Origin of the sequence: Ramlibacter pallidus (assembly GCF_015070875.1) — a bacterium.
Lineage (GTDB): Bacteria > Pseudomonadota > Gammaproteobacteria > Burkholderiales > Burkholderiaceae_C > Ramlibacter > Ramlibacter pallidus.
In genome coordinates this window covers 55,408-111,417 of record NZ_JADDIV010000006.1, presented here as the reverse complement: position 1 = coordinate 111,417, position 56,010 = coordinate 55,408, and the positions used below count along the sequence as shown (strand labels likewise).

The 56,010-nt window shown below is 70.2% G+C and carries 53 protein-coding genes, 1 tRNA gene, 1 pseudogene and 2 riboswitches (2 of these 57 cut by a window edge); of the genes and pseudogenes, 32 read left to right on the top strand and 23 right to left on the bottom strand.

The annotated features are described in order from the left end of the window. Positions 1-4,327 carry the 5' portion of an autotransporter-associated beta strand repeat-containing protein gene (locus IM787_RS20130; RefSeq protein WP_193678513.1) on the bottom strand. It extends 2,726 nt beyond the left edge of the window, so the window shows 4,327 of its 7,053 coding nt (coding positions 1-4,327); it begins with the start codon at positions 4,325-4,327; its stop codon lies beyond the left edge, outside the window. A 229-nt stretch (positions 4,328-4,556) separates the two neighbouring features. On the opposite strand from IM787_RS20130, the gene aroC reads away from it, so the two are divergent. The 7 genes from aroC to IM787_RS20095 all read left to right on the top strand — a co-directional run bounded on the left by aroC (position 4,557) and on the right by IM787_RS20095 (position 9,864). After that, on the top strand, positions 4,557-5,654 hold the full coding sequence (gene aroC / locus IM787_RS20125; RefSeq protein ID WP_193678512.1) for a chorismate synthase: 1,098 nt from the start codon (positions 4,557-4,559) through the stop codon (positions 5,652-5,654). Beyond that, entirely contained in the window at positions 5,655-6,833 is a 1,179-nt protein-coding gene (locus IM787_RS20120) for an MFS transporter (protein ID WP_193678511.1), read from the top strand. Between the two features lie 93 nt (positions 6,834-6,926). Continuing rightward, a complete protein-coding gene (locus tag IM787_RS20115) occupies positions 6,927-7,361 on the top strand; it encodes a hypothetical protein (protein WP_193678510.1) in 435 nt (144 codons plus the stop codon). A gap of 60 nt (positions 7,362-7,421) precedes the next feature. Then, a complete protein-coding gene (locus IM787_RS20110) occupies positions 7,422-7,847 on the top strand; it encodes a signal peptide prediction (RefSeq protein ID WP_193678509.1) in 426 nt (141 codons plus the stop codon). 64 nt (positions 7,848-7,911) lie between these two features. Beyond that, the gene (locus IM787_RS20105; RefSeq protein WP_193678508.1) at positions 7,912-8,106 is read left to right on the top strand and encodes a DUF3606 domain-containing protein; all 195 of its coding nucleotides are present in this window, start codon (positions 7,912-7,914) and stop codon (positions 8,104-8,106) included. An 86-nt stretch (positions 8,107-8,192) separates the two neighbouring features. After that, positions 8,193-9,194 (top strand): SDR family oxidoreductase, encoded by a 1,002-nt coding sequence (locus IM787_RS20100; protein ID WP_193678507.1) that lies wholly within the window; start codon positions 8,193-8,195, stop codon positions 9,192-9,194. A gap of 13 nt (positions 9,195-9,207) precedes the next feature. Then, complete coding sequence (locus tag IM787_RS20095) at positions 9,208-9,864, top strand: DsbA family oxidoreductase (protein ID WP_193678506.1); 657 nt, start codon at positions 9,208-9,210, stop codon at positions 9,862-9,864. A gap of 1 nt (position 9,865) precedes the next feature. On the opposite strand, the gene IM787_RS20090 is transcribed toward IM787_RS20095, so the two are convergent. From IM787_RS20090 to IM787_RS20040, 11 genes are all read right to left on the bottom strand, one after another. Continuing rightward, on the bottom strand, positions 9,866-10,258 hold the full coding sequence (locus IM787_RS20090; protein ID WP_193678505.1) for a response regulator transcription factor: 393 nt from the start codon (positions 10,256-10,258) through the stop codon (positions 9,866-9,868). Positions 10,259-10,352: 94 nt separating this feature from the next. Further along, on the bottom strand, positions 10,353-10,757 hold the full coding sequence (locus IM787_RS20085; protein ID WP_193678504.1) for an Hsp20/alpha crystallin family protein: 405 nt from the start codon (positions 10,755-10,757) through the stop codon (positions 10,353-10,355). 11 nt (positions 10,758-10,768) lie between these two features. After that, the gene (locus IM787_RS20080) at positions 10,769-11,209 is read right to left on the bottom strand and encodes an Hsp20/alpha crystallin family protein (protein WP_227494533.1); all 441 of its coding nucleotides are present in this window, start codon (positions 11,207-11,209) and stop codon (positions 10,769-10,771) included. Between the two features lie 70 nt (positions 11,210-11,279). Beyond that, a complete protein-coding gene (locus tag IM787_RS20075) occupies positions 11,280-12,032 on the bottom strand; it encodes a sulfite exporter TauE/SafE family protein (RefSeq protein ID WP_193678503.1) in 753 nt (250 codons plus the stop codon). 115 nt (positions 12,033-12,147) lie between these two features. Further along, positions 12,148-15,039 (bottom strand): aminomethyl-transferring glycine dehydrogenase, encoded by a 2,892-nt coding sequence (gene gcvP / locus IM787_RS20070; RefSeq protein WP_193678502.1) that lies wholly within the window; start codon positions 15,037-15,039, stop codon positions 12,148-12,150. A 22-nt stretch (positions 15,040-15,061) separates the two neighbouring features. Next, entirely contained in the window at positions 15,062-15,436 is a 375-nt protein-coding gene (gcvH, locus tag IM787_RS20065) for a glycine cleavage system protein GcvH (RefSeq protein WP_193678501.1), read from the bottom strand. 16 nt (positions 15,437-15,452) lie between these two features. Beyond that, the gene (gene gcvT / locus IM787_RS20060) at positions 15,453-16,592 is read right to left on the bottom strand and encodes a glycine cleavage system aminomethyltransferase GcvT (RefSeq protein WP_193678500.1); all 1,140 of its coding nucleotides are present in this window, start codon (positions 16,590-16,592) and stop codon (positions 15,453-15,455) included. A 41-nt stretch (positions 16,593-16,633) separates the two neighbouring features. Further along, positions 16,634-16,736, bottom strand: a riboswitch (glycine riboswitch). 11 nt (positions 16,737-16,747) lie between these two features. After that, positions 16,748-16,826: riboswitch (glycine riboswitch) on the bottom strand. An 8-nt stretch (positions 16,827-16,834) separates the two neighbouring features. Next, entirely contained in the window at positions 16,835-18,112 is a 1,278-nt protein-coding gene (locus tag IM787_RS20055) for a TRAP transporter large permease (protein WP_193678499.1), read from the bottom strand. Then, positions 18,109-18,603 carry a TRAP transporter small permease gene (locus tag IM787_RS20050; RefSeq protein WP_193678498.1) on the bottom strand — a complete coding sequence of 165 codons (495 nt, stop codon included), beginning with the start codon at positions 18,601-18,603 and terminating at the stop codon, positions 18,109-18,111. The genes IM787_RS20055 and IM787_RS20050 overlap by 4 nt, the downstream gene beginning before the upstream one ends. Before the next feature lie 103 nt (positions 18,604-18,706). After that, positions 18,707-19,678 (bottom strand): TRAP transporter substrate-binding protein, encoded by a 972-nt coding sequence (locus IM787_RS20045; protein WP_193678497.1) that lies wholly within the window; start codon positions 19,676-19,678, stop codon positions 18,707-18,709. Between the two features lie 81 nt (positions 19,679-19,759). Beyond that, positions 19,760-21,436 carry an electron transfer flavoprotein-ubiquinone oxidoreductase gene (locus IM787_RS20040; RefSeq protein ID WP_193678496.1) on the bottom strand — a complete coding sequence of 559 codons (1,677 nt, stop codon included), beginning with the start codon at positions 21,434-21,436 and terminating at the stop codon, positions 19,760-19,762. Between the two features lie 125 nt (positions 21,437-21,561). On the opposite strand from IM787_RS20040, the gene IM787_RS20035 reads away from it, so the two are divergent. From IM787_RS20035 to IM787_RS20025, 3 genes are read left to right on the top strand one after another with little or no spacing between them, the layout of a single operon-like run. After that, positions 21,562-22,344 (top strand): SDR family oxidoreductase, encoded by a 783-nt coding sequence (locus IM787_RS20035; protein WP_193678495.1) that lies wholly within the window; start codon positions 21,562-21,564, stop codon positions 22,342-22,344. A gap of 7 nt (positions 22,345-22,351) precedes the next feature. Continuing rightward, entirely contained in the window at positions 22,352-23,236 is an 885-nt protein-coding gene (locus IM787_RS20030) for a DMT family transporter (protein WP_193678494.1), read from the top strand. Then, positions 23,233-23,652, top strand: coding sequence for an acyl-CoA thioesterase (locus IM787_RS20025; RefSeq protein ID WP_193678493.1), 420 nt, complete (start codon positions 23,233-23,235; stop codon positions 23,650-23,652). The genes IM787_RS20030 and IM787_RS20025 overlap by 4 nt, the downstream gene beginning before the upstream one ends. On the opposite strand, the gene IM787_RS20020 is transcribed toward IM787_RS20025, so the two are convergent. After that, on the bottom strand, positions 23,653-24,228 hold the full coding sequence (locus IM787_RS20020; protein WP_193678492.1) for a peroxidase-related enzyme: 576 nt from the start codon (positions 24,226-24,228) through the stop codon (positions 23,653-23,655). 80 nt (positions 24,229-24,308) lie between these two features. Here IM787_RS20020 and IM787_RS20015 point away from each other — a divergent pair, with 80 nt between their 5' ends. Next, on the top strand, positions 24,309-24,695 hold the full coding sequence (locus IM787_RS20015; RefSeq protein WP_193678491.1) for a carboxymuconolactone decarboxylase family protein: 387 nt from the start codon (positions 24,309-24,311) through the stop codon (positions 24,693-24,695). A 91-nt stretch (positions 24,696-24,786) separates the two neighbouring features. Next, positions 24,787-25,731, top strand: coding sequence for a hypothetical protein (locus tag IM787_RS20010; protein ID WP_193678490.1), 945 nt, complete (start codon positions 24,787-24,789; stop codon positions 25,729-25,731). A 6-nt stretch (positions 25,732-25,737) separates the two neighbouring features. Here the strand turns inward: IM787_RS20010 and IM787_RS20005 are convergent, their stop codons facing one another. Next, complete coding sequence (locus tag IM787_RS20005; protein WP_193678489.1) at positions 25,738-26,286, bottom strand: LuxR C-terminal-related transcriptional regulator; 549 nt, start codon at positions 26,284-26,286, stop codon at positions 25,738-25,740. A gap of 101 nt (positions 26,287-26,387) precedes the next feature. On the opposite strand from IM787_RS20005, the gene IM787_RS20000 reads away from it, so the two are divergent. From IM787_RS20000 to IM787_RS19985, 4 genes are all read left to right on the top strand, one after another. Continuing rightward, the gene (locus IM787_RS20000; protein ID WP_193678488.1) at positions 26,388-27,083 is read left to right on the top strand and encodes a CoA transferase subunit A; all 696 of its coding nucleotides are present in this window, start codon (positions 26,388-26,390) and stop codon (positions 27,081-27,083) included. A 10-nt stretch (positions 27,084-27,093) separates the two neighbouring features. Next, complete coding sequence (locus IM787_RS19995) at positions 27,094-27,732, top strand: 3-oxoacid CoA-transferase subunit B (RefSeq protein ID WP_193678487.1); 639 nt, start codon at positions 27,094-27,096, stop codon at positions 27,730-27,732. 4 nt (positions 27,733-27,736) lie between these two features. Beyond that, positions 27,737-29,116: a CoA transferase gene (locus IM787_RS19990; RefSeq protein ID WP_193678486.1), complete on the top strand. Its 1,380-nt coding sequence runs from the start codon at positions 27,737-27,739 to the stop codon at positions 29,114-29,116. Positions 29,117-29,243: 127 nt separating this feature from the next. Beyond that, positions 29,244-29,852: a hypothetical protein gene (locus IM787_RS19985; protein ID WP_193678485.1), complete on the top strand. Its 609-nt coding sequence runs from the start codon at positions 29,244-29,246 to the stop codon at positions 29,850-29,852. Positions 29,853-29,859: 7 nt separating this feature from the next. On the opposite strand, the gene IM787_RS19980 is transcribed toward IM787_RS19985, so the two are convergent. The 3 genes from IM787_RS19980 to IM787_RS19970 all read right to left on the bottom strand — a co-directional run bounded on the left by IM787_RS19980 (position 29,860) and on the right by IM787_RS19970 (position 33,302). Beyond that, complete coding sequence (locus tag IM787_RS19980) at positions 29,860-30,720, bottom strand: DMT family transporter (RefSeq protein WP_193678484.1); 861 nt, start codon at positions 30,718-30,720, stop codon at positions 29,860-29,862. Between the two features lie 148 nt (positions 30,721-30,868). After that, on the bottom strand, positions 30,869-31,459 hold the full coding sequence (locus IM787_RS19975) for a DNA-3-methyladenine glycosylase (RefSeq protein ID WP_193678483.1): 591 nt from the start codon (positions 31,457-31,459) through the stop codon (positions 30,869-30,871). Then, positions 31,452-33,302, bottom strand: a complete 1,851-nt coding sequence (locus IM787_RS19970; protein ID WP_193678482.1) for an ABC transporter ATP-binding protein — start codon at positions 33,300-33,302, stop codon at positions 31,452-31,454. Before IM787_RS19970 ends, IM787_RS19975 begins: the two co-directional genes overlap by 8 nt. Positions 33,303-33,440: 138 nt before the next feature. On the opposite strand from IM787_RS19970, the gene imuA reads away from it, so the two are divergent. From imuA to IM787_RS19945, 5 genes are read left to right on the top strand one after another with little or no spacing between them, the layout of a single operon-like run. Next, complete coding sequence (imuA, locus tag IM787_RS19965) at positions 33,441-34,175, top strand: translesion DNA synthesis-associated protein ImuA (RefSeq protein WP_193678481.1); 735 nt, start codon at positions 33,441-33,443, stop codon at positions 34,173-34,175. 28 nt (positions 34,176-34,203) lie between these two features. Continuing rightward, the gene (locus tag IM787_RS19960) at positions 34,204-35,421 is read left to right on the top strand and encodes a DNA polymerase Y subunit UmuC family protein (protein WP_227494532.1); all 1,218 of its coding nucleotides are present in this window, start codon (positions 34,204-34,206) and stop codon (positions 35,419-35,421) included. A gap of 8 nt (positions 35,422-35,429) precedes the next feature. Beyond that, positions 35,430-38,564, top strand: coding sequence for an error-prone DNA polymerase (locus IM787_RS19955; protein WP_193678479.1), 3,135 nt, complete (start codon positions 35,430-35,432; stop codon positions 38,562-38,564). 23 nt (positions 38,565-38,587) lie between these two features. Further along, the gene (locus IM787_RS19950) at positions 38,588-39,346 is read left to right on the top strand and encodes a HipA family kinase (protein ID WP_193678478.1); all 759 of its coding nucleotides are present in this window, start codon (positions 38,588-38,590) and stop codon (positions 39,344-39,346) included. Next, complete coding sequence (locus IM787_RS19945) at positions 39,333-39,746, top strand: DUF3037 domain-containing protein (RefSeq protein WP_193678477.1); 414 nt, start codon at positions 39,333-39,335, stop codon at positions 39,744-39,746. The genes IM787_RS19950 and IM787_RS19945 overlap by 14 nt, the downstream gene beginning before the upstream one ends. A gap of 3 nt (positions 39,747-39,749) precedes the next feature. On the opposite strand, the gene IM787_RS19940 is transcribed toward IM787_RS19945, so the two are convergent. Next, positions 39,750-40,577 carry an alpha/beta fold hydrolase gene (locus IM787_RS19940; RefSeq protein WP_193678476.1) on the bottom strand — a complete coding sequence of 276 codons (828 nt, stop codon included), beginning with the start codon at positions 40,575-40,577 and terminating at the stop codon, positions 39,750-39,752. Between the two features lie 246 nt (positions 40,578-40,823). Between IM787_RS19940 and IM787_RS19935 the strand changes: the two genes are divergently transcribed. The 4 genes from IM787_RS19935 (at position 40,824) to IM787_RS19920 (ending at position 45,582) form a co-directional block, all read left to right on the top strand. After that, entirely contained in the window at positions 40,824-41,795 is a 972-nt protein-coding gene (locus tag IM787_RS19935) for a diiron oxygenase (protein ID WP_193678475.1), read from the top strand. Positions 41,796-41,906: 111 nt separating this feature from the next. Then, the gene (locus IM787_RS19930) at positions 41,907-42,551 is read left to right on the top strand and encodes a TetR/AcrR family transcriptional regulator (RefSeq protein ID WP_193678474.1); all 645 of its coding nucleotides are present in this window, start codon (positions 41,907-41,909) and stop codon (positions 42,549-42,551) included. Beyond that, positions 42,548-44,710, top strand: coding sequence for an alpha/beta hydrolase (locus IM787_RS19925; protein WP_193678473.1), 2,163 nt, complete (start codon positions 42,548-42,550; stop codon positions 44,708-44,710). Before IM787_RS19930 ends, IM787_RS19925 begins: the two co-directional genes overlap by 4 nt. Beyond that, a complete protein-coding gene (locus tag IM787_RS19920) occupies positions 44,707-45,582 on the top strand; it encodes an AraC family transcriptional regulator (protein WP_193678472.1) in 876 nt (291 codons plus the stop codon). Before IM787_RS19925 ends, IM787_RS19920 begins: the two co-directional genes overlap by 4 nt. A gap of 10 nt (positions 45,583-45,592) precedes the next feature. Here the strand turns inward: IM787_RS19920 and IM787_RS21730 are convergent, their stop codons facing one another. Together IM787_RS21730 and IM787_RS19910 are read right to left on the bottom strand one after the other, a co-directional pair. Then, the gene (locus IM787_RS21730) at positions 45,593-47,293 is read right to left on the bottom strand and encodes a methyl-accepting chemotaxis protein (RefSeq protein ID WP_193678471.1); all 1,701 of its coding nucleotides are present in this window, start codon (positions 47,291-47,293) and stop codon (positions 45,593-45,595) included. A 198-nt stretch (positions 47,294-47,491) separates the two neighbouring features. Next, a complete protein-coding gene (locus IM787_RS19910; RefSeq protein WP_193678470.1) occupies positions 47,492-48,658 on the bottom strand; it encodes a helix-turn-helix transcriptional regulator in 1,167 nt (388 codons plus the stop codon). A gap of 227 nt (positions 48,659-48,885) precedes the next feature. Between IM787_RS19910 and phnD the strand changes: the two genes are divergently transcribed. Beyond that, positions 48,886-49,812, top strand: coding sequence for a phosphate/phosphite/phosphonate ABC transporter substrate-binding protein (gene phnD, locus IM787_RS19905; RefSeq protein WP_193678469.1), 927 nt, complete (start codon positions 48,886-48,888; stop codon positions 49,810-49,812). A gap of 10 nt (positions 49,813-49,822) precedes the next feature. Here the strand turns inward: phnD and gcvA are convergent, their stop codons facing one another. Next, positions 49,823-50,701, bottom strand: coding sequence for a transcriptional regulator GcvA (gene gcvA, locus IM787_RS19900; protein WP_193678468.1), 879 nt, complete (start codon positions 50,699-50,701; stop codon positions 49,823-49,825). 95 nt (positions 50,702-50,796) lie between these two features. Here gcvA and bla point away from each other — a divergent pair, with 95 nt between their 5' ends. Continuing rightward, entirely contained in the window at positions 50,797-51,660 is an 864-nt protein-coding gene (bla, locus tag IM787_RS19895) for a class A beta-lactamase (protein WP_193678467.1), read from the top strand. A gap of 61 nt (positions 51,661-51,721) precedes the next feature. Beyond that, on the top strand, positions 51,722-52,342 hold the full coding sequence (locus IM787_RS19890) for a class I SAM-dependent methyltransferase (protein ID WP_193678466.1): 621 nt from the start codon (positions 51,722-51,724) through the stop codon (positions 52,340-52,342). A 49-nt stretch (positions 52,343-52,391) separates the two neighbouring features. Here the strand turns inward: IM787_RS19890 and IM787_RS21835 are convergent. Continuing rightward, a pseudogene (locus IM787_RS21835) lies at positions 52,392-52,538 on the bottom strand (hypothetical protein); the annotation flags it as partial. A 214-nt stretch (positions 52,539-52,752) separates the two neighbouring features. Between IM787_RS21835 and IM787_RS19885 the strand changes: the two are divergent. Beyond that, positions 52,753-52,826 (top strand) — tRNA-Gly (locus tag IM787_RS19885). A gap of 171 nt (positions 52,827-52,997) precedes the next feature. Further along, positions 52,998-53,735 (top strand): phytanoyl-CoA dioxygenase family protein, encoded by a 738-nt coding sequence (locus tag IM787_RS19880; RefSeq protein WP_193678465.1) that lies wholly within the window; start codon positions 52,998-53,000, stop codon positions 53,733-53,735. A 52-nt stretch (positions 53,736-53,787) separates the two neighbouring features. On the opposite strand, the gene IM787_RS19875 is transcribed toward IM787_RS19880, so the two are convergent. Beyond that, a complete protein-coding gene (locus tag IM787_RS19875) occupies positions 53,788-54,834 on the bottom strand; it encodes an aldo/keto reductase (RefSeq protein WP_193678464.1) in 1,047 nt (348 codons plus the stop codon). 159 nt (positions 54,835-54,993) lie between these two features. Between IM787_RS19875 and IM787_RS19870 the strand changes: the two genes are divergently transcribed. Further along, positions 54,994-55,968 carry a thiamine pyrophosphate-dependent dehydrogenase E1 component subunit alpha gene (locus IM787_RS19870; RefSeq protein ID WP_193678751.1) on the top strand — a complete coding sequence of 325 codons (975 nt, stop codon included), beginning with the start codon at positions 54,994-54,996 and terminating at the stop codon, positions 55,966-55,968. Beyond that, positions 55,959-56,010 carry the start of an alpha-ketoacid dehydrogenase subunit beta gene (locus tag IM787_RS19865; RefSeq protein WP_193678463.1) on the top strand. 905 nt of this gene lie beyond the right edge of the window, so only the first 52 of its 957 coding nucleotides appear in the window; its start codon is at positions 55,959-55,961; its stop codon lies beyond the right edge, outside the window. Before IM787_RS19870 ends, IM787_RS19865 begins: the two co-directional genes overlap by 10 nt.

Genomic DNA, 56,010 nt, shown 5'->3' with positions numbered 1-56,010 from the left:
TGATGGCGCCGGCCACGGTCACGCCGTTCGAGCGGTTGAAGACCAGCGCGCCGTCGTTCACGACGGCGCCGCCGCCCAGCGCGCCGGTGGTGCCGCCGTTGCCGACCTGCAGCGTGCCGGCGCCGATGGTGGTGGTGCCCGCGTAGCTGTTGGCGCCCGTCAGGGTGAGGGTTCCACTTCCCGCGTGCGTGAGCGTGCCACTGCCGCTGATCGTGTTGCCCACGGTGAAGTCGTCCGAGCGGTCGAACACCAGCGCGCCGTCGACCACCACGCTGCCCGTGCCCAGGGACCCGGCGGCCGTGCCGGCACCCACCTGCAGCGTGCCGCGGCTGACGGTGGTCGTGCCGGAGTACGTGTTGGCGCCGGACAGCACCAGGGTGCCGGTGCCGGTCTTGTCCAGGCCGTCGCTGCCGCTGATGACGCCGGAAAAGTTGCCGGCCTCGATGCCCACCGTGTTGCCAGGCGCGGCCGAGGTGACGAGGTTGCCGGCGCCCTGGAGGTCCCGGAATCCGAACGCGTGGCCGTTGGTGGCCAGCGTCGCGCCGGCAGCGATGGTCACGGACTCGATCGCGCCGGTGACGAGGCCTAGGGTGCCGTTGCCGGCACGCAGCGTGCCGCCGTCGACCAGCAACCTGGCGTCGCTGGAGAACGAACCCCCGCCGAACGCAGCCTCCACGACACCGGTCGCCGTCGACGTGCCGAAATGCACGGCGCTCCCCGCGTTCCAGGCGCTGCCGCCGGACAGGGTCAACACTTGGCCGTTCGCTGCTGCCACCGTGCTGCTCGTGCCGGCCGTGAAGACGGTGGCATTGGCCAGCGTCAGGGTGTTCAGCGCCGTCAGCTGGCCGCCGTCCAGCGTGACGACACCCGTGCCCAGCGCCTGCCCGTTGCCGATCGCGACCGTGCCGCTGCCGATGGTGGTGCCACCGCCGTAGCTGTTGCTGCCGGTGAGCGCCAGCACGCCCGTGCCGGCCTGCTCGACGCCGCCGGTGCCGCTGATGGCGTTCGCCACGGTGATGTTGTTCGAGCGGTCGAACACCAGCGCGCCGTTGTCGACCACGTTGCCGCTGCCCAGTGAACCAGTGGTGCCGCCGTTGCCCACTCGCAGGGTGCCGGCGCTGATCGTGGTCGTTCCGCCGTAGTTGTTGGCACCGGTGAGCGTGAGCGTGCCGCTGCCGGCCTGCGTCAGGGATCCCGTGCCGGTGACCTGGTTGGCGAGCGTGACGTCGTCGGAGCGGTTGAACACCAGCGCGCCGTTGTCCACCACGGTGCCGGTGCCCAGTGAACCGGCGGTCCCGCCGTTGCCCACCTGCAGCGTGCCCGCGGAGATGGTGGTGGTGCCGGTGTAGCTGTTGTCGGCGGCCAGCACGGTGGTGCCGGCGCCGGCCTGCACCACGGAACCGGCGCCGCCGATCGCGTTGCCCACCGTGACGGCGTTGCTGCGGTTGAAAGCCAGCGTGCCGTCGTTGGTCACGGCTCCCGTGCCCAGCGTGCCCGTGGTGCCGCCGTTGCCCACCTGCAGCGTTCCGGCGCTGATCGTCGTGGCGCCCGCGTAGGTGTTTGCACCGGTGAGGGTCACCGTGCCGGTGCCGGCCTGCGTGAGCGAGCCCGTGCCGCTGATGGCGTTGGCCACGGTGATGTTGTCCGAGCGGTTGAACACCAGCGCGCCGTCGTCCACGACGTTGCCCGCGCCCAGCGCTCCCGCGGTGCCGCCATTGCCGATCTGCAGCGTTCCGCCGCTGATCGTGGTTGCACCGAGGTAGCTGTTGGCGCCGGTGAGCGTGAGCTTTCCCGCGCCGTTTGTCGCCAGTGCGCCGGTTCCGCTGATGGCATTGGCCACCGTGAAGTCGTCGGAGCGGTTGAACACCAAGCTGGCGTCGTTCACCACGCTGCCCGTGCCCAGCGAACCGCTGGTGCCGCCGGCGCCCACCTGCAGCGTGCCGCCCTGCACGGTGGTGGTCCCGGTGTAGGTGTTGTCGCCGGAAAGCACCAGCGTGCCGCTGTTGGTCTTTCTCAGGCTATCGTTGCCGCTGATGACGCCGGAGAAGTTGCCGCTGCGGATACTGAGCGTGGTGCCGGCCCCGGTCGAGGTCACCAGCTTGCCGGCGCCCTGGAGGTTCTGGATGGTGAACGCGTGGTCGCCGGTCTCCAGTGTCCCCGCCGCCCCGATGTTCACGGCGGTGAGCACTCCGGTGACCTGGCCCAGCAAGCCACCGTCACGAAGCGTTCCCCCGTCGACGGAGAGGGCGGTTCCGGTGCTGCTGACGATCGCGGAGCTCGCGTTGAAGACGACGGTCCCGGCGTCCGTGGTCGTGCCGAAATGCACGTGGGCGTTGGCGCCCCAGCTGGGGGACGAGGACAGCGTCAGCGTGCTGCCGGTTGCGGCCGCCACGGTACTGTCGCCTGCCGATAGATCCATCGTATTGGACAGGGTCAGCGTGTTGCGCGCGGTCAGCTGCGCGCCGTCGTCCAGCTGGATGCGGCCGGTGCCCAGCGCCTGCCCGTTCGTGATCGCCACCTGGCCGTTGCCGATCGTTGTGCCGCCGCTGTAGGTGTTGCTGCCGCTCAGCGTGAGCGTGCCCGTGCCTGCCTGCCTCAGCGTCCCGGTGCCGCTGATGATCCCGGCCACCGTGAGGTCATCGGAGCGGTTGAACACCAGTGCCCCGTTGTCGACGATGTTGCCGGTGCCCAGCGAACCCGTCGTGCCGCCGTTGCCCACCTGCAGCGTGCCGGCCGCGATCGTGGTGGTGCCGCCGTAGCTGTTGGCGCCGGTGAGCGTCAGCGTGCCGCTGCCGGCTTGCGTGAGCGTCCCGGAGCCGCTGATGGCATTGCCGACGACGACGTTGTCCGAACGGTTGAACACCAGCGTGCCGTTGTCCACCACGTTGCCGGTGCCCAGCGATCCGGCGGTGCCGCCGTTGCCCACCTGCAGCGTGCCGCCGCTGATGGTCGTCGTGCCGCTGTAGTTGTTGGCGCCGGTGAGGGTGAGCGTGCCGCCGCCGGCCTGGTGCAGCGATCCGGTGCCGGTGACCTGGTTGGCGAGGGTGACGTTGTCGGAGCGATTGAACACCAGCGTGCCGTGGTCCACGATGGTGCCGGTGTGGGTGCCCAGCGATCCGGTGGTGCCGCCGTTGCCCACCTGCAGCGTGCCCGCGCTGATGGTGGTGGCGCCGCTGTAGTTGTTGGCGCCGGTCAGGATGAGCGTGCCCGTACCAGCCTGCGTGAGCGACCCGCTGCCGGTGACCTGGTTGGCGAGGGTGACCGTGTCGGAGCGGTTGAACACGAGCGCGCCGTTGTTCGTGATGGCGCCCGTGTGCGTGCCCAGCGAGCCGGTGTTGCTGCCACTGCCCACCTGCAGCGTGCCGAGGTTGATCGTGGTGGTGCCGCTGTAGGTGTTGTTGCCGGAAAGGACCAGCGTGCCGGGGCCGCCCTTGGCCAGGTTGTCGGCGCCGCTGATGACCCCGGAGAAGTCGCCGGACTGGATGATGGCCGTGTTGCCCGGCGCGGCCGAAGTCACGATGTTGCCCCCGCCCTGGAGGTTGCGGGCGCCGAAGACGTAGCCGTTGGTGTCGAAGGTGGCTCCGGCCTTGACCGTCGTCGATGTTGCATAGGGGTTGAAGTAGCCCAGGCTGCCGTTCCCATCGACGACCGTGCCCCCGTCGACGGACATGGTTTGGCCGAGGATGAAATTGCCCCCGCTAGGCAAGAAAACGACCGTGCCGGTCTCGGTGGCCGTGCCGAAGTGCAGGGCGGCATTGACCTGGGCCACCCCGGCCATGGTGAGCGTGGCGCCGGCCGCTGCCGCCAGGGTCACCTTCGTGCCGCTGGCGTAGGTGGTGGCGCTGGGCCCCAGCGTCATGGTGTTCAGCGCGGTGAGCTGGGCGTTGGCCAGGTTGAGGTGGCCCGTGCCCAGGCTGCCGGCATCGCCCAGCGCCAGCGTGGCGCCCTGGACGTTGTTGGCGGCCATGTTGACCAGCGTCAGGCCGCTGACGCTGGTGGTTCCGGCCGCGACCGCCAGGCCATAGGTGCCGGCGCCATCGATGGTGTGGCCGTTCCCCACGATGGTGGCGTTGGCCCCGAGCACGCCGATGGCGCCCGTGAGGGTGATGTTCGCGGTGATGTTGATGGTGCCGTCGTTGGCCACGTTGGCAACGCAGGCGGCGAGTGACGCGGTGTCGGACGCATTGCAGGCGAACGCCGAGGGAGCGACGGCCCACGCCAGCACGCAGGCCACCACGAGGGGCCGCAGCGGAGGAAGCGCGCGCGCGGCCGGAGACAGGGACGCACGGCGAAGCGACGCCGTGGCGTGGCGGTCGGACTGCTGCATGGTGAGAACCTCCCGGCTGGCTTCCGTCGCGTGCACAGCCACGACGAAGCACTTTCCATTACTTGGAGAAACTTTCAGTTTCTTGTGAGCGGGGCGGACTCTAGCAACAGTGCGTGGAACGGACAACCGGCCGCATGGCCGTCTTGACATCACGGGACTTCGGGACCCTGGCGGACCCATGGATGCCTTCGGGCCGGTGGCCGGGGCCGATCCGGGATAATCGCTCCCCATGAGCGGCAACACCTTCGGCAAGTCCTTCGCCGTCACCAACTTCGGCGAATCGCACGGTCCTGCCATCGGCTGCGTCATCGACGGCTGTCCTCCGGGCATGGAGCTGTCCGAGGCCGACATCCAGCCCGACCTCGACCGCCGCCGGCCCGGCACCAGCCGCCACGTCACGCAGCGGCAGGAGGAAGACAAGGTGGAGATCCTCTCCGGTGTCTTCGAAGGGCGCACCACCGGCACGCCGATCTGCCTCCTGATCCGCAACACGGACCAGCGCAGCAAGGACTACTCCGAGGTCGCGCAGAAGTTCCGGCCCGGCCACGCCGACTACACCTACCTGCAGAAGTACGGCCTGCGTGACCCCCGCGGCGGCGGCCGCTCCTCGGCGCGGCTGACGGCGCCCATGGTGGCAGCCGGTGCCGTGGCGAAGAAGTGGCTGCTGGCCGAACACGGCACGCGCTTTCGCGGCTGCATGCAGCAGATCGGCGACCTGCCGATCGCCTTCGAGAGCTGGGACCACGTGCCCGACAACCCGTTCTTCGCGCCGGTGGCCGACGTGTCGCAGCTCGAGGCCTACATGGACAGCCTGCGCAAGGCGGGCGACTCCTGCGGCGCGCGCATCCGCGTCACCGCCACCGGCATGCCGGTGGGCCTGGGCCAGCCGCTGTTCGACAAGCTCGATGCCGAGATCGCCTACGCCATGATGGGCATCAACGCCGTCAAGGGCGTGGAGATCGGCGCGGGTTTCGCCAGCGTGGCGCACCGCGGCTCCATGCACGGCGATTCGCTCACGCCGCAAGGCTTCGCCACCAACAACGCCGGCGGCGTCCTGGGCGGCATCAGCACCGGGCAGGACCTGGAAGTGTCGATCGCCATCAAGCCGACCAGCTCGATCATCACGCCGCGCGACACCATCGACCTGCAGGGACAGCCGACGCAGGTCATCACCAAGGGGCGCCACGACCCCTGCGTCGGCATCCGGGCGACGCCGATCGCCGAGGCCATGCTGGCGCTGGTCGTCATGGACCTGGCGCTGCGCCACCGGGCGCAGTGCGGCCACGTCGAGCCGCCGATCTCGTACGCGGACTCCTCCTTCCTCTGAATGCCCGCGGTCCCGCAAGCGGCGGCCGCCCGCCAGCTGGTGCCGTTCGCCGCGCTGTCGGCCACCTATTTCGCGCACATCGGGTTCTTCAACCCGTACCTGCCGCTCTGGCTGAAGGAACAGGGGCTGCCGATCACCGTGATCAGCCTGCTGGCCTCGGTGCAGTCGTTCACCCGCGTGTTCGCGCCCTATGCCTGGGGCGCGCTCAGCGACCACACCGGCGAACGCGTGAAGCTGCTGCGCATCAGCGCGGCGGTGGCGCTGCTGGCCTCCATCGGGCTCTGGTTCCCGGGCGGCGCCTGGTGGATCGCGCTGGTGCTGCTGCTGCTGTTCACGCACACCAGCTCCATGATGTCGCTCACCGAAGCGGCGATGGCGCAGCTCGTGGCCGGGGATTGGGGCCGGTACGGACGCATCCGCCTCTGGGGTTCCGCCGGTTTCATGGTGACCGTGTTCGCCGCCGGCGCGTGGTTCGAGCGCTTCGGCATGGGCAGCTTCCCGGGCTGGACCGCGGTCACGCTGGCCGGCGTCCTGCTGTGCACGTGGTGGCTGCCGAACGTGAGGGAACCTGCGCACCACGGGGCGCAGGTGAAGGAGCCGATCGGGGATGCCCTGCGGCGCCCCGTCGTGCGCTGGTTCTTTGCCTCGCTCCTGTTCCATGTCATGGCGCATTTCGCGGTGTACGCTTTCCTTTCGCTGTACCTCGATGCGCTCGGCCACAGCAAGGCCACCATCGGCGCGCTGTGGGCGGTGTCGGTGGTGGTGGAGATCGCCTGGTTCTATGCGCAGGGCCGGCTGATCGGCCGCTTCACGATGGAAAAGTGGCTGGTGCTCTGCGCCGTGGCCACCGTGCTGCGCATGGCGCTGACGGCGGGGCTGGGTGGCTGGATCGCTGCGCTCTTCGTGGCCCAGCTGCTGCACGCGCTCACTTTCGCCACCCACCACACGGCCTGCATCGCGATGGTCACCAAGCACTTCCCCGGCCGGCTGCGCGGGCGCGGGCAGGCCCTGTTCACGGTGACGGGCTACGGCTTCGGCGGGGTGTGCGGCGTGCTGGCGGGCGGGGCCGTCGCCGCCCGCTGGGGCTTCGAGGCGATGTATGCCGCCGCGGCGGTCCTGGGAATGCTGGCCTTGCTGTGCGCCCAGCGCGTGCGGCGCCTCGAAGTCGCCGCGAGCTGAAGTGCCATGCGCCCTTGCGTCGTCATCGATGTTGATGACGCCCGCGCCGCCCCCGGCCCGTACCGTGCGTCCTCCACTGCAAGGAGAAACGCCATGTACGTCAAGGTACCGAAGGTGAAGCAGGTCGGGGTGGCCTGGACCAAGATGCTGCCGCCGGGGCTCCTGGTCACCGCCACCGCCCACGTCACGCAGGTCGGCTGGAGCAACATCCAGCTGGTCCCGCGCATCTACATCACGCCGCCCGCGGACGGCATCTGGGACATGGACCTGGTCGGCGAGCTGCCGGACATCATCGTCATGATGTACCGGCCCGCGGACATCCCGGCCCGTCCCCTGCACATCCCGAACGTGCCCCGCTGGGTCCAGGGCGTCCGGGTCCACGCTTCGCTGAACAGCATGACTTCGGGCGAGCGGGATGCCGAGTTCGAGGAGGCCGTCGCCAACTGGGTCCCGTTCCCCTGGGAGAAGTCCATGGCCGTCGCGAAAGGCGACCCGGGCGACGGCTTCCCGTGGGTGTCGCCGCAGTAGAGGCAGCGAGCGGCGAGGCCGGCTCCAGCAGGATTTCGCTGCCGGCCGCACAATGCCGCCATGGCAACCGCTTCCCGCCTGTTGCGCTACGTGTGGGCCGGCCCGTACACCGCGGTCGGCCTGCTGCTGGGCGCCCTGGCGCTGCTGTTCGGCGGCCAGTGGCGCACGCACGGCGGGGTGATGGAGTTCTTCGGCGGTCGCATCGGTGCGGCACTGGCGCGGCTGCCGCGCAGCCTGGGCTTCTCGGCGATGACGCTGGGCCACGTGATCCTCGCGGTGGACCGTTCCGCGCTCGCGCAGTTGCGGCGGCACGAATGGGTGCACGTGCGGCAGTACGAGCGCTGGGGTCCGCTGTTCGTGCCGGCGTACCTGCTGTCGAGCCTGCTGCAGCTGCTGCGCGGCCGCAATCCGTACCGCGAGAACCACTTCGAGCGCCAGGCGTACGCCCTGGCGCCCGCCCGCCGGCAGGGCGGCCCGCGCGCCTGAGCGACCGCTGCTGCGCGCGCCGCGGTTTCGGCGCATCATGGCGGCGCAGGCCCAGGAGGTTCCCATGGAGCAGACCCAGCCCACCGCGGACAGCGCGCGCCGCATCGACCTGACCCGCCAGGTCGACGTGCAGTACTGGTGCCGCATCTTCGACGTCAGCATGGACCAGTTGCGCGATGCCGTGCACCACGCCGGCCACCAGGTCGAGGAAGTCGAGCGCTACCTGCGGCTCAAGCGCACGCAGCCGCACCGGGCGTAGGCCTCTTCCCACATCCCGCTCCGGGCTTTTCGTCGGCAGCACGCGGGCGCGTCGCCGCAGGATGGCGGTTTGCCACAGGAGGCCGCATGGACCGGAAACCCCAAGCCAAGGACCAGAACCGCAACGCCGCGGAACAGACCGCCGAGAAGCAACGCGAGATCCAGCGCGAGCAGGACCGCCAGGAGCCGAAGGAAAGCGGCGGCGACAAGAAGGACAAGGGCGTGCAGACCAGCGCGCGCCAGTATCCGGACGACCTGCCTTCCCAACACCTGGAGAAGCCCGGGCAGGAAGCGGACATGCAGCTCAAGCCGCAGTTCTTCGCCCCCGACTACCGGGGCAGCGGCAAGCTCAAGGGCATGGTGGCGCTGATCACGGGCGGCGACTCCGGCATCGGGCGCGCGGTGGCGGTGCTCTATGCGCGCGAGGGCGCGGACGTGGCGATCGTCTACCTCACCTCGCACGAGGACGCGGAGGAGACCAAGCGCTACGTGGAAAAGGAAGGCCGCCAGTGCCTGCTGATCCCCGGCGACGTCAAGGACCCGAAGTTCTGCAAGGACGCGGTGGAGAAGACCGTCGCCGAGTTCGACGGGCTCGACATCCTGGTGAACAACGCCGCCTTCCAGGAACACGCCCACTCGCTGCAGGACATCACGGACGAGCGGCTCGAGGAGACCTTCCGCACCAACATCTTCGGCTACTTCTACATGGCGCGCGCCGCCGAGCCGCACCTGAAGAAGGGCTCCTGCATCATCAACACCGGCTCGGTCGTGGCGCTGAAGGGCAGCAAGGAACTGCTGGACTACTCCGCCACCAAGGGCGCGATCCACGCCTTCACGCTGTCGCTGGCGTCCAGCCTGATCGAGAAGGGCATCCGCGTGAACGCCGTGGCGCCCGGGCCGGTCTGGACGCCGCTGAACCCCGCCGACCGCAGCGCCAAGGAGATCGTGGAGTTCGGCAAGCAGACCGACTACAAGCGGCCGGCGCAGCCGGAGGAGCTGTCGCCGGCGTACGTGTTCCTGGCTTCGCCGGTGTGTTCGAGCTACATCAACGGAATTGTCCTGCCCGTCACGGGGTCTGTGGGGAGTTAGGGACAATGGGGTCATGGCCAAGACCCTGAAGATCGATTTCGTCTCCGACGTCGCCTGCCCCTGGTGCGCCGTCGGCCTCGCGTCCCTCGAGACCGCGCTCGGCAAGCTGCAGGGCGAGGTGCAGGCCGAACTGCACTTCCAGCCCTTCGAGCTGAACCCGCAGATGGGGCCGGAGGGGCAGGACGTCACCGAGCACCTCACCGGCAAGTACGGCTCCACGCCCGAGCAGCAGGCGCAGTCGCGCGCGGCGATCGCGCAGCGCGGGGCGTCGGTCGGCTTCCAGTTCCGCAAGGAGGGCCGCGGCCGCGTCTGGAACACCTTCGACGCGCACCGCCTGCTGTACTGGGCCGGCGAGCAGGGCGCGCAGCAGCAGCGCGACCTCAAGATGGCGCTGCTGAAGTCGTACCACGGCGAAGGCCGCAACCCGGCGGACCACGCGGTGCTGGCGGACGTGGCCGCTTCGGTCGGCCTGGACCGCCAGCAGGCCGCGGAGGTGCTGGCCGGCGGCCGCTACACCGACGAAGTGCGCGAGAGCGAGCGGCACTTCCAGCAGATGGGCATCCAGGCGGTGCCTTCGGTGATCGTCAACGGCCGCCACCTGATCCAGGGCGGCCAGCCGCCGGAAGTGTTCGAGCAGGCCTTGCGCCAGCTGGCGGAACAGGCCGCCTAGGCTAGTGCCCGCCCGCGGCGCGGGCGAGGGCGACGCAGTAGTCCAGCATCGCCTCGGTCTCCATCGCCTTGTCGAAGACGCCGTCGGCGCCCATGTCCTCGCAGTGGCGCCGCACCTGCGGGTTGGCGCTGCCGGTCAGCACCACCATCTTGCGGGTGACGGGGCGCTCGCGCAGCGCCTGCAGCACGCCGAAGCCGCTGCCGCCGCCCGGCTCGAGCACCAGGTCGACGATCGCGATGTCCCACCGGTTGGCGGGGTCGCGCAGCCAGCGGATGGCGGCCTTCTCGGTGGCCGCCCAGCCCGCGGTCTCGATCGAGCCCAGCTCGGACAACGCTTCCGCGAGGCTGTCCTTCACGGCCGGCTGGTCTTCGACGATGAATGCCTTGAGGGCCAACGCGTCTCCGGGTGGCGCGGCCGTGCCGCGTCCGGGCCATTTTGCACCCAAGGCCGCCCGGCACGTGCATCGGCGCGTGCCGGGTGTTGCGCGATCAACCCACCTGCACCTGGATGCGGCGCGGCCTGGCTTCCTCCGCCTTCGGGATCGTGAGCTTCAGCACGCCGTCGCGCAGCTGCGCCTCGACGCGGGCGGTGTCCAGCTCGCGGCTCAGCGTGAACTGGCGCCGGTAGGTGGGGCATTGCGCCTCGCCGTACACCAGCTGCATGTCCTGCGGCCCCCGGGTGGCAGCGGTGGCTTCCAGCACCAGCGTGTCGCCGTCCACGCGCACCTGCAGCTGGTCGCGCGTGACGCCGGGCAGGTCGGCCAGCAGCGTGATCGCGTTGTCGTTCTCGAACACGTCCACCGGCGGCACCACGGAGGGCTGCGGCTGCCGCGCCTGGCCCTGCGCGCGGGCGGCGACGGCGGACGGGGAAGTGGTCTGGACTGCGTGGTTCATGGCGCTCTCCTTCAGTTCACTTCGATGCGGCGGGGCAGCGAGGACTCGCGCTTGCTGACCGTGATGCGCAGCACGCCGTCCCGGTAGCTCGCGTCCACGCGGGACGGGTCGGCGTCCTCGGGCAGGCTCACCACCCGCCGGAACCGGCCGGCGAAGCGCTCCTGCGCGTACACGTTGGTGCGCTCTCCCGCCGGCAGCTCGCTCTTGCGCTCGCCGGCGATGACCAGCAGGCCGCGGTCGACCGTGATCTCCAGCTTGTCGGCCTCCAGGCCGGGCGCCAGCGCCTGCACCTCGATGGCGGTGGGCGTGGTGCCCACGTTCAGAACGGGGAAGCCGGCACCGGCTTGCGAACGGATGCTGGCGCCCGTCGAAGGGAACACCTGGTCGAGCAGGGACTGCATGCGGTTGAGCTCCGCGAAGAGGTCGGCGGAGGATCGGAACATGGAACTCATCGTGCTTCTCCTTTCCAGCGTTCGGGGCGATCCGGAATTAGGGATCGTCCACCGGGCTTTCAAGGGGGGATCAGCGGCCCAGCAGCACCGGGACGGAGGCGGCCAGCAGCGCGATGCCGCTGGCGAACAGCAGGCCCAGCACGACCTGCCGGAAGGCGACCTCGCTGATGCCGACGTACAGGCGCGCCCCGAGGAGCACCGGCAGCAGGACGGCGGGCACGACCAGCGCCAGCAGCGGCAGCATGGGCGCCGTGATGATCCCGGTGGCGAGGTAGCTCGCGAAGGTGACGACCTGCATCGCCAGGTTGAAGTTCTGGATCACGCCGCGCTGGCGCTCCTTGTCGAAGCCGCGCACCGTGCACCACAGCGTGGGCACCACGCCGGTGAAGCCGCCCAGCCCGCCCATCACGCCGCCGGCGGCGCCGGCCAGCGCATCGCCGGCGCGCCCGCCCCGCACGCGCGGCAGCCGCCCGGCGAAGAACATCAGCGGGCAGACGATCACCAGCATCAGCCCGAGCAGCGCCTTGAACAGCGGCACGTCCAGCCGCGGCAGGAGGTAGAGGCCCAGTGGCAGCCCCGCGAAGCCGCCGGCGAGGAAGGGCGCGAGGTCCTTCCAGTCCCAGCCGCGCCGCACGGTGAAGGCGGCGGTCAGCTGGCCGACCAGCGCACCGGACACCGCCAAGGCGGCGGCCAGCCGCGGCTCCAGCGTCCAGGCCCACACCGCCATGGCGGTGAGCCCGAAGCCGAAGCCGGACAGTCCCTGGATGAAGCCGGCGAGGGCGGCGCCGACGACGACGAAGAGGAGGAGGTCGGTTGCCGGCATCTACTCCCTCCCCCTCTGGGGGAGGGTGGGGGTGGGGGCGCGGGTCACCTCCGGAGTGTGCCCGAGCCGCGCGCCCCCATCCCGGCCTTCCCCCAGAGGGGGAAGGAGCCAGGGATCACTCGTACGCCGACATCGGCACGCAGCTGCAGAACAGGTTGCGGTCGCCGTAGACGTTGTCCACGCGGCCCACCGGCGGCCAGTACTTGGCGTGGCGGCGCTCGTCGAGCACGGCGGCCGCGACGTCGCGCGGGTACGCGTGCGTCCACTCGCCCTTGAGCAGCGCGCCCGCGGTGTGCGGCGCGTGCTTGAGCGGGTTGTCGTCCTGCGGCCACTCGCCCCGCTCGACACGGCGGATCTCCTCGCGGATGGCGATCATCGCCTCGACGAAGCGGTCGATTTCCTCCAGCGTCTCGCTTTCGGTGGGCTCCACCATCAGCGTGCCGGGCACCGGGAAGCTGAGGGTGGGCGCATGGAAGCCGTAGTCGATCAGGCGCTTGGCGACGTCTTCCGCGGTCACGCCGCTCGCGTCCTTGAGCGGCCGGAGGTCGAGGATGCACTCGTGCGCGACGTGCCCGTTCTCGCTGGCGTACAGCGTGGGGTAGTGGTCGCGCAGGCGCGTGCTGATGTAGTTGGCGCTGAGGATCGCGACCTCGGTGGCCTGGGTCAGGCCTTCGGCGCCCATCATGCGGCAGTACATCCAGCTGATCGGCAGCACGGCGGCGTTGCCCAGGGGCGCCGCCGATACCGCGCCGACGGGATGCTCCGGCAGGCCGCCGGCCTGGTGCCCGGGCAGGAAGGGCACGAGATCCTCCACCACGCAGACCGGGCCGACGCCCGGGCCGCCGCCGCCGTGCGGGATGCAGAAGGTCTTGTGCAGGTTCAGGTGGCTGACGTCGCCGCCGAACTCGCCCGGCGCGGCCACGCCGACCAGCGCGTTCATGTTGGCGCCGTCGACGTAGACCCGGCCGCCGTGCTGGTGCACCAGCGCGCACAGCTCCTTCACCTGCATCTCGAACACGCCGTGCGTGCTCGGGTAGGTGATCATGATGCAGGACAGGTTGGCGCTGTGCTGCTCGCACTTGCGGCGCAGGTCGTCGAGGTCGACGTTGCCGTTGTCGTCGCAGGCCGTCACCACCACCTGCATGCCGGCCATCTGTGCGCTGGCGGGGTTGGTGCCGTGGGCCGAGGAGGGGATCAGGCAGATGTTGCGGTGGCCTTCGCCGCGGCTTTCGTGCCAGGCCTTGATGGCGAGCAGGCCGGCGTATTCGCCCTGCGAACCCGCGTTGGGCTGCAGGCTGATGCCGGCATAGCCCGTGGCCTGGCACAGCCAGGCGCGCAGCTGCTCGTCGAGTTCGGCGTAGCCTTGCAGCTGGTCGCGCGGCGCGAACGGGTGCACGTGCGCGAACTCGGGCCAGGTGATCGGGATCATCTCGCTGGTCGCGTTCAGCTTCATCGTGCAGCTGCCCAGCGGGATCATGGTGCGGTCCAGCGCGAGGTCCTTGTCGGACAGGCTGCGGATGTAGCGCAGCATGCCGGTCTCGCTGTGGTGCGTGTTGAAGACCGGATGCGTCAGGTACGCGCTGGTGCGGCGCAGTTCCTGCGGGATGGCCGGCTCGATGCCCTTCTCGAAGGCAGCGAAGTCGGGCAGCGCCTGCCCCGGCTTGGCGAAGATCTTCCACACCAGCTCGATGTCGGCGCGCGTGGTGGTCTCGTCCAGCGAGATGCAGATGTATTCGCCCCAGTAGATGCGCAGGTTCGCCTTCAGCGCGTGGCCCTTGGCGACGATGCCCTGCGTGGCTTCACCGGTGTGCAGCGACACCGTGTCGAAGAACGCGGTGGCGCGGCACTTGTGGCCCAGTTGCTCCAGGCCCTTCGCGAGGATCGCCGTGTAGCTCGCGACCCGCTGCGCGATGCGCTTGAGGCCCTGCGGCCCGTGGTACACGGCGTACATGCTGGCGACCACCGCCGGCAGCACCTGCGCGGTGCAGATGTTGGACGTCGCCTTCTCGCGGCGGATGTGCTGTTCGCGCGTCTGCAGCGCGAGGCGGTAGGCGGGATTGCCGTGCGCGTCCACGCTCACGCCGACCAGCCGGCCCGGCATGGAGCGCTTGTAGTCGTCGCGGCACGCGAGGTACGCGGCGTGCGGGCCGCCGGCGCCCATGGGCATGCCGAAGCGCTGGGTGGTGCCCACCACGATGTCGGCGCCGAACTCGCCCGGCGGCACCAGCAGCGTGAGCGCCAGCAGGTCCGCCGCCACGATGAAGGCTGCCTGCTTCGCGTGCACCTTCTCCACGTCCGCGCGCAGGTCGTCGATGCGGCCGCTGGTGGACGGGTATTGGGCCAGCACGGCGAAGTAGTCGCCGGCGAGGCACTGGTTCCATTCCTCGTGCGAGTTCGCCAGCACCACCTGGATGCCCAGCGGCGCGGCGCGCGTCTGCACCACCTCGATGGTCTGCGGGTGGCAGTCGCCGGCAACGACGATCACCTGGCTCCTGCTCTTCACGCTGCGCCTGGCGAGCGTCATCGCCTCCGCCGCCGCGGTCGCTTCGTCCAGCATCGACGCGTTGGCGATCGGCATGGCCGTGAGGTCGCACACCATGGTCTGGAAGTTGACCAGCGCCTCCATGCGGCCCTGGCTGATCTCCGCCTGGTAGGGCGTGTACGCCGTGTACCAGGCCGGGTTCTCGAGGATGTTGCGCAGGATGACGCCCGGCGTGAAGGTGCCGTGGTAGCCCTGGCCGATGAAGCTGCGGAACACCTGGTTGCGGTTCGCGATGCCGCGCAGCTCCTCCAGCGCCGCCGCCTCGGTGGCCGGCGCCGGCAGCTGCATGGCGGTGGCGCGGGCGATCGCGCGCGGCACGATGCTTTCCACCAGCGCGCGGCGCGACGCCTCGCCGATCACCGACAGCATGTGGCGCTCGTCGGCTTCGGAGATGCCGATGTGGCGGGGGATGAACTCGGAGGTGTTTTCCAGCTCGCCGAGCGGCCGGGCGGATTGCATCAACATCGGGGGCGCTTCTTTCCGTCTCTCAGGCGTTGTCCTTGACGAACTGCTGGTAGGCCGGCTCGTCCATCAGGGTGTCGAACTGGCCCATGTCCTTGACGTTCATCTTGAAGAACCAGCCTTCGCCCTGCGGGTCCTTGTTGGCGGTGGACGGGTCGGCGCGCAGGTCCTCGTTGACCGCCGTCACCTCGCCGTCGAGCGGCATGAACACGTCCGCCGCGGCCTTGACCGACTCCACCACGCCGGCGACTTCGCCCTTGGCGTAGCTGCGGCCGACCTCGGGGAGGTCGACGAACACCACGTCGCCGAGGGCGTCCTGCGCATGCACCGTGATGCCGACGGTGGCCACCTGGCCCTCCAGCTGGATCCATTCGTGGTCGGGCGTGTACTTGATGGTCATGGTTCTTCTCCTGTCCTCAGGCGGCCGGGCCGCGGAAATAACGATTCGGAACGAAGGGCATGGCGCTCACTTCCATGGGCACGGGCTTGCCGCGCACGACGGCCTGCACCCGGGTGCCGGGCACGGCGAGCGAGGGCGGGACGTAGCCCATGGCGACGGGCTTGTCGATGGTGGGCCCCAGCAGCCCGCTGGTGACTTCGCCGGCGCGGCCGCCGCCCACGTCCTGCAGCTCGGCGTGCTCGCGCACCGGCACGCGCTCCAGGGCGACGAGGCCGACCCGCTTGCGCGCCAGCGGTTCGCTGCCATCGAGCTGCGCCAGCAAGCGCTGCGCGCCGGGGAAGCCGCCGGCGCGGGCGCCACCGGTGCGGCGGACCTTCTGGATCGCCCACGTCAGGCCCGCTTCGACCGGCGTCGTCGTCGTGTCGATGTCGTTGCCGTACAGGCACAGGCCGGCTTCCAGCCGCAGCGAGTTGCGTGCGCCCAGGCCGATGGGCTTCACCTCCGGCTGCGCGAGCAGCGCGCGCGCGAAGGCTTCGGCCTGCGCGCCCGGCACCGAGATCTCGAAGCCGTCCTCGCCGGTGTAGCCACTGCGCGTGATGAACAGGTCGTTGCCCTGCCAGGTGAAGGCCGCGCCGGTCATGAACACGAGCTGCTCCACGCCGGGCACGACGCGCTTCAGGGCATCCACGGCCTGCGGACCCTGCAGCGCCAGCAGGCCGCGGTCCGGCAGGGGGACGACCTGGCAGCGTCCGCCGATGCGCTCCTGGATGTGCCGCAGGTCGCCCGCCTTGCAGGCGCCATTGACGATGACGAACAGGTCGTCGCCCCGGTTGACGAACATCAGGTCGTCGATGATCGTGCCTTCGTCGGTCAGCAGCAGGCCGTAGCGCTGCTTGCCCGGCGCGAGGCCGATGACGTCCACCGGCATCAGCGTCTCGAAAGCCGCCGCGGCATCGGGGCCGACCAGCCGCAGCTGGCCCATGTGCGAGACGTCGAACAGGCCGGCGGCGGCCCGGGTGTGGTGGTGCTCGGCCATGAGGCCGGCCGGGTATTGCACCGGCATGCTGTAGCCGGCGAAGGGGACCATGCGCGCCCCCAGTTCCTGGTGCAGTGCGTGCAGGGGCGTCTTCTGTAGCTCTTCTTGTGCGGCGGACACGGGGGCTCCAACGGGGGAAGAACCATCGTACACACGATGGATGGGCCCGTGCTGTCCGCTTTACCTGAGAGATTCACCCCGGTGGGGCTTGCTCCTTCGGTGGGCTGCACCTCGGCGGTGCAGCCTCTCTCCAGCATGGAGGCGCCCCGCGAACGGGGCGCTTGCCAGTCCTTTTGCCTGAGCGTTATTCGCCTTCGGCGGCTTCCCGGAGAAGCGCTCTCCTGGCGCGCGGATTGTAGCCGCTACTTCGCGTACACCAGGTCGCGCAGCGTCAGCGAGATCGCCGGCACGTACGTGATCACCATCAGGCAGGCCAGCACCACCAGCACGAAGGGCACCAGCTGCCCGATGATGCGGTCCAGCGAGATGCGCGCCACCGTGCAGGCGGCGAACAGGTTCACCCCGAACGGCGGGGTGATCATGCCCAGCGCGAGGTTCACCACCATCACCATCCCGAAGTGGACGGGGTCGATGCCGAAGTGCATGGCGACCGGCGCGAGGATGGGCGCGAGCACGATGATCGCCGCGCTGGTCTCGATGAACATGCCGATGAGGAACAGCGCCACGTTCACCCCGAGCAGGAACATCGCAGGGTTCTGCAGCACGGCCTCGAGCCAGCGGCCGATGGCGTCCGGCACGCCGGCGCGCGTGATCAGGAAGGCGAACAGGCCCGCGTTGGCGATGATGAACATGATCACGGCGGACGAGATCACCGAGCGGCGCACGATGGCGTAGAGCTCGGGGAGGCGGATCTCGCGGTAGATCAGCATGCCGACGACCAGCGCGTAGAACACCGCCACGGCCGACGCTTCGGTCGGCGTGAAGATGCCGCCGTAGATGCCGCCCAGGATGATCACGGGCATCAGCAGCGCCCAGCCCGCCTGCAGCAACGCCGGGCCGAACGCCAGCCGGCCGTCGCCGTCGTTCTTGCCCCAGCCCTTCCACTTGCACCAGAGCCAGACGAAGACCATCAGCACGCCGCCGATCAGCAGGCCGGGGCCGACGCCGGCGATGAACAGCTCGCCGATCGACACTTCGGCGCTCACGCCGTACAGGATCATCGGGATGGACGGCGGGATGATCACGCCGAGCTCCGCGCTCGTGGCCTGCAGTGCCGCCGCGTAGCTGGTGGGGTAGCCGTGCTTGATCAAGGCCGGGATCAGGATCGCGCCGATGGCGAAGGTCGTCGCCACCGACGAACCCGAGACCGCGGCGAAGATCATGCAGGTCAGCACGCAGGTCATCGGCAGGCCGCCCTGCACGCCGCCGACGATGCTCTTGGCGAACTCCACCAGCCGGCGCGAGATGCCGCCGGCCTCCATCAGGTTGCCGGCGAAGATGAAGAAGGGGATCGCGGCGAGGGGAAACTTGTTGATGGCATTGAACATCTCCTTGACGGAGATGAGCATGTGCGCGTTGCTGGCCTGGATGCCGACGACGGAAGCGAGTCCGATGGAGACGGCGACCGAGATGCTGAGGGCGAAGCACAGCACCATCGTGCCGATCATGGCGCCGGTCATTGCGCGGTCTCCAGCTCGTGTCGCTGCGGGTCCAGCAGGTTGCCGATGATGCCGAGGATGCAGAAGAGGGCGCCCACGGGCAGCGCCAGGTAGCCCCAGAACATCGAGACCGATTCCAGGCCCGCCATCGATTGCACCTTGCCGCGCACGGCGTAGTCCCAGCCCCACCAGAGGATGACGGCGATCAGCAGCAGCGAGGCGATGGCCACCATCCAGTCGAGCCCCCGCCGCAGCCGCGGCGGGCTCCAGCGGTACAGGACGTCGACGCTGACCATCGCGCCCTGCCGGAAGGCCATCGGGATGCCGAGGAACACCATCCAGATCAGCGACAGGCGGATCAGGATCTCGCTCCACTCTGCGGGCTGCTCCAGCACGAACCGCGTGACGATCTGGAACATGCCCAGCGCACTGGCCACGACCAGCATGGCGCAGGCGCCGGCCATGGCCAGCCCGCTGGTGAAGCGCTCGATGCGCAGGAAGGTTTCTTTCATCGGCCCCTCGTTCTGAGTGGAAAGGCCCGCTGTCGCGGGCCCTCCTGGATCCCCGCCGGTGCGGGGACGACCTGCGATGCCGCGGCGGGCGCGGCGCCGCCGGTCACTTGAAGTTGCGGATCTTGTCGATGTTGGCCTTGCCGAACTGCTTCTCGAAGTCGGCGTTGACGGGGGCCAGGGCCTGCACGAACTTCGCCTTGTCGACGTTCTCCACCACGTTCATGCCCTTGGCGCGCAGGTCGGCCACGCCCTTGGCGTCGTCCTCGTCCACGCGGGCGCGGTTGGCCTTGGTGGCTTCCTTCGCGGCGTCCAGGAAATGCTGCTTGTCGGCGGCCGACAGCTTGTCGAAGGCGGCCTTGTTCATCACCCAGATGCACGGCGAGTACACGTGGCCGGTCAGCGACAGGTGCTTCTGCACCTGGTCGAACTTGGCGGCGATGATCACCGACAGCGGGTTCTCCTGGCCGTCGACGGTGCCCTGCTGCAGGGCGGTGAACACCTCCGGGAAGGCCATGGGAGTGGTCACGATGCCGAAGCCCTTGTAGGCGGCGATGTGCACCGGATTCTCCATGGTGCGCATCTTCAGGCCCTTCAGGTCCTCGGGGGCGTTCACGGCGCGCTTGCTGTTCGTCATGTGGCGGAAGCCGTTCTCGGCCCAGCCCAGCGCCTTGAAGCCCTTGGCGTCGAACTGCTTGAGCAGGTCCTGGCCGATCGGGCCGTCCAGCACCGCGCGGGCATGCGCCTTGTCCCGGAACAGGAAGGGCACGTCGAGGATCTTGGTCTCCGGCACGAAGTTCGGCACCGGGCCGGTGGAGGAGAAGGCGAGTTCCTGCGTGCCCAGCTGCACGGCCTCGATGGACTCGCGCTCGCCGCCCAGGGAGCCGTTGTAGAAGGTCTGGATCTTGTAGCGGCCGCCGGTGCGCTTCTCGACCTCGCGGGCGAAAGTGTCGATCGCCACGCCCTGGTGCGAGTTCTGCGCGGTGGAGATGCTGATCTTCATCGTCGTCTGCGCGGAGGCGACGGAGCTGGCCAGCAGGCCGGCGGCCAGCAGGGCGTGGAGGATGCTGAACTTCATGGTGTCTCCTGAGGTGTGGGGTCGGACTGCCCGACTATGCGGTCTTTCCGCTGCAGTGCACCACGGGAGTTTCACCAATCATCACATGTTCGTGTAGTTCGGCCCGCCGCCGCCCTCCGGGGTGACCCAGACGATGTTCTGCGTCGGGTCCTTGATGTCGCAGGTCTTGCAGTGCACGCAGTTCTGCGCGTTGATCTGCAGGCGCGGCTGCCCGTTCTCCTCGACGAATTCGTAGACCGCGGCCGGGCAATAGCGTGCCTCCGGCCCTGCGAACTTCGCGAGGTTGACGTTCACCGGGACCGAGGGATCCTTCAGCGTCAGGTGCGCCGGCTGGTCCTCGCTGTGGTTCGTGTTGGAGATGAACACCGAGGACAGCCGGTCGAAGGTGAGCTTGCCGTCCGGCTTCGGGTAGACGATGGGCTTGCACTCGGCCGCCGGCTTCAGGTAGGTGTGGTCCGGCCGCTCGCGGTGCAGCGTCCACGGGATGCTGCCGCGCAGCACGAACTGCTCGATGCCCGTCATCAGCGTGGCGACCGAGCGGCCCTTCTTGAACCACTGCTTGAAGTTGCGCGCCTTGTTCAGCTCCGTGTAGAGCCAGGACTTCTCGAAAGCCTCCGGATACGCGGTCAGTTCGTCGTGCTGGCGGCCGGCCACCACGGCGTCGAAGGCCGCGCGGGCGGCGAGCATGCCGGTCTTGATGGCGGCATGGCTGCCCTTGATGCGCGACGAGTTCAGGTAGCCCGCATCGCAGCCCACCAGCGCGCCGCCCGGGAACACCGTCTTGGGCAGCGACAGCAAGCCGCCGACCGTGAGGGCCCGCGCGCCGTAGGCGAGGCGCTTGGCCGTGCCGCCTTCGAAGTACCAGCGGATGTTCGGGTGCGTCTTGAAGCGCTGGAACTCCTCGAACGGCGACAGGTAGGGGTTGGTGTAGTCGAGGCCGACGACGAAGCCGATGGCGACCTGGTTGCCTTCCATGTGGTACAGGAAGGAGCCGCCGTAGGTCATCTCGTCCAGGGGCCAGCCCGCGCTGTGCAGCGCCAGGCCCGGCTGGTGGCGCGAGGGATCGATCTCCCACACTTCCTTGATGCCGATGCTGTAGCTCTGGGGGTCGCGCCCCTCGTCGAGCTTGAAGCGCGAGATCAGGTGGCGTCCCAGGTGGCCGCGCGAGCCTTCGGCGAAGATCGTGTACTTGGCGTGCAGCTCCATGCCGAGCTGGAAGCTTTCGGTCGGCGCGCCGTCCTTGCCCACGCCCATGTTGCCGGTGGCGACACCCTTGACCGAGCCGTTCTCGTTGTAGAGGACTTCGGCCGCGGGGAAGCCGGGGAAGATCTCCACGCCCAGCCCTTCGGCCTGCTGCGCAAGCCAGCGCGTGACGTTGGCCAGGCTCACGATGTAGTTGCCGTGGTTGCCGAAGTTGGGCGGCAACAGCAGGTTGGGCACGCGGCTGCCGCCGTGCTCGCCGAGGAACAGGAAGATGTCCTCGGTGACCGGCACGTTCAGCGGCGCGCCCTTGTCCTTCCAGTCGGGGATGAGTTCCGTCAGCGCCTTCGGGTCCATGATGGCGCCCGACAGGATGTGCGCGCCGGGTTCGGAGCCCTTCTCGAGCACGACGACCGAGAGCTCCTTGCCTTCGCGTTCGGCGAGTTGCTTCAGGTGGATCGCGGTGGCGAGGCCGGCCGGGCCGCCGCCGACCACGACCACGTCGTATTCCATCGCTTCGCGCGGTCCGTACTGGGCCAGGATGTCTTCTTGCGTCATGGGGTGTCGTCGATAATGGTTCGCACGGCGCGCCTTGCGCTCGCCCGTGGCAGAGGCTGCCGCATTCTATGCGCCGGTCCCTGGCGCGAACGAACGTTCCAACCGAATTCTAGAGAGGACTCCCAGTGGCTTACAGCATCGACCTGTCCGGCCGTGTCGCATTCGTTACCGGCGCCTCCAGCGGCCTGGGCGCGCAGTTCGCCAAGGTGCTGGCGCGTTCCGGCGCCGCGGTCGTGCTGGCCTCGCGGCGCATCGAGAAGCTGAAGGACCTGCGCGCGCAGATCGAGGGCGAGGGCGGCGACGCCCACGTGGTGGGCCTGGACGTGACGAGCGTTGACAGCATCAAGGCGGCGGTCGCGCACGCCGAGACCGAGATGGGCTCGATCGACATCCTCGTCAACAACTCCGGCGTCAGCACCACGCAGCGCATCCAGGACGTGACGGAAGAGGACTTCGACTACGTGATGGACACCAACCTGCGCGGCGCCTTCTTCGTCGCGCAGGAGGTCGGCAAGCGCATGCTGGCGCGCTCGCGCGGCGCGGCGCCCGGCAGCTTCACCGGCGGCCGCATCATCAACATCGCTTCGGCCGCGGGGCTGCGCGTGCTGCCGCAGATCGGCGCCTACGCCATCAGCAAGGCCGCGGTGATCCAGATGACGAAGGCCTTCGCGCTGGAGTGGGGCCGCTTCGGCATCAACGTCAACGCGCTGTGCCCCGGCTACATCGACACCGAGATCAACCACCACCACTGGCAGACCGAGCAGGGCCAGAAGCTGGTGCAGATGCTGCCGCGCAAGCGCGTGGGCAAGCCCGAGGACCTGGACGCGCTGCTGGTCATGCTCGCCTCCGACCAGAGCCACTTCGTCAACGGCGCGATCATCGCGGCCGACGAGGGCTTCCACCTCTAGCCGGCGCTTGCTCACCGGCATCGTCGCCGGCCTGCTGGCCGGCGCTCTCTGGGGCCTTGTCTTCGTGGCGCCGCGGATGGTGGACGGCTTCGGTTCCGTCGACCTGACGGCAGGCCGCTTCCTCGTCTACGGCATCGTCGCCGTGGCGGTCTGCGTGGTGACGCGGCGGCCCTGGCCCGATGGCCGGCAGGCGCTCGCCGCCATCGGCATGAGCCTGCTCGGCTTCACCGGCTACTACCTGCTGCTGGTGCTGGCGATCCGGGATGCCGGCACCGAGGTGCCCAGCCTCGTCATCGGGACCATCCCGCTCTGGGTGATGCTGCTCGGCAAGCCGGGCCACCTGCGCTGGGGTGCGCTGCTGCCCGGGATCGCGTTCACCGCCGCCGGCCTGGCGCTGATGATGGCGGCGCCGCACGCAGGCGAGGCGCCGGCCGGTCCGCACTTCTGGCGCGGCGTGCTGCTCGCGTGCGCCTCGCTGGCGTGCTGGACGGCCTTCGCTCTGTTGAACTCCGCGTGGCTGAAGCGGCACCCCGAAGTGAATGCCACCGACTGGGCCAACTGGCTCGGCCTCGCCACCGGGGCCGGCGCGATCGTGCTGTGGGCCGTGGCCGGATCGGACCTCGCCACCCTGCGCGCGCAGCCTGGCGCGCCGCTGTTCGCGCTGCTCGTGGTCGCCACCGGCTTCGGCTCGGCGTGGCTCGCCACCATCCTCTGGAACGTCGCGAGCCAGCGCCTTTCCGCCAGCCTGTGCGGGCAGCTGATCGTCAGCGAAACGCTGTTCGCGCTGGCCTATTCGTTCGCCTGGGACGGCGTGTGGCCTACGGAGCTGCAGGCCGGCGCCGTCGTCCTTTTCACCGCGGGTATCCTCGCCTCCATCAAGGCGCACCGATGAAGCTCGAACTTCCCCCGAACAAGAAACTGGTCCACACGCTGCAGATGCCGATCCGCTGGGGCGACATGGACGCGATGGGCCACGTCAACAACACCGTCTACTTCCGCTACCTGGAGACGGCGCGCATCGACTGGTTCCGCGTCATCGGCTGCCCCATCAACCCGCAGGGCGAAGGCGCGGTGATCGTCAACGCGTTCTGCAATTTCCACAAGCAGCTGGAGTACCCCGGCGACATCGTCGTGAAGATGTACACCAGCGAGCCGGGGCGCAGCAGCTTCGAGAGCTGGGCGACCATCGAGCGCGTCGACGATCCCGGGGTGGTCTATGCGTCGGGCGGCGCGACGACGGTGTGGGTCGATTTCCCGAAGCAGAAGTCGGTGCCGCTGCCCGATTGGATCAGGACGCTGGTGGCCTGATCACTTCTTCTCCCGCGGCACCCGCCCCATCAGGTAGAACTCGGGGTTCGGCAGCATGTTCGAGAAGCTCGCCATGCGGTTCGACAGCCCGAAGAACGCCGTGATCGCCGCGATGTCCCAGATGTCCTCGTCGTCGAAGCCGTGCGGGTGCAGCGCCTCGAAGTCGGATTCCTCGATCTCGTGCGAACGCAGGCAGACCTTCATCGCGAAGTCGAGCATCGCGCGCTGGCGCGGCGTGATGTCGGCCTTGCGGTGGTTCACGGCCACCTGGTCGGCCACCAGCGGCTTCTTCTCGTAGATGCGCAGGATGGCGCCGTGCGCCACCACGCAGTACAGGCAGTGGTTCGCCGCGCTGGTGGTGGTGACGATCATCTCGCGCTCGCCCTTGGTCAGCGAGCCGGTCTCCTTGAGCATCAGCGCGTCGTGGTACGCGAAGAAGGCGCGCCACTCGGCCGGCCGCCGCGCCAGCGCGAGGAACACGTTGGGCACGAAGCCGCTTTTTTCCTGCACCTCCAGGATGCGCTGGCGCATGTCTTCGGGCAGGTCCTTCAGTTCGGGCATCGGGTAGCGGTTCATGGTGTCTCCTGGTCTGCCGCAAGCATAGCGGCGCGCCGGCCCGGCCTCGCTACGATGGGCGCCCCACAACGGAGATGGCCATGGAACTCTCGAACGATCCCGAAACCCAGCGCGGGCTGGTGACGCGCCGCCGCGTGCTCGGCGACGCCTACGTCGATGCGGCGATCGGCCGCTCGACGCCCTTCACCGCGCCGCTGCAGGAGCTGGTCACCAAGCACGCATGGGGCAACACCTGGCAGCGGCCGGGCCTGGACCTGAAGACGCGCAGCATCGTCACCGTGTCCATGCTGGTCGCGGCCGGCAAGACGCACGAACTCAAGATCCACGTGCGGGGCGCGCTGAACAACGGCGTCACGCCGGAGGAACTGCAGGAGATCTTCCTGCATGCCAGCGTGTACTGCGGCTTCCCCGCGGCCCTGGATGCCTTCCGCGTGGGCTCCGAAGTGATCGACGCGAAGGACGTCTGACGTGGCTCAGCACTGGCGTTGCCGGATGTGAGCCGTTCACCAAGGTGTGACCAACCGCCCCGCCAGCGCTGCAGCCGGACTATGGTGGGCCATGGCCCATCCCTCGCGCAGCACCTGGACGTTCGCCGCGGGCTCCATCGCCGGCGCGGTGGTGGTCCTTGCCGCGTACCTCGGATTCATCCACCCGAAGGCGGCGGACGCACCGTCCCCGGTCGCTTCCCCGACGGAGCAGCCCTTCGCGGCGACCCACGTCGCCGCCGCGCCGCCGGCTGCCGCTGAGGCTTCGCCGGCCGGCAGTTGTCCCGCGGATGCCGCGGCGGCACCGGCAGGCGAGGGCGACGGCCAGTTCCAGCTGGCGCGCGCCCTGGCGATGCAGCCGCTGCCGGACGCTTCCGCCTTCCTCTCCGTGGCGCGCGAAGCCGCGCAGCAGGGGCGGTCCCGCGACGCCGAAGTCGCCTTCATCGCGGCCTGCCACACGGCGGAGCGGACCGCCGGTGCGCAATCGACGCCGGTGGCGGACGTCAAGTCGCAGCTCGGCCAGCACTACGCCGGCCTGGCCCGCCAGTCGCAGGAGGACGCGGCGCGCGACCAGCTGTTGCAGCGTGCCTCCACGCTGTTCAGCGAGGGCGCGAGCGCCTATGCGACCGCGCTCGGCCGCAACGCATCGAAGACGCGCCTGGCGGAGCAGCGCCTCGCTTCCCTGAGCGACCCGGCCCTGCGGGATCCTTCGCTGCGCCTGCCCGATGCCGGGGCCGTCGCGGTGTCGTCGGAGCCGGCGGCGCCCGACACGACCCGCCTCGGGTCGGCGCGCATGTCGCTGGCCGATGCGCCGCCGGCGCGCACCGAAGACCTCGGCAAGGTCGATGACGACCTCGAGCGCCTCTACGCGCAGGCGCGGTCCGTGTCGCGCGACCCCGCGGGCCTGCAGCGCCGCCACCAGCAGGCGCTGGCGCAACGCTCGGCCTGCCACGGCGACGGCGAATGCCTGCGCCAGTGGGCGGCGCAGCGCAAGCGGCAGCTGTTCGCCGAGTTCTAGCCGGCGCTACGACCCGCCGGCCATCAGCTTGTGCACCAGGTCCGCCGTGGTGTTGGCCCGGTACTTGCGCATCAGCCGGGCGCGGTAGATCTCCACCGTGCGATGGCTGATGTCGAGCGTCTTGCCGATCTCCTTGGAGGTCAGCCCGTCGAGCAGGCGGGCGGCGACTTCGCGTTCGCGCGCCGTGAGCTCGGCCTTCACGGGCCGCTGCGAACTCAGGTCCTCGAAGGCCCAGATGCCGGACTCGTGCGGCGCCTCGCGGTTCAGCGCGCGGCCGGTCACGTGGCACCAGAACACCTCGCCGCTGGCGCGCTTCATGATCCGGTCGTCGGCGTAGTGTCCCTTGGCGTTGAGGATGGGGACCATGCGCGCGCCGAGCCGCTCGTATTCCTCGGCGCTCGGGTAGAGCACCATGAAGGACTGGCCGGTCAGCAGCTCGCGCGACCAGCCGAACATCTCGCACAACTGCGTGTTGCAGTCGACGATGACGCGGTTGCGGGAGAGGCACAGCCCCACCGGGGCATGCTCGAAGGCCAGCCGGTAATCGACGTCCATCGGGCTATCCTCTACGAATTACTACGTAACATGCTAGGTAGTATCGTAGCGCCTCATCCGGCCCGCACCGCGGGCGCGCGCGTCATTTTCAGGAGCGTGGTGTGAACAAGATCTATCCCAGCGCGGCGGCGGCCATCGACGGCGTCGTGCGCAGCGGCCAGCTGCTGGCCGTCGGCGGCTTCGGCCTGTGCGGCATCCCGGAGGCCCTGATCGACGCGGTGCGCGACAGCGGCGCCAAGGACCTCACCGTCATCTCCAACAACGCCGGCGTCGACGACTTCGGCCTCGGCAAGCTGCTGCAGACGCGGCAGATCAAGCGGATGATCTCCTCGTACGTCGGCGAGAACAAGGAGTTCGAGCGCCAGTACCTGGCGGGCGAGCTGGAGCTGGAGTTCACGCCGCAGGGCACGCTGGCCGAGAAGCTGCGCGCCGGCGGCGCCGGCATCCCGGCCTTCTTCACCAAGACCGGCGTGGGCACCATCGTCGCCGAGGGCAAGGAGTTGCGCGAGTTCGACGGCGAGACCTACGTCATGGAGCGTTCGCTGGTGCCCGACGTCGCGCTGGTCAAGGCCGACGTGGCCGACAAGAGCGGCAACCTGCGTTTCCGCCTGACCGCCCGCAACTTCAATCCCGCCGCGGCGATGGCCGGCAAGATCTGCATCGTCGAAGTGGAGAAGGTGGTCGAGATCGGCGAACTGGAGCCCGACGACATCCACCTGCCGGGCATCTACGTGCACCGCATCGTGCACAACCCCACCCCGGAAAAGCGCATCGAGAAGCGCACCGTCCGCACGTAAGGAGCAAGACATGCCCTGGACCCAAGACCAGATGGCCGCGCGCGCGGCGCAGGAACTGCAGGACGGCTTCTACGTGAACCTCGGCATCGGCATCCCGACGCTGGTGGCCAACTTCACCGGCGACAAGGAAGTCTGGCTGCAGTCGGAGAACGGCATGCTGGGCATCGGCCCGTTCCCGACCGAGCAGGAGGTCGACGCCGACCTGATCAACGCCGGCAAGCAGACCGTGACCACCATCAAGGGCTCGTCGATCTTCGGCAGCCACGACAGCTTCGCCATGATCCGCGGCGGCAAGATCAACCTCTCCATCCTGGGCGCCATGCAGGTCAGCGAGAAGGGCGACCTGGCCAACTGGATGATCCCGGGCAAGATGGTCAAGGGCATGGGCGGCGCGATGGACCTCGTGGCCGGCGTGCCGCGCGTCATCGTGCTGATGGAGCACGTGGCGAAGAAGAAGGACGGCGGCGAGGACCTCAAGATCCTGCCGCAGTGCACGCTGCCGTTGACCGGCGTCGGCGTGGTCGACCGGATCATCACCGACCTGGCCGTCATGGACGTGACCCCGCAAGGCCTGAAGCTCGTGGAACTGGCGCCCGGCGTCACGCGCGAGTCCGTGCAGGCCAAGACCGGCGCAAAGCTGATCGACTGATGCAGTGAACGCGCAGGCCGCCCTCGCCGGACTGTGGCAGCTCGCAGGGCTGCCCGGCGAGGCGCTGGACTCCTGCACCTTCACCGGCAGCGACCCGGTCCATCCCTCATCCTTCGCCGTCGCGACGGCGGCACAGGCCACCATCGGCGCCGCGGCGCTCGCCGCCTGCGAGCTGGGACACGCGCGCGGCGTGCCGCGCCAGACCGTGTCGGTCGACGCGGCGCACGCGTCGGCGGAATGCCTGGCGTGGTTCCGCCTCGATGGCCGCGTGCCGGAGCTCTGGGACAAGTTCTCCGGCCTCTATCGCGCCCGCGACGGCTGGGTGCGCCTGCACGCCAACTTCGCGCATCACCGCGACGGCGCGCTGCGCCTGCTCGGACTGGACCCGGCGACCGCGGACCGCGCGGCAGCCGAACGCGCCATGCTCGCCTGGGACGCGCGGGAGTTCGAAACCGCCGCGGCGCATGCGGGCCTCGTCGCCTCGGCGCTGCGCACCTTCGCGCAATGGGACGCCACCGAGGCCGGCCGTGCGATCGCCGCGCAGCCCCTGATGACGATCACCCGCATCGGCGACGCCCCGCCGCGCGCGCTGCCGCCCCTCGCAGCGTCGCAGCGCCCCCTGGAAGGCGTGCGCGTGCTCGACCTCACCCGCATCCTGGCCGGTCCCGTCGGCGGCCGCGCGCTCGCGGCGTACGGGGCCGACGTCATGCTGGTCAACGCGCCGCACCTGCCGAACATCGAGGCGATCGCGGAGACCAGCCGCGGCAAGCGGTCGGCGCTGGCCGACCTGCGGACGCCGGCAGGCCGCGGCACGATGGACGGCCTGCTGCAGGAGGCGCACGTCTTCCTGCAGGGCTACCGGCCGGGAGCCTTGCAGGCGCTCGGCCACGGTCCCGCCGAACTGGCGCGGCGCCGGCCGGGCCTGGTGTACGTGTCGCTGTCCGCCTATGGCCCGCAAGGCCCCTGGCAGGACCGGCGGGGCTTCGACTCCCTGGTGCAGGCCGCCACCGGCTTCAACTTCGCGGAAGCCGAGGCCGCCGGCGACCCGGCCAAGCCGCGGCCGCTGCCCATGCAGATCCTCGACCAGGCCACCGGCTACCTGATCGCCTTCGGCGCCTCGGCGGCGCTGTGGCGCCAGCAGCGCGAAGGCGGCAGCTGGCACGTGCAGGTGTCGCTGGCGCAGACCGGGCACTGGCTGCGCGGGCTGGGCCGCATCCCCGACGGCTTCGATGCCGTGCCGCCGCCGCTGGAGCCCTTCCTCGAAACCACCGATTCCGGATTCGGCCGCCTCACCGCCGTGCGCCACAGCGCTCAGCTCGGCCGTACACCAGCAGCCTGGGTCCGTCCGTCGGCGCCCCCTGGCAGTTCGGCCGCCCGCTGGTAACTTCCTCGGCACGCGCGGGAAGGAAGCTGACAGCGGATGGCTCGCTTGGCCTGCGAACCTTGCACGGAAGAGTGCCCAAGATCGCATCATCCAATTCCGGCCGCCTGGGCGGCACGAAGGGCAAGACATGAAACTCAAACTCGCACTGCTCTGCGGCCTGCTGTTCTCGGGCGCCAACGCCATGGCCTGCTACACGGTCTACGACGGCAACAACCGCGTCGTCTATCGCGGCACCGATGCGCCGGTCGACATGAGCCTGCCGCTGCACCAGGCGGTCAGCCAGCGCTTCCCGGCCGGCTCCAGCCTGGTGTTCGACCAGGGGGCCAACTGCACGCCGGTGAGCCTCGCCCAGGTGGCGCGTCCCACCAGCGGCATGATCCCGCCCAACACGATCCGCATGGAACGCACCGGCCGCACGCTCTCGCCCTCGAGCGACGCCTCGCCCTTGCTGACCGATCGCGAAACGGCGCAGCGCAACGGCCTGCCGCACACCGTCGTGGGCGCCAGCAACATCGTGATGGTGCCGGCGCAGGCGGCCGCGCGCCTGGACCTGCCGACCTACACGGTCATCCCGGCGGACACGGCCTTGGCGCGCGCGAACGTGCCCGCCGCCCCCAACACGACGGCGATGGGCGCCGGCCCGGCCCCCGCCCGCCAGCAGACCGTGATCACCGAGATGCGCGACCCGCCGATGACCATCATCCAGCGGGGCAACAACATCTCCGTGCAGCGTTGAACCTGCGCTAGCGTGCCGGCGTGCGGTGCACCAGCACCACGCCGGCGAGGATCGCCCCCGCGCCGGCCAACGCGGCCGGCGCCATCCTGTTCCCCAGCACCAGCCAGTCGAGCAAGGCGGTGCCGGCGGGCACCAGGTAGAAGAGCGCGGTGACGTTCACCAGGTTGCCGGCCTGGATCAGGCGGTACAGCAGCAGCGTCGCGCCGACCGAGATCACCAGCGCCAGCCAGCCGACGGTGACCGCCAGCCCCACCGACCATTCGATGCGCTGCGGTGCCAGCGGCAGCAACAGCACGCACAGCGCCAGCGCCACCGCGTACTGCAGCGGCAGCACGTCCAGCGGCGATTGCTGCAGGCGTTTCTGCAGCAGCGTGCCAGCCGTGACGCAGCCGAGCGCCGCGAACGCGCACGCCAGGCCCGCTCCCGTCACCCGTGCCGCCCACAGGCTTTCCGCCACCAGCACGCACAGGCCCGTCAGCGCCACCAGCAGGCCGGCGATGCGGCCGCGCGCCAGCGGACGTTCCGTCGCCACCAGCGTGAGCACGGGCTGCACGCCGAGCAGGGTGGCGAGCAACCCGGGCGTGACGCCGAAGTCCAGCGCGAGCAGGTAGAAGACCGAGTAGCCGCCGACCAGCAGGACGCCGGTCAGCGCCACCGGGGCGAAGGTGCCCGGCCGCGGCAGCCAGCGCCGCCGGAACGCGGCCACCAGCGACAGCACCGCCAGCGCGAGCGCGAAGCGCAGGGACAGGAAGGCGAGGGCACTGGCATGCGCCAGCCCCCACTTGGCGAACAAGGCACCGCTGCTCCAGAGCAGCACGAACAGGGACGTGGGCCCGCACGCGGCGGCCACGCCGTCTCGAAGTTTCATGATGATCACACCCGTTCCGGCGGCACGCGTGGCGCGCGCCGCCTGCACACACGAAGGCCCGCCGCGCAGGCGGGAGCGTGGAAGCCTCAGCCCAGGGGCGGAGGCGGGGGTGCGAAGGGAGGCGGGTTGCAGGCAACCCGGTGGGTGTTCATGCGCGGATGATAGCGGCGCCGCGCGGGAAGGGGCGGCTCACGTGGCGCGAACCGGCCAGGCCGAAGCGCCACGGCACCTCGGCCGCCTTGCTGATGCCGATGCGCGGGCCGACGACGATGTCGTGGCGCTCCGCGGCGGCCAGCACCTCGAACGGCGCGCGGTCCAGCCGATGCCCGTTGTACGCGTGCTGGATCGCCAGCGCCTGCCCGACCCGCCCGGGTCCGGAGCAGAGCAGCCGTGGCTCGTGCAGGCCGCGGCGCTCGCACATCGTGTCCAGGCCCTGCAGCGGCTCGATCGCGCGGATCAGCACGCCGGCGCCGTGGCCTTCCTCGCGGCAGACGAAGTTCAGGCACCAGTGGATGCCATAGGAGCGGTAGACGTAGGCGCGGCCCGGCGGCCCGAACATCGCCTGGTTGCGCGCGGTCGGGCCGGAGTGGCTGTGCGACGCCGGGTCCTCCCGGTCGTAGGCTTCGGTCTCCACGATGCGGCCGCCGACGCCGTCGACCAGCAGCACCGCGCCGATCAGCGCCTTCGCGACGTCTTCGGCGTCGCCCTCGAAGTCGGCCGGCCGCAGCCGCCTAGGCATCCTCCAGCTCCTCCTCCACGTTCTCGGCCAGGAAGCCGCCGCTCTGGTGCGACCAGAGCCGGGCGTAGAGGCCGTCCTGCGCCAGCAGGGCGCGGTGGCTGCCTTCCTCGACGATGCGGCCCTGGTCCATCACGACCAGCCGGTCCAGCGCCGCGATGGTGGAGAGCCGGTGCGCGATCGCGATCACCGTCTTGCCCTGCATCAGCTCGGTCAGGCTGGCCTGGATCGCGACCTCGACCTCGGAGTCCAGCGCGCTGGTCGCTTCGTCGAGCAGCAGGATGGGCGCGTCCTTGAGCATCACGCGGGCGATGGCGATGCGCTGGCGCTGGCCGCCCGAGAGCTTGACGCCGCGTTCGCCGACGTGCGCGTCGTAGCCGGTGCGGCCCTGCGGGTCGGACAGCTGCTGGATGAAGTCGTGCGCCTGCGCGCGCTTCGCCGCCCGGACCATCTCTTCCTCGGTCGCGGTCGGCCGGCCGTACAGGATGTTGTCGCGCACCGAGCGGTGCAGCAGGGAAGTGTCCTGCGTGACCATGCCGATGTTGGCGCGCAGGCTGTCCTGCGTGACGTGCGCGATGTCCTGGCCGTCGATCAGGATGCGGCCGCCTTCGAGGTCGTAGAAGCGCAGCAGCAGGTTGACCAGCGTCGACTTGCCGGCGCCCGAGCGGCCGATCAGGCCCACCTTCTCGCCGGCCCGCACGGCGAGGGTGAAGTCCGAGATGACGGGCTGCGGCTTGCCGTACCCGAAGCGCATGGCTTCGAACCGCACCTCGCCGCGGGTGACCTGCAGCGGCTTCGCGTCCGGCGCGTCGAGCACCTGCCGCGGCCGCGTCAGGGTGGCGATGCCGTCCTGGATGGTGCCGATGTTCTCGAACAGCGAAGCCATCTCCCACATGATCCAGTGCGACATGCCGCTGATGCGCAGCGTCATCGCGGCCAGGGCGGCGACCACGCCGGCGCCCACCTGGCCCTGGCTCCACAGCCACATGCCGTAGCCGGCGGTGGTGATGATCAGCCCGACGACCAGCGTGTGGTTGACGATCTCGAAGGCGCTCACCAGCCGCATCTGGCGGTAGCCGGTGGACATGAACTCCGTCATCGCCTGCCGCGCGAAGCCGGCTTCGCGCTGGGTGTGCGAGAACAGCTTGACCGTGGAGATGTTGGTGTACGCGTCGGTGATGCGGCCGGTCATCATCGCGCGGGCGTCGGCCTGCGCCTTGCCGACCTTGCCCAGCCGCGGCACGAACCAGCTGCAGGACAGGGCGTAGAGCACCAGCCAGCCGAGGAAGGGATACATCAGCCGCACGTCGAAACTGGCCGCCAGCACCACGATGGTGATGAAGTAGACGCCGATGCCGATGATCACCTCGGTGGTCGTGAACAGCATCTCGCGCACCGCCAGCGCGGTCTGCATCACCTTGGTGGTGATGCGGCCGGCGAACTCGTCCGAGTAGAACGACAGGCTCTGGCCCAGCATCATGCGGTGGAAGTTCCAGCGCAGGCGCAGCGGGAAGTTGATGGCCAGCGTCTGGTGCTTCACGAAGGTGTGCAGGCCGACCATCGCGATGCTGCCGGCCAGCAGGGCCGTGAAGGCGATCAGGGTCCCCCGCTGGTCCTGGAACAGGGTGGCGGGTTGCGCCTTCGTGAGCCAGTCCACGACCTGGCCCAGGATGGCGAACAGCCAGGCTTCCCAGGCGGAAATGACGGCGCTCAGGATGCCCAGCGCGACGAGGTACCCGCGCAGGCCGGCGGTGCAGGCCCAGACGAAGCGGAAGAAGCTCTTCGGGAGTTCCGGGGGTTCGGATTCCGGGTAGGGGTGCAGCAGTTTTTCGAACAGCCGATACAACGAAAGACTCCAGTGATGCGTTTCCCCGTCACGGGGAGCGGGCAGTTTGAACGGAAAGCGGCAACCTTGGGGGAGGCGGGCCGGACGGCCTTGGCGGGCCCGGAAAATACTGTATAAAGAAACAGTCTTTTCGCCGCCATGACCGCCCTTGCCACCCCTGCCGAACCCACCTTCCCGCCCCAGGTCTGGCGTGGGCGGGAGCTCGCGCAGGCGCAGGAACAGACGCTCTCCACGGGCCATGCCGCGCTCGATGCACAGCTGCCCGGAAGGGGCTGGCCGTTGGGGCAGCTGGTCGAGATCCTGCAGCAAGAGGCACAGCAGCATGTCTGGCAGTTGCTGGGCCCGGCCCTGGCGTCCGCGATGCAGGCGCAGGGCGAGCCGGCGGTGCTGGTGGATCCACCTTACCAGCCTTTCGGGCCGGCCTTGCGCGCCCAGGGCATCCCCTCCGAGCAGCTGCTGTGCGTGCAGGCGCAGAAACCGTCGGCGCGCCTGTGGGCGGCCGAACAGGCGCTGCGCTGCGCCGACGTCTGCGCCGTGTTCGCCTGGCTGCCGCAGGCCCGCCAGGAAGACCTGCGGCGGCTGCACCTCATCGCGCAGTCGTCCAGCAAGCTGCTGGTCGCCTTCCGCGGCCTGTCGGCGCGCGAGCTGTCGTCGCCGGCGCGCGTGCGCCTGTTGGTGCAGGGCGGCGAGCGCCTGGAAGTCCTGGTCCTCAAGCGGCGTGGCCCGCCGCTGCTGCAGCCGCTGGTGCTGCAGGCGCAGCCGCGCAAGCTCTCCGCCCTGCTGGCCGCCCGCAAGGCGCGCCGCGGCCTCCCGGCCCCTGTCCCCATCCCCGGATCGCATGTACTGGATCGCCCTGAAACCGTCACGGGATGAGGAGGCGACGGCATGGGGATGGCGCGCCTTGCAGTTCACCCCCCGTGTCGCCCGCGTCGATGAAGCCATCCTGCTGGAGGCCGGCGCCTCGGAGCGGCTGTTCGGGGGCCGGCAGCGGCTGCTGCGCGCGCTGCTGAAGGAAACGCCCGGCCTGCAGGCCCAGGCCTGGGCCGCCGGTCCCACCGCGCTCGTCGCCTTGTCGCTGCTGCGGATGAAGCTGGCCGGGATGCCCGCGCCCGCGCAGGTGCCCGAGGACCTGCCCCTGTCCACCCTGAGCGCGGCGCGCGGGCACCTGCACACGCTGGACCGCATCGGCTGCACCACCTTCGGCGGCTTGCGCAGCCTGCCGCGCGCGGGGGTGAGCCGCCGCTTCGGTGCCGCGCTGCTGCAGGCGCTGGATGGCGCCTGGGGCGAGCGCGCCGAGCGCTATGCGTGGATCGAGCTGCCGGCCACCTTCGACCAGCGCGTGGAACTGGTGTCGCTGGCCACTTCCGCGCCCGACCTGATGACGGCGGTGCAGCACCTGCTGACGCTGCTGCAGCTGTGGCTGCAGGCGCGCAACCTGGGCGTGCTGGCGCTGGAGCTCGAATGGACGCTCGACCTGCGCCGGCTCGACGGCAAGCCGCTGCCGCCGCACGAAAGCCTGCAGCTGCGCACCGCGCAGCCGACGCAGGACACGCACCACCTGCGCCGGCTCGCGTCGGAACAGCTGGCGCGCACGCTGATCTCCGCACCGGCCAACCACCTGCGGCTGCGCACGCTGGAGACGGTGCCCTGGGGCGGCCGCACCACCAGCCTGCTGCCGGAGGACAACAAGCCCGGCGAGAAGCTGCACCAGCTGGTGGAGCGCCTGAGCGTGCGGCTCGGCGAAGCGAACGTGACCTTTCCGCAACCCTGCGCGGACCACCGCCCCGAATGCATGCAGCGCTGGATCCCGGCGCGCACCCGCGGCGCGATCGCCGCCTTGCGCCAGGCGACCGACGCGCTCTACCCGCCCTGGCTGCTGCGCGAGCCGCTCAAGCTGCAGGTGAAGGGCGACAAGCCCAGCTACCAGGGACCGCTGCAACTGCTGACGCGCGCCCGCCGGCTGGAAGCCGCCTGGTGGGACACGCAGGTCGAAGAGCCGGTGCTGCGCGACTACTTCATCGCCCGCAGCGCGTCCGCCGGCCTGCTGTGGGTGTACCGCGAGCGGCTGGCCGCCGACCAGGACCGCGCCCAGTGGTTCCTGCACGGCCTCTACGCCTGAGGGGCGCCATGTCCTGGTTGCCGGATTACGCGGAGCTGCACTGCCTCTCCAACTTCAGCTTCCAGCGTGGGGCTTCGCACCCGCAGGAGCTGGTGCAGCGCGCGCACGCCCTGGGCTACACCGCCCTGGCGATCACCGACGAATGCTCGGTGGCCGGCGTGGTGCGCGCGCATGGCGAGGCGAAGAAGCTGGGGCTGAAGCTGCTGCTGGGCGCCGAGTTCGCGCTCGATGGCTTCCGCTTGGTGGCGATCGCGCGCAACGTGCAGGGCTGGGGCAACCTGTGCGAGTTCATCACGCTCGCGCGGCGCGAAGCGCCGAAGGGGGAGTACGCCTGCAGCCGCGAGCGCAGCGATTTCCGCCTGCTGGACCAGTGCGAGGTCCTGCTGGTGCCGGAGCAGGGCCAATCCCTGGCCGACCTGTGCGAACGCGCGGAATGGGCGCTGCGGCAGTTCGGCGGCGCGGCCTGGCTGGCGGCGGAACTGCTGCTGGAAGGCGAGGACGAACTCTGGCTGCACACGCTGCAAGGCGCATCGGAGGCGATCGGCCTGCCGCTGGTGGCCGCGGGCGACGTGCACATGCATGCCCGCTCCCGCAAGCCGCTGCAGGACGTGATGACGGCGGTGCGCCTGGGCCAGCCGGTGTCGGACTGCGGTTTCGCGCTGGAGAGCAATGCGGAACGCCACCTGCGCCACCGCATGCGGCTGGCTGCGCTCTATCCGCCCGAGTTGCTGGAGCGCACGCTGGAAGTGGCCGACCGCTGCAGCTTCAGCCTGGAGGAGATCAAGTACCAGTACCCGCTGGAGACCGTCCCTGCGGGGCTCACCGCGCGGCAGGCCCTGCGCCGCTTCACCCTGGAAGGAGCACGGCAACGCTATCCGCAAGGCGTGCCCGTGCCGGTGCGACGCCAGCTGGTGCGCGAGCTGGACCTGATCTCGGATTGCGCCTACGAGATGTACTTCCTGACGGTGCACGACATCGTGCGCTTCGCGCGGGAGCAGGGCATCCTCTGCCAGGGCCGGGGCTCGGCCGCCAATTCGGCGGTGTGCTACTGCCTGGGCATCACAGCGGTCGACCCGGCGCGCTCCAACCTGCTGTTCGAACGCTTCATCAGCCGCGAGCGCAAGGAACCGCCGGACATCGACGTCGACTTCGAGCACGAGCGGCGCGAGGAGGTGATCCAGTACATCTACCGCAAGTACGGCCGCGAGCGTTCGGCGATCGCGGCGGTGGTGGCGACCTATCGGGCCCGCAGCGCCATCCGCGACGTCGGAAAGGCGCTCGGACTGCCGGAGAAGCTGGTCGATGCCTTCGCCAAGGACCACTTCTGGTTCGACGAGCGCGTGCTGCGGGTGGAAAAGCTCGGGGAGCTGGCCGCGTCCCTCGGCGTCGAGGCGCATCCGCGCAACATCGCGCTGTGGATGGAACTGGCCGAGGAGCTGATGGGATTCCCGCGGCACCTGAGCCAGCACGTGGGCGGATTCGTGCTGACGCAGGGCAAGCTGACGCGGCTGGTGCCGGTGGAGAACGCCGCGATGAAGGACCGCTCGGTGATCCAGTGGGACAAGGACGACCTCGACGAGATGGGCCTGCTGAAGGTCGACGTGCTGGCGCTGGGCATGCTCACCGCGATCCGCCGCTGCCTGGACTTCGTGGCGCTCCGGCGCGGCCGGCCGTTCACGCTCACCGACATCCCGGACAAGGACGAAGCCACCTTCGACATGATCTGCAAGGCCGACACGGTGGGCACCTTCCAGATCGAGAGCCGGGCCCAGATGTCGATGCTGCCGCGCCTGCGGCCGCGCGAGTTCTACGACCTGGTGATCGAGGTGGCGATCGTGCGGCCGGGCCCGATCCAGGGCGGGATGATCCATCCCTACCTGAAGGCGCGCGAGCGCGTGCGGCGCGGCGAGCCGGTGCTGTACGAGAGCGACGCGCTGCGCCCGGCGCTGGAGCGCACGCTCGGCATCCCGATCTTCCAGGAGCAGGTGATGCAGATCTCGATGATTGCCGCCGGCTTCTCCGCCGACGAAGCCGACCAGCTGCGGCGCTCGATGGCGGCGTGGAAGCGCAGCGGCGGCGTCCACAAGTTCCAGGACCGCCTGATCGGCGGGATGGTCGCCAACGGCTACCGGCCCGAGTTCGCCGAAAGCATCTTCCAGCAGATCCTCGGCTTCGGCGAATACGGCTTTCCCGAAAGCCATGCCTACAGCTTCGCGCTGCTGGCGTACGACAGCTGCTGGCTCAAGCGCCACGAACCGGCCTGCTTCCTCGCCGCGATGCTCAACTCGCAGCCGATGGGGTTCTATGGCCCTTCGCAGCTGATCCAGGACGCGCAGCGGCACGGGGTGGTGGTGCGGCCGCCGGACGTCTGCTGCTCGGACTGGGACTGCACGCTCGAAACGGAATCGCCGCCGGGCGATCCCTCCGTGCGGCTCGGGCTGCGCCTCGTGGGCAGCCTCGCCGAGGCCGGTGCGCAGCGCATTGTCGCGGCGCGCGCCGAACGTGCCTTCGCCAGCGTCGAGGACCTCGCGCTGCGCGCGCAGCTCGACCTGAAGGACCTCAACGCGCTGGCGTCGGCCGACGCGCTGCGCTCTCTCGCGGGGCACCGACGGCAGCAGGTGTGGGAAGCGTCGGCGCAGCAGAAGGCGCCCGGCATGCTGCGGCAGGCGCCGGTCGACGAACTGCCGCTGGAGTTGCCGGCGGCGCACGAGGGCGAGGAGATCTTCTTCGACTATGCCGCGATGGGGCTCACGCTGCGGCGCCACCCGGTGGCCCTGCTGCGCGCCAGGCTCGCGCGCATGAAGCTGCTGAGCGCCGCGCAGCTGCACGACCTGCCGCACAACCGCAAGGTCGGCGCCTGCGGCATCGTCACCGTGCGGCAGCAGCCGCAGACCGCCAACGGCACGATCTTCGTCACGATCGAGGACGAGACCGGCCCGATCAACGTCATCGTGTGGAAGCACGTGCGCGAACGGCAGCGCGACGCCCTGCTGCACGCCCGGCTGATGGCGGTGCGCGGCGTGTGGCAGCGCGACGTGGACAGCGGCGGCGAGGTGCGCCACCTGATCGCGGAGCAGCTGGAGGACCTCACGCCGCTGCTCGGCCGCCTGGGCCGGGTCGGCAGCTCGCGCGACTTCCACTGAAGGCATCCCCTACACTCGCCGGCATGCGCCATGTCCATGTCGTCCGCTACGTGACGCCGCTTCGCGAAGGCGGCTCGCTGCCGGCCATCGTCGAGGCGGACGACCTGGGGCAGTACGTGCTGAAGTTCCGGGGGGCGGGGCAGGGGCCGCGGGCCCTCATCGCCGAAGTCCTGGCCGGGCACTTCGCCGCGGCGCTCGGCCTGCGCGTGCCGGACCGCGTGTTCGCCACGCTGGATGCGAGCCTGGCGATGACCGAACCCGACCCGGAGATCCAGGACCTGATCCGCGCCAGCGCCGGCCTGAACTTCGGCATCGACTACCTGCCCGGCTCGGCGACCTTCGACCCCGCCGCCGACCCCGTAGAGCCGGAACTCGCATCGCGCATCGTCTGGTTCGACGCCTTCATCAGCAACGTGGACCGCACGGCGCGCAACAGCAACATGCTGATGTGGCACGACGCGCTCTGGCTGATCGACCACGGCGCGGCCCTCTACTTCCACCACAACTGGGACGGAAGCACCGCCGCGGCGGCCTCGCGCTTCCCGATGGTGCGCGACCACGTGCTGCTGCCGCGCGCTTCCCTGCTGCAGGAGGTCGACGCTTCCTCGCGCGAACGCATCGCCGCCGCGATCGGTGACGCGGTGGGCCTGCTCCCGGACGCATGGCTGGCCCCGTCGGAGCTGGGACCCCCCGACGCCGTGCGTTCCGCCTACCGCGGCTATTTCGAGCAGCGGCTGCGCGAACGCGGCTTCCTCGAGGAGGCGCTCGATGCGCGCCGCTGAACGCTACGACTACGCCGTCGTGCGCGTCGTCCCCCGCGTCGACCGGGGCGAGTTCGTCAACGCCGGCATCCTGCTGTGCGCCGCCACTTCCAACTGGATCGCCGCGCGCATGGAACTGGACGAAGGCAAGCTGCGCTGCATGGACCCCACCGCCGACGTCGCGATGGCGCGGCGACACCTCGATGCGATCACCGCCATCTGCGCGGGCACCGCGACGCACCCGATCGCCCTGCAGCCCGCGCGGCCGCGCTTCCACTGGCTGACCGCGCAGCGCAGCACGATCATCCAGATGTCGCCGGTGCACTGCGGGCTGTCGAACGACCTCGAGCAGACGCTCGCGCACCTGTTCGAGCGACTGGTCAGCACCCCGCGCGAGCGCACCCCGCGGCGCGACGGCTAGCGCTCAGCGCGCCAGTCCCCGCAGGAAGCGCTCGATGGCCGCGTTCACCGGTGCGGGATGCGTCACCGGGCCCATGTGGCCCAGCCCTTCGAAGGTCTCCACCTGCACCCTCGGCAGCACCGCCTCGAGGATACGCGACACGCCCCGTGCCGAAGCGGTGGTCCGGCTGCCGCGCAACAGCAGCACGGGGACCTCGAGGCGCGCGAAGTCGCTCGCCGTCGCCGGCTCCTGCATCAGGGCATGCGCCCAGCGCCGGACCTTGGCGACCGAGGGGCCGACAGCGGCCTGGCGGTCGGGTGGCATGGCGTCCCAGGTGCCCGCACCGCTCCAGTAGTCGATGAACGAGCGCGCAGCGTCCTCCGGATCTCCCCGGTCCAGCGCCGCCGCCGCCGCCATCACCGCGGCCTTGATGCCGTCGGCGTCGTTCGGCGGCGGGGACTCCGCGTCCACCAGGGCGAACAGCGTCGGCTCGTAGAGCGCGAGCGCGCGCAACCTGCCGCCCAGTCCCAGCGCCGCTTTCAGGGCGACCGCCGCGCCGTACGAGTGCCCGACGAGGACCAGTCCGTCGCCGGCCTCGGCCAGCACGGGCGCGATGAGCGCCACTTCGTCGTCGAGCCGGATCCGATGGTCCGACGGCCATTCGGGGCTGCGGCCGCAGCCGTACAGGTCCGGCGCCAGCACGCGGAACGACGGCGCGAGCGTGTCCATCAACCCTCGCCATTGGGCCGAACTGCTCGCGTTCGCGTGCAGGCACACCACGCCGGGACCCTGCCCGGCAGCGCGGAACCAGGCCTGCGGCCGTGCGCGGGAAGCTTCTTCGATGCGGTCCATGGCGGGGATTGTTCCGCAACGGCGTCGTCCTGCGCCGTGCCGTGCGTCCGCATTCCTTGCCTCACCGTCCGGGGGCGCCGCGGCGCGGTGTGCATTCCTCCGCAGGGCGGACGCACGGCGCCAAAACGCGGACGCGGCGCAATTGCCGCGCGCGTGGCCGGCTTCAACAATCCGCCTCCCCGCCGCAGAGGCCCCGGCGGCCCTCCCCCACACGGGCCATGAACCCCACCATCGAGAGAGAGCACCATGCAAGTTTCCACTCCCGCGAACCCCTACGCCCGCACCATCGCGCAGTCGCGCCGCATCCGCTGGGACATCGACGCCGACGTGATCCGTGGTCGCTCCTTCGACCATGGCAAGACCTTCCTGCCCGCCGGCCTCTCGCTGGCCGACGAGCTCGGCTTCCTGCAGCCGGGCGACGCGCGCCTGCTGTCGCAGGTGCAGGGCCGCACCTACGCGAACCTCTTCGGCGTGATCGAGCGCTACATCGGCGCCAAGACGCTGGACCTCGGACGGGGCCATTCGCTGGGCGACCAGGTCGCGGTGGAGGCGCTGGTGCGCATGGCGGACGAGGAGCTGAAGCACCAGGAGATGTTCCGCCGCCTCGAGGAGCTGATGGCGCCTGCCATGCCGCCCGGCTACCGCGTCGTCGCCGAGCCGAACGCCGTCGCCCAGGTGGTGCTTTCCAAGGGAGACTGGTCCATCCTCGCGCTCACGCTGTGCATCGAGCTGTTCACGCTCGCGCACTACCGCGCCAGCATCGCGCCCCGCGAGGACCTCTGCCCCTTGTGGCGGGACGTCTTCCATTTCCATGCGCGCGAGGAGGCGCAGCACGCGGTGCTGGACGAAGTGGAGTTCCTGCGCGAGGACGCGCGCTCCAGCCAGGCAGGCCGCGATGCCGGCGTGTCGGACCTGATCGCGCTGGTCGGCGCGCTGGACGGCATCCTGCAGGGGCAGGCCGCGGCCGACACGGAATACTTCCTGGCGAATGCCGGCCGCCGGTACGACGCGCGCCAGCGCGCGCAGGTCGGCGAGCAGGTGCTCAAGGCGTACCGCTGGCAGTACATCGTCTCCGGCGTGTCGGAGCCGCGCTTCCAGAAGGTGCTGTTCGGCGTGGTCGGCGAGGCGAACGCGGCCCGGCTGGCCGAGGCCCTGGGACCCCTGAGCTACGCCGCGCCAGCCCATCCGGACGCCGACCCCGGTCCCGCCATCCACTGATCGGGGGAGTTGACGGCGGCCGGGATGCGGGCGTAAATTGAACGGATGGATAAATCGAACGTTCAATCTACCCGGCGCACCGCGAAGTCCCCGGGCCGGCGCGCGAAAACCGTGCCGGCGTCCCCTCGCGGCCCGCGCAGCGATGGCGCGAGCACCCGCGCGGCCATCCTCGCCGCCACGCGGCGCCGCCTCGTCGAGCAGGGTTACGCGAACCTGAACGTGCGCGACATCGCGCGGGACGCCGGCGTCAACCACGCGCTCATCGGCTATCACTTCAACGGCAAGCAGCAGCTGGTGCTGGCCGTGCTGGACGAGGCGAACGCGCAGCTGCTCGGGCGGCAGACGCGGATGTACGGCGATGCGACCAGCGCCTCGCAGATCTGGCGGCAGGCCTGCGACTTCTACGAGGAGGACCTGGCGTCCGGCTTCGTGAAGCTCCTGATGGAGCTGATGGGCGCGAGCTTCCACGACGAGGCGCTGCGCCGCGAGTTCACGCCGCGCCTGCTGGCCTGGCAGAGCCTGATCGAAGGGGCGGTCGATGCGTTCCTGGCCGAGTCGCGCCTGTCGCTGCCCGTCTCCGGCCGTGCGATCTCCGCCTGGATCACCTGGTTCTGGATGGGCATGGAAGCCAGCATGGCGCTGGAAATCCCGGAGGAGCAGGGCCACCAGCGCGAAGCCGTCGCGGCGATGGCCGAGTTGCTGCAGCGGGTCGAGGCGGCCGTGGCCACGCCCGCGCGTGCACGGAGGAAAGCATGAATCCGCAGGGACTGCCGCGGCGGCTGCAGCTCGCGGCCGGTGCGATGCCGGAACCCGGCACGCTGCCGAAGCCGTACCCCTACGAAACCGTCGAGCCCGTGCACGAAGGCTTCGTCGAACGCGACGGCGTGCGCACCTGGCATGCGCAGTTCGGCGAGAGGGGTCCCTGGCTCGTGTTCTCGCCGATCTACCAGATCGCCAACAGCCACATGCTGCGCGGCGTCGCCCCGTGGCTGTCGCAGCATTTCCGGGTCGTGGTGATGGACCTGCGCGGCAACGGCCGCTCGGACCGGCCGCAAACCGCCGATGCGTACACCTTCGACCACTACTACGCCGACCTGCTGGCCGTGGTCGATCGGCTGGCGATCGACCGCCTCGCCATCGTCGGCATCTCCGCCACCGCCATGGCTGCCATCCGGCTGGCGGCGGAGCAGCCGCAGCGCGTGTCGCACCTCGTGTGCGCCGGCGGCTGGGTCGACATGACCTTGCGCACCGGTGCGGCGCGCGAGGCGGCGGAACTGGCGCTGGCGAAGATGCGCAACAACTGGCCGGGGTTCCTCGACGGCTTCTTCGGTGCCGCCTTCAGCGAGCCGCACTCGACCAAGCCCTACGAGGACGCGGTGCTGCGCAACGGCGGGGCCAGCGACGGAACCACCGTCGCGCTGGGGCGCAACGGCTGGCTCGGGACCGACGTGCGGGCGGCGGCGGCGCGGGTGCGCTGCCCGACACTGGTACTGCACGGGGACCAGGACAAGATCGTCCCGTTCGCGCAGGCGGAGACGATCGCCGCGGCCGTCCCGGGCGCGCAGCTCGTCACCATCGGGGGCGGCGGACACCTGTTGAACGCGCGCGACCCGGTCGCCTTCGCGCGCCGCGTGCGCGATTTCGTCGGTGCGGCGCCCGCCCGTTCGACCTGGGTGCGGGGCATGGCCCGCAAGCCGAAGGCGTTGTTCCTCTCCAGCGCCATCGGCCTCGGCCACGTGCAGCGCGACCTGGCGATCGCGCGCGAGCTGCGCAAGGCGCAGCCGGACCTGCAGGTCGACTGGTTCACCGTGCACCCGGCATCCGCCTACCTCGAGCGCGAAGGCGAACGCTTGCACCCGGCCTGTGGCCGGCTGGCCAACGAGAGCCGGCACTTCGAACGCCGTGCCGGCGAGCACGACCTGCAGGCCTTCTTCGCCCTGCGCACCATGGACGAAGTGATGGCGCGCAACTTCCTCGTGTTCTGCGACGTGCTGCGCGAGGAGCACTACGACATCGTGATCGGAGACGAAGCCTGGGAGGTGGACTACCATTACCACGAGAACCCGGAGCTCAAGCGCCAGCCCTTCGTGTTCCTCACGGATTTCGTGGGCTGCCTGCCGATGGAAGAGGGCAACGAGCGCGAGGCGTTCCTGTGCGCGGACCGCAATGCCGACGACATCGAGCACGTGGCGCGCTATCCCTGGATCCGCGACCGCGCGATCTTCGTCGGCAACGAGGAGGACGTGCCCCAGCTGCCGTTCGGCCCCGGCCTGCCCGACATCAGGGAATGGACGCGGCGCAACTTCGCGTTCACCGGCTACGCGCTGCCCTTCGATCCCGCCTCGCTCGCAGACACCGAGGCGCTGCGTGTGCGTCACGGCTACCGGCGCGACGAGAAGCTGATGATCGCCGCGGTGGGCGGTACCTCGGTCGGTGCGCCGTTGCTGCGCCGGATCGCCGACGCCTTCCCGCTCATGAAGAAGCAGGAGCCGGGGCTGCGCATGGTGCTCGTCGCCGGGCCGCGCGTCCCGCGCGACGCGCTGCCGGCGCACGAAGGCCTGGACGTGCTGCCGTACGTGCACAACCTGTTCGAACACCTCGCCTGCGCCGACCTGGCGCTGGTGCAAGGCGGACTGAGCACCTGCATGGAGCTGGTGGCGACCCGCCGCCCGTTCCTGCGCTTTCCGCTCGAACGGCATTTCGAGCAGTGCATCCACGTCACGCAACGCATGCACAACTACTGCGCCGACTGTACCGTGCGCTTGCGCGAGCTCGGCGAGCGTGAGCTCGCGGAGCGGGCGCTCCGGACGATGCATTCGCCGGTGGACTACAAGCCGGTGGAGACCGACGGGGCCGCCCGGGCGGCGCAGCAGATCCTGGAAGTGATGCGCAATCGCCATTGGGCGGCGGCTTGACGCGGACTTCCCGCACCGCGATGGACGCTTTCGCCGAAGCCCTGTCCGCCCTCCGCCTCGACCACGCGGAGTTCCGGCGCGTCGAGATCGCCCCGGAAGAAGTCCGTGTCGCCGCGGGCGCCTCGGGCCGTGACGGTCTGCAGACGCTCGTGGGCTACCAGGTGTGCACCGGGACCTGCGTGCTCGAGCGTGCAGGTTCGCCGGACCTGGTGCTGGCGCCCGGCACCTTCGTGGTCCTGGCGCACGGCGAGCCCCACGGCCTGCGCTGCACGATCGCCTGCTGCAGCCTCGTGGCGGTGCGCTTCGGCGTCGAGACGTCGTCCGCGCCGTGGCTGCTGCCGGTCCTGCCCGCCCTGGTGCGCGGCGAGGCCACCGCCTGCCTGCAGGCGGTGCAGTCGGCGGCCCTCGCCTGGATCCCCCGCGCCGAGGCCGGGGTCCCGGGCGCGGACGCCGTGCTGCGGCGCATGGCCGAAGCCTGGCTGGTGCAGGCGATCGGCCTGCTGGCGGAGGCCGAGCCCGACCTGCGCCGCCGGTTCGCCGCGGCCAGCGACGAGATCGTGCAGCGTTGCCTTGCCTTGATGCACGGCCGCCCGGCGGCGCCGTGGACGCTGCCGATGCTGGCCCGGGAGGTCCACACCTCCCGCACCGTGCTGGCGGAGCGCTTCGCCGCGGTGGTGGGCGAGCCTCCGATCAGCCATCTCACCCGCTGCCGGCTGGGCGCCGCGGCGCGCATGCTGCGCCAGACGTCGTGGTCGCTCGCGCGGATCGCGGAGGCCGTGGGCTACCAGTCGGAACCGGCGTTCTGCCGTGCATTCCGGCGGCAGTTCGGGGCGCCGCCGGCGACGTGGCGGCGCCAGGCCGCCGCGGCCTGACGTCGCGCCGTCAGAAGGCCTTCCAGCCGTTCGACCCCTCGGCGCCGCCCGCCGCCGGCGCCACCGCCCATGCGGGCTGCGCCTCCGTCCGCGGTGCCGCGGGCTTGAAGCGGATCGGCGCCACCGGGCTGCTCGGCGCCGCGGGCCGCTGCAGGTGCGGTGCCACCGCGTTCCCGAGCTGGAACCGCGACACCGCCTTCAGCAGCGAGGAGGCCTGCTCCTTCATCGATTCGGTGGCGGCCGTGGCCTCTTCCACCAGCGATGCGTTCTGCTGCACCACTTGGTCCATCTGCGTCACCGCGGAATTGACCTGGCCGATGCCGTTGCTCTGTTCCTGGCTGGCGGCGGCGATCTCGGAGACCAGGTCGCTCACGCGCTTCACGGAGGTGACGATCTCCTCCATGGTCTGGCCGGCGGCGTCGACCAGGCGGGTGCCCTGGTCGACCTTCTCGACGGAGTCTCCGATCAGGCCCTTGATCTCCTTGGCGGCGGCGGCGCTGCGCTGCGCCAGGTTGCGCACTTCGGCGGCGACGACCGCGAAGCCGCGGCCCTGCTCGCCGGCACGCGCGGCTTCGACCGCGGCATTCAGCGCCAGGATGTTGGTCTGGAAGGCGATGCCGTCGATCACGCCGATGATGTCGGAGATCTTGCGCGAGGATTCGGAGATGCCGGACATCGTGCGGACCACTTCCCCCACCACCTCGCCGCCCTTGCGGGCGACGCCGGAGGCGCCGACCGCGAGTTCGCTCGCCTGCCGCGCGTTGTCGGCGTTCTGCAGGACGGTGGAGGCGAATTCCTCCATCGAGCTCGCCGTCTCCTCCAGCGTGCTCGCCTGCATCTCGGTGCGCTGCGACAGCTCGCGGTTGCCCTGGGCGATCTGGCCGCTGGCATCGGCGACGCTGCCCGCGCCACCGACCACCTCGCTCACCACGGTGCGCAGGCTGTCGCGCATCTGCTTCATCTCCCACAGCAGGCTCGAGGTGTCGCCATGGCGCACTTCCACATCGGCCGCGAGGTCGCCGCGCGCGATGTTCGACGCGACCTGCTTCGCATAGGCCGGCTCCCCGCCCAGCTGGCGGCGCAGGCCGGCGATGAAGCCGAACGCCAGCACGATGCCCATGACGAGGGCCGCCGAGGCGACCACCAGCATGAGCATGCGCGTCGCCTCCAGCTCCTTCAGGCCCGCGGCGTGGTTCTCGGCGCCCACCTTCTGCTGCAGTTCGATGAGGTCGGCGAAGGCCTTCACCGTCGCGGCACCGAAGGGCGTCGTCGTCGCGGCGCGCCACTCCTTGGCCTCGTCGAATTTCCCGGCGCCGTACAGCTCGAACCACCGCGGCCGCGCCGCGATGTACTTCGCGTAGACCTCCTGCAGGCCCTTGAGCGCCTTCTGTTCGTCTTCGCTCGGGCTGCTCGCCGCATAGGACGTCAGCGACTTGTCGATGGCGGCGTAGAGCTTCGGCTCGTCGGCGACGATCTTCTTGCGTCCCTCCTCGTCGCCGATCATGAATTGCGGAAAGCCGTAGCGCAGTTGCCAGAGGGCGCTCTGCGCCTCGGCGAGCGCCACGGCGCCCGCGGTGCTGTCGCGCGCCGCCTTCGCGCGGTGCTCGGACTGCACGCTCTCCACCCACGCGACCAGCCCGCTGGCCAGGACCAGCAGCACCATGAGCGCGAAGCCGATGCCGAGTTGCGTTGCGATGCGAAGGTTCTTCAAGGTCTGCTCCACGAACGATGTGATTTCCCTTCTATTAACAACGCGTTACAGGTTGTCAGGTTCACAGCTTTTGGCGCTTGCCCCCTCCGGACGGACCTGCGGCCACCGGTCGCGGACGGGCGGCCGGCACCGTGAGAAGCGCACGCGGCGGCGGCGCCACGCGCGGCGGGGGCGGGAAGGCGACTGCTTACGAAGGACCTACTGCTGCACCGCGTTGTGCGGCAGGTGCAGCAGCAGCCGGATCAGTTCCGGCTGGCGGTTGGTGGCCGTCTTCTGGTAGATCGACCGCAGCTGCTTGCGCACGGTTTCGTGCTGCGTCCCCTGCGCCTGCGCGATCTGCTTGAGCGACAGGCCTTCGGCCAGCAGCGTCGCGATGCGGCATTCCGCCGGCGTGAGCCCGAACACCGCGTAGAGCAGGCCCGAATCGATCGCGGGAGCGGACCGCGGGTGGTAGAACAGCAGCATGACCACCGGCCGCAGCCCGAAGGTGCCCAGGGCGGCCTGCGGCGAGAGAACCGTGAAGAAGGCGTAGACGGATTCCCTCCCGCCTTCCTCCTGCAGCTGCAGCGATGCGAACTGGCTGGCCTGCGACGCAGCTTGCGCCTGCGCGTGCGGCCCCATCTTCAGCGACTGCTCCAGCTCGGCGCAACGACGCAACAGCGCATCCAGCTGTCGCCGCGGCAGCTGGAGGCGGCCCGCCTCCACCCGCACGATGGACGTGGACCGCAGCAGGTCCTGCGCCGCCTCGTTGGTGTGGATCACGTCGCCGCCGGGCGTCATGAGGATCACCGGCTGGCGCAGCTTGTTCACCAGCAGGTGGCCCACCAGGGCCTGGCTCGAATAGACGAAGTTCTGGATGCCGATCCGGCAGGCGCGGCGCAGGTGCGGCATCAGTCGCTCGAGGAAGGCATGGCGGTCGGTGGACAGGGGGCCCTCGGCCTGTCCGGTCAGCGTGACGAAGATGACCGTCGCATCGGGCGTGTCGGCAAGCTTGCAGCCGCTCATGTAGCGGCGGTCGTAGGGGATCAGGAACTCCTGGTAGAACGGGTGCCGCGCAACCTCGTCGTCCGTGAGGATCTCGTGGCAGTGCGTCCATTCGCCGAGCGGCCGCTCCAGGATGACGGGCAGCCGCGGATCGATGAAGCGGTAGTGCTGCATGTACGCCAGCTCGCCCTGCACCGGCAGGTTGGCGCCATCGCTGTACGACAGGGTGCCGTGGCGCTTGTCGAGCGCCAGCATGTGGATGGACTTCACGTCCAGCGCGGCCTGCAGTTCCTGGTAGAGGGCCTTCCAGCGCCCGGGGTCCTCGGCGGCCTCGTAGACGAGGCCGATGAACTTCTGGAACGACTGCTCTGACAAATCCATGGAACTGCTGTACTTCTGTGTCCCCGCGGGGAGCCTCGGCCGGCTAGTCTAAGCAACCGGCCGCGCCGGCGCGATCATTCGGACGGATGAGCAACTGTGGCGCGCGAGTGGTGTGAACTGGCGACACCGTCGCGTCCAGGCAAGAACTTTCGTCTTCAGTGCTGCGTAAACTGCTCATCCGTCGACGTCACACGCTGATACATTTGTTCTTTTCAGCGAGGAGTGACATGAAAGCAGTACGTACGGTTGCCCTTCTGGCCAGCGCAGCGGCCGCCATGGGCGCCATGGCGCAGCAGCCCGCGCCGGCCGCCGGCAAGTCCGCGGGGCCGAAGTTCAACCTGGTCGTGGCGATGCCCAAGACCTACGGCAAGACCGAGACCATGCAGATCTGGGGCGGGTACTTCTCGCACCTGGGGCAGTGCGCCAACGTGACGCTGCGCAACCAGTTCGGCGACTCGCTGGAGCAGTCCACCAACGTCGACGTGCTGGCGGAGAAGGACCTCGTGGACGCGGTGAAGACCGGCAAGGCGCACCTCGCGCAGGTCAACCCTGGCCTGGTCCCGCAGCTGGTGGCCGCGGGCCAGCCGGCGCCGTTCGCCGTGCCGGGCAACAAGGCCAGCAACAAGCCGAACTCGTACAACCTGATCCTGATCACCCGGACCGACGCGCCGTACCGCGCGCCGAAGGACCTGGTGGGCAAGAAGATCGCGCACACGACGCCGACCTCCAACTCCGGCAACCTCGCGCCGCGCGCGCTGTTCCCGGCGCTGGGCCTGCAGCCCGAGAAGAACTACGAGGTGGTGTTCTCCGGCGGCCACGAGCGCTCGGCCGTCGGCGTGATGCACGGCTTCTACGACGGCGCCGCGGTGGCCAGCGACCTGTTCCAGCGCATGGTGGTCAAGGGCGACATCCGCCAGTCCAGCGTGCGCGTGGTGTGGACCAGCCCGCCGTTCATGACCGAGAGCTGGATCATGACCAAGGAAGTGCCCGCCGACGTGCAGGCGCGCGTGCGCAGCTGCACCTTCAGCTACAAGTTCCCCGCCCCGCTGCAGAAGCTGCTGCCCGGCAACGACGTGTTCCTGCCGGTGAACTACGAGCGCGACTTCGCGACGGTGCTGGAGGTCTACTCCAAGTCGCAGTCGGTGGCCAAGTAAGGCCCCGTCCTCACGCGGGAGCGGCGGCCGCCGTCTCCCGCAGCAGCCACTGGCGGAACTGCGCCATCGCGGGCGACGGCGCGCGCGAGTGCAGCCGCGTGATCCAGTAGCGGCCGGTCCGTGCTTCGGCCGCGAACGGCCGCACCAGCCGGCCCGCGTCCACTTCATGCTGGAACAGGCGTGCCGGGAGCAGGGCGACGCCTGCACCCTGCGCCGCGGCCGCCGCCAGGGCCAGCGACGCATCGAACACCGGCCCCCGCAGCGTCGGGGGCTGCGCATCGCAGCCGGCGGCCGCGAACCACGCGCGCCATTCGTCGTTGCGGTAGGAGCGCAGCAGCGTCTGCCGCAGCAGGTCTTCGGGGCGGGACAGGCGCGCGGCGATCGTCGCGCTGCACATCGGGGTGAGCGGCGCATCGAGCAACGGCTCCGCATGCGTGCCGTGCCAGGTGCCGTCGCCGAACCGGATGGCGAAGTCGAGACCTTCGCCGGCGAGGTCGACCTTGTTGTTGTGCGTCATCAGCTTCAGGTCCACGAACGGGTGTTCGCGGTGGAAGCTTTCCAGGCGCGGCATCAGCCATCCCACCGTGAAGGTCGCCACGGCCGCGACCGTCAACGGCTCGCGCCAGGTGCCGCCGCGGAACTGGTCCAGGATCGTCACCAGCCGGCCGAACGAATCCGACAGCCGCGGCAGCAGCGCCTGGCCTTCGTCCGTCAGCGCCAGGCCGCGCGGCAAGCGCCGGAACAGCTGCACGCCCAGGCGTGCCTCGAGGTTGCGCACCTGCGCGCTGACCGCGGCCTGCGTGACGTTCAGCTCCGCGCCGGCCCGCGTGAAGCTCAGGTGCCGGGCCGCGGCTTCGAAGGCGCGCAGCGCGTTCAGGGGCAAGGTCATGCCCCAGATTTTCTTGGATTTCCCGCGCGAAATCTTCGTTTGCGAAGGCGGTGCACCCGTCGATAAAGTCGCGCCGCCTTCAACGGAGAACACCCATGAACCGACGCCACTTCCATCTCAACCTCGCGGCCGCGGCCGCAGCCGTCGCGCTCCCCGCCGGCGCGCAGACACCCTCGCGTCCTGCGCCCGCGGCGCGGTGGTCCGCCATCGAGTCCCGCAGCGGCGGCCGCATGGGGATCGCCATCCTGCGTGCCGACGGCCGCATCGAAGGCCATCGGCTGGACGAGCGCTTCCCGATGTGCAGCACGTTCAAGTGGCTGGCCGGCGCGCACGTGCTGCAGCGCGTGGACCTCGGCCTCGAACGCCTGGACCGCCGCATCCCGTATGGGCGCGAGGTGCTGCAGCCGCATTCGCCCATCACCGAGAAGCATGTCGGGGAGGGCATGGCGCTGGGCGACCTGTGCCATGCGACGATCACCACCAGCGACAACGCCGCCGGCAACCTGGTGCTGGCGAGTTTTGGCGGCCCCGCCGGCCTGACCGCGTATGCCCGCAGCCTCGGCGACGAGACGACACGCCTGGACCGGTGGGAAACGGAGCTGAACGAGGCGCTACCCGGCGACCCACGCGACACGACGACGCCTCGCGCGATGGTGCGCCTGCTGCAGGCGACGCTGGTCGGCAAGGCGCTGTCGCCGGCGAGCCGCGACGTGCTGGCCGGCTGGATGGAGGCCACGCGCACCAACCTCCAGCGCCTGCGCGCGGACCTGCCCGCAGGCTGGCGCATGGGCAGCAAGACGGGCACCGGCGGCCGCGGCACGACCAACGACGTGGGGATCTTCTGGCCGCCCGGCCAAGCGCCGATCCTGGTGGCCGCCTACGTGACGAACACGCAGGCGCCGGAGGCCAACCGCAGCGGCGCCATCGCTGCCGTGGCGCGCTACGTCACCCGTCCGTGAACGTGGGAGCGGCAAGTCTGTCGCGCCTGCGCGGGGTGGCCTTGCGCCGACAATCGCGCCCATGGACACGCTCGCTGCAGATCTCTGGCTCGAACCCTGGTTGCCGCAGCTTCGTTCCGCGGTCACGCGCGGGCCGGTGCTCGAGCTCGGTTGCGACACCGGCCTCGACACGGCATGGCTCGTGAACCACGGTTTTCGGGTCACGGCCACCGACGTCTCCGCGCGAGCGCTGGAAGCGACGGCGCGCGTCGCCTCCTCCGCGCAGTGCGTGCACCACGACCTGCGCGAACCCATGCCGTTCGCGGACGCGAGCTTCGGCGTCGTGATCGCCAGCCTCTGCCTGCATTACTTCGACTGGGCGACCACGGTGGCGGCCGTGCGGGAGATCCGGCGCTGCCTGGCGCCGCAGGGCCTGTTCCTCTGCCGCGTGAACTCGGAAAGGGACGTGCTGCATGGCGCAGGGCGGGGCGAGGAACTCGAACCGCGCTTCTACGGGCAGGACGCGCACTATGCCGCCTGCAAGCGCTTCTTCAGCGCCGGAGACCTGGACCGCCTGTTCCCGCCGGTCGACTGGCTCGAAGCGCGCCGGCGGGAAGTGACGATCCACCGCTATGCCCAGCCGAAGGTCGCGTGGGAGCTGGCGCTGCGACCGGCCGGCCTGCACGCAGTGCCTGCCACGTGAACACGCCCCCGGCCAGCGCGCCTGTCCCGTCCAGCAGGACGTCGCTGGCCGTGTCCCACGCGTCGAGGTTCCCCGCCAGCCCTTCGAGGATCTCCCAGCCGACCCCGAGGACCACGCCGACCACCGTGCACCACGCGATGACGTGACCGCGCCCGAGCTGCTTTCCGCGCGCGTACAGGTACCCGATGGCGGCCATGCCGGCGAACCCGGTGAACGCGTGGGCCGCGTCGTCGTACCAGGGCACCGCGGCCATCGGTCGGAAGTGCACTGCATCCCGGCACTGTGGCCTCGCACCGGGGACGTCGCGCGTCAGCACGGAGCGGATGGCCGGTGTCAGCCTGCAACGCGGCAGGGCCTCCCCGCGGGAACGCCGCCTCCAGCCGATCGCGTTTAGAATCCGCCGCAGTCCCGCGGGCGTCGTTCAATGGCAGGACCTGAGCTTCCCAAGCTCAAGACGTGGGTTCGATTCCCATCGCCCGCTCCAGCACCCTGGAACCCCATGATGATGTTCACCCGCGCGTTCGCGACGATCTTCCTGCAGGCCTGAGCGGCTCCTCGCCACACGGCGAGTTCGCAGCGGGACGCCTGGCGTCCCGGTCGTCCCAGCAGCGTCCCCGCGTCCGGCGGGCCTCGCTGCCGAACCTCGAGGTAGAACATGTCCCTTCACGGCACCTCCACGCCTGCGCTGTCCGACGCGCAGGTCTCGCAATTCCATCGCGACGGCTTCGTCCGCATCGCCGACGCCTTTCCCCGCTCCCTCGCCGAAGAGGCACAGGCCATCCTCTGGCGCGACCTGCCCGGCCGCCCCGACGATCCCACGACCTGGACGCAACCCGTCGTGCGCCTCGGCCTGTACACGGACGCGCCCTTCGTGGCCGCCGCCAACACGCCGGTCCTGCACGCCGCGTTCGACCGCCTGGTCGGCGCCGGCCGCTGGCTGCCGTGCGGCGCGATGGGCACCTTCCCCGTCCGCTTCCCCTCGCCGAGCGATCCGGTCGACACGGGCTGGCACGTCGACGTGAGCTTCGGCTTCGAACAGCCGGACTTCATGGAATGGCGCGCGAACGCCCGTTCGCGGGGCCGCGCGCTCCTGATGCTGTTCCTGTTCTCCGACGTCGGAGCGGATGACGCCCCCACACGCATCCGGGTGGGCTCGCACCAGCACGTGGCACGTGCCCTGGCGCCTGCCGGAGAGGCGGGGCTCACGCTGCGCGAGCTGCTGCCCTGCATCGCGCAGACCGAAGGCCTGCCGGAGGTGCTGGCTTGCGGCGAGGCCGGGACGGTCTACCTGTGCCATCCGTTCCTGGTCCACTCGGCGCAGCCGCATCGCGGCACGCGGCCGCGCTTCCTGGCGCAGCCGCCGTTGTTGCCACGCGGGGAAGCAGAGGAGTAGCGGGGCGCCCCCACCCCGGCCCTCCCCGGAGGGGGAGCGAGGAGGAACAGGGTCAGCGGCGGGCGTCGGCGAGTTGCTTGCGGCGGACGTCGCCCTGCCGCTCCAGCATCCAGCCCGGATATTCCTTCGGCAGCTGGCTGACCTCGCCGATGCGTGCCAGCTCCTCGGCGGAGAGCTTCACGCCCGTCGCCTGGATGTTGTCCGCCAGCTGGTCGGGGCGCTTGGCACCGATGATCACGCTGGTCACCTGGGGCTGGTGCAGCAGCCAGGCCAGCGCCACCTGCGCGACGCTCGCGCCTTTCGCCTCGCCGATCTGGCGCATCACGTCGATGACGTCGAAGGCGCGTTCCTTGTCCACCGGCGGGAAGTCGAAGGCCAGGCGGCGCGAATCCTTCTCCGCCGCCTGCTGCTGGCGCGTGTACTTGCCGCTCAGGAAGCCGCCGGCCAGCGGGCTCCACACCATGAGGCCCAGGCCTTCGCTCTGCAGCATGGGGACGATCTCGCGCTCCAGGTCGCGGCCGGCCACCGTGTAGTAGGCCTGCAGCGATTCGAAGCGGGCGAGCCCCAGGCGCTCGGCGATGCCCAGCGCCTTGACGACCTGCCAGGCGGCCCAGTTGCTCACGCCGATGTAGCGCACGTGGCCGTGGCGCACCAGCTGGTCCAGCGCGCGCATCGTCTCCTCGATGGGCGTCGCCGGATCGAAGCCGTGGATCTGGTACAGGTCGATGTGGTCCAGCTGCAGGCGCTTGAGGCTCGCCTTCACGCCGTCCAGGATGTGGCTGCGGGTGGCGCCGCGCATGTTGGCGCCCGGGCCGGTCTCGCCGAAGACCTTGGTGGCCACCACCACGCTGTCGCGCGGCACCTTCAGGTTGCGCAGGGCATTGCCGGTGATCTGCTCGGACACGCCGCCGGCATAGACGTCGGCGGTGTCGATGAAGTTGATGCCCGCGTCGATGGCCTGGCCGACCAGGCGCTCGGCCTCGGCCTGCTGCAGCATGCCGATCTTGCCCCACATGCCGTCGGTGCCCCCGAAGGTCATGGTGCCGAGGCAGAGTTCGGAAACGAAGAGGCCGGTGCGGCCGAAGGGAACGTGTCGCATGTTTGCAAGCTTCCGTGGACGAAGAAGAAGAAAGATATGGCGGTTAATGCGTAGGAACGGCGCCGGGACCGGCCCGTAGAATCCGTGCCCATCCATCAAGAACAAGCTGGGGACATTGTGAGCGTCGACGCGCGCGCCGTGGCGGACCTGTATCGCACCATGGTGCGCATCAGGGCTTTCGAGAACGCGGCGGAGGTCGCCAGCCAGGGCGGCGTCAGCGCCTACGGCAGGGCCGCCGACGGTACCGCCCGTGTCCGCGGGCCGCTGCACCTGTCCACCGGGCAGGAAGCCGTGCCGGCCGGCGTCTGCGCGCACCTCAAGCGCGAGGACCTGCTCACCTCCACCCACCGTGGCCACGGCCACACGCTGGCCAAGGGCGCCGACCTCGCCCGCATGATGTGCGAGCTGTTCGGCAAGGCCAGCGGCTTCAACGGCGGCAAGGGCGGCTCGATGCACATCGCCGATTTCTCGGTGGGCATGCTGGGCGCCAACGGCGTGGTCGCCGCCGGCCTGCCCATCGCCGTCGGCGCCGCGCACGCGCAGAAACTGCAGGGGCAGGATGCGATCACCGCCTGCTTCTTCGGCGACGGCGCCATCAACCGCGGGCCTTTCCTCGAAGCGCTGAACTGGGCGCAGGTGTTCCAGGTGCCGGTGCTGTTCGTCTGCGAAGACAACCGCTGGAGCGCGACCACCGCCAGTGCGCCGATGACCGCGGGCGAGGGGGCTTCGGCCCGCGCCGACGGGTTCGGCATCCCGTTCCGGAAGGTGGACGGCAACGACGTGCTCGCCGTGCACGCGGCCGCGGCGGCGCTGGTCGCCGAGGTGCGGGCCTTACACGGTCCGCGGCTGCTGCACGCGATCACGTACCGCGTGAAGGGCCACGTCTCCGTCGACCCCGCCGCCTACCGCGACCCGCGAGAACTGCAGGAGGCCCTGCAGACCGACCCGATCGCGCGCGCCCGCGCCGACTACCTGGCGCGGCCGGGCGCGGATGCCGCCGTGCTGGAGGCGATCGAACGCGAGGCGAAGCAGGAAGTGGACGCCGCGCTGGCGGCCGCCGACGCGGCACCCTGGCCCGAGGCCGAAGCCGCCTTCACCGACGTGCAGACCACGGGAGCGGGCACATGGCGCTGATGACGTATGCCGAGGCCGCGGTGCTGGCCGTGGCGCACGAGA

Excerpts from the sequence above, each read along its gene's own strand:
- IM787_RS20025 (WP_193678493.1), top strand. The coding sequence starts at position 23,233 with ATGAAGCTCGAACTTCCCCCGAACAAGAAACTGGTCCACACGCTGCAG.
- aroC (WP_193678512.1), top strand. The coding sequence starts at position 4,557 with ATGAGCGGCAACACCTTCGGCAAGTCCTTCGCCGTCACCAACTTCGGC.
- phnD (WP_193678469.1), top strand. The coding sequence starts at position 48,886 with ATGAAAGCAGTACGTACGGTTGCCCTTCTGGCCAGCGCAGCGGCCGCC.
- IM787_RS20085 (WP_193678504.1), bottom strand. The coding sequence starts at position 10,757 with ATGAACCACGCAGTCCAGACCACTTCCCCGTCCGCCGTCGCCGCCCGC.
- IM787_RS19870 (WP_193678751.1), top strand. The coding sequence starts at position 54,994 with ATGGTGCGCATCAGGGCTTTCGAGAACGCGGCGGAGGTCGCCAGCCAG.
- imuA (WP_193678481.1), top strand. The coding sequence starts at position 33,441 with ATGACCGCCCTTGCCACCCCTGCCGAACCCACCTTCCCGCCCCAGGTC.
- IM787_RS20015 (WP_193678491.1), top strand. The coding sequence starts at position 24,309 with ATGGAACTCTCGAACGATCCCGAAACCCAGCGCGGGCTGGTGACGCGC.
- IM787_RS19980 (WP_193678484.1), bottom strand. The coding sequence starts at position 30,720 with ATGAAACTTCGAGACGGCGTGGCCGCCGCGTGCGGGCCCACGTCCCTG.
- IM787_RS20055 (WP_193678499.1), bottom strand. The coding sequence starts at position 18,112 with ATGACCGGCGCCATGATCGGCACGATGGTGCTGTGCTTCGCCCTCAGC.
- IM787_RS20075 (WP_193678503.1), bottom strand. The coding sequence starts at position 12,032 with ATGCCGGCAACCGACCTCCTCCTCTTCGTCGTCGTCGGCGCCGCCCTC.
- IM787_RS19880 (WP_193678465.1), top strand. The coding sequence starts at position 52,998 with ATGTCCCTTCACGGCACCTCCACGCCTGCGCTGTCCGACGCGCAGGTC.
- IM787_RS19875 (WP_193678464.1), bottom strand. The coding sequence starts at position 54,834 with ATGCGACACGTTCCCTTCGGCCGCACCGGCCTCTTCGTTTCCGAACTC.
- IM787_RS20005 (WP_193678489.1), bottom strand. The coding sequence starts at position 26,286 with ATGGACGTCGATTACCGGCTGGCCTTCGAGCATGCCCCGGTGGGGCTG.
- IM787_RS19985 (WP_193678485.1), top strand. The coding sequence starts at position 29,244 with ATGAAACTCAAACTCGCACTGCTCTGCGGCCTGCTGTTCTCGGGCGCC.
- IM787_RS19975 (WP_193678483.1), bottom strand. The coding sequence starts at position 31,459 with ATGCCTAGGCGGCTGCGGCCGGCCGACTTCGAGGGCGACGCCGAAGAC.
- IM787_RS20040 (WP_193678496.1), bottom strand. The coding sequence starts at position 21,436 with ATGACGCAAGAAGACATCCTGGCCCAGTACGGACCGCGCGAAGCGATG.
- IM787_RS19925 (WP_193678473.1), top strand. The coding sequence starts at position 42,548 with ATGAATCCGCAGGGACTGCCGCGGCGGCTGCAGCTCGCGGCCGGTGCG.
- IM787_RS20120 (WP_193678511.1), top strand. The coding sequence starts at position 5,655 with ATGCCCGCGGTCCCGCAAGCGGCGGCCGCCCGCCAGCTGGTGCCGTTC.
- IM787_RS19940 (WP_193678476.1), bottom strand. The coding sequence starts at position 40,577 with ATGGACCGCATCGAAGAAGCTTCCCGCGCACGGCCGCAGGCCTGGTTC.
- IM787_RS20115 (WP_193678510.1), top strand. The coding sequence starts at position 6,927 with ATGTACGTCAAGGTACCGAAGGTGAAGCAGGTCGGGGTGGCCTGGACC.
- IM787_RS20020 (WP_193678492.1), bottom strand. The coding sequence starts at position 24,228 with ATGAACCGCTACCCGATGCCCGAACTGAAGGACCTGCCCGAAGACATG.
- IM787_RS19995 (WP_193678487.1), top strand. The coding sequence starts at position 27,094 with ATGCCCTGGACCCAAGACCAGATGGCCGCGCGCGCGGCGCAGGAACTG.
- gcvP (WP_193678502.1), bottom strand. The coding sequence starts at position 15,039 with ATGTTGATGCAATCCGCCCGGCCGCTCGGCGAGCTGGAAAACACCTCC.
- IM787_RS20095 (WP_193678506.1), top strand. The coding sequence starts at position 9,208 with ATGGCCAAGACCCTGAAGATCGATTTCGTCTCCGACGTCGCCTGCCCC.
- IM787_RS19945 (WP_193678477.1), top strand. The coding sequence starts at position 39,333 with ATGCGCGCCGCTGAACGCTACGACTACGCCGTCGTGCGCGTCGTCCCC.
- IM787_RS20045 (WP_193678497.1), bottom strand. The coding sequence starts at position 19,678 with ATGAAGTTCAGCATCCTCCACGCCCTGCTGGCCGCCGGCCTGCTGGCC.
- IM787_RS20010 (WP_193678490.1), top strand. The coding sequence starts at position 24,787 with ATGGCCCATCCCTCGCGCAGCACCTGGACGTTCGCCGCGGGCTCCATC.
- IM787_RS20050 (WP_193678498.1), bottom strand. The coding sequence starts at position 18,603 with ATGAAAGAAACCTTCCTGCGCATCGAGCGCTTCACCAGCGGGCTGGCC.
- IM787_RS19910 (WP_193678470.1), bottom strand. The coding sequence starts at position 48,658 with ATGGATTTGTCAGAGCAGTCGTTCCAGAAGTTCATCGGCCTCGTCTAC.
- gcvH (WP_193678501.1), bottom strand. The coding sequence starts at position 15,436 with ATGACCATCAAGTACACGCCCGACCACGAATGGATCCAGCTGGAGGGC.
- IM787_RS19955 (WP_193678479.1), top strand. The coding sequence starts at position 35,430 with ATGTCCTGGTTGCCGGATTACGCGGAGCTGCACTGCCTCTCCAACTTC.
- IM787_RS20080 (WP_227494533.1), bottom strand. The coding sequence starts at position 11,209 with ATGAGTTCCATGTTCCGATCCTCCGCCGACCTCTTCGCGGAGCTCAAC.
- IM787_RS20100 (WP_193678507.1), top strand. The coding sequence starts at position 8,193 with ATGGACCGGAAACCCCAAGCCAAGGACCAGAACCGCAACGCCGCGGAA.
- IM787_RS20105 (WP_193678508.1), top strand. The coding sequence starts at position 7,912 with ATGGAGCAGACCCAGCCCACCGCGGACAGCGCGCGCCGCATCGACCTG.
- IM787_RS20110 (WP_193678509.1), top strand. The coding sequence starts at position 7,422 with ATGGCAACCGCTTCCCGCCTGTTGCGCTACGTGTGGGCCGGCCCGTAC.
- gcvA (WP_193678468.1), bottom strand. The coding sequence starts at position 50,701 with ATGACCTTGCCCCTGAACGCGCTGCGCGCCTTCGAAGCCGCGGCCCGG.
- IM787_RS19935 (WP_193678475.1), top strand. The coding sequence starts at position 40,824 with ATGCAAGTTTCCACTCCCGCGAACCCCTACGCCCGCACCATCGCGCAG.
- IM787_RS19950 (WP_193678478.1), top strand. The coding sequence starts at position 38,588 with ATGCGCCATGTCCATGTCGTCCGCTACGTGACGCCGCTTCGCGAAGGC.
- bla (WP_193678467.1), top strand. The coding sequence starts at position 50,797 with ATGAACCGACGCCACTTCCATCTCAACCTCGCGGCCGCGGCCGCAGCC.
- IM787_RS19890 (WP_193678466.1), top strand. The coding sequence starts at position 51,722 with ATGGACACGCTCGCTGCAGATCTCTGGCTCGAACCCTGGTTGCCGCAG.